Source organism: Pseudomonas sp. GW821-FHT05D12 (assembly GCF_059419825.1).
In genome coordinates this window covers 222,836-263,619 of sequence record NZ_JBWKSN010000012.1, presented here as the reverse complement: position 1 = coordinate 263,619, position 40,784 = coordinate 222,836, and the positions used below count along the sequence as shown (strand labels likewise).

The following is a 40,784-nucleotide window of genomic DNA, read 5'->3' as shown; positions in this document are numbered from 1 at the left end:
CCCCCCCCCCCCCCCCCCCCCCCCCCCCCCCCCCCCCCCCCCCCCCCCCCCCCCCCCCCCCCCCCCGCTCCCACAGTTTGATGGGGTTCACACTTCAGGTTCAGGCGGTTTTCCAGGTGATCTGCTCTTCACCGTCCGCGCTGATGCGAATCCAGGTGTCGGCACTTTCCTCACCTTCTTCTTCTACCCACGTACCCGGTGCGCAACGCACTTCGACGTTCAGCGCGGCAAATGCGGCGCGGGCGCAGGCGATGTCGTCTTCCCACGGGGTCTGGTCACTTTCCAGGTACAGGCTGTTCCACTTGCCCACGGCTTTCGGCAGCCAGGTAACCGGCACGCTGCCGGCCGTGCACTTGTAGGTCTGGCCCTTCTGGACCCAGTCGGTGCAAGGGCCCAGGGCGGCGCCCAGCCAGGCGGCGATGGCCTTGTGGTCGACGTCAGCGTCCTTCAGGTAAATCTCGATATCGGGTTGGCGCATGGATGTTCCTCGTTGCGGGATTCGAAAATCCATTCGCGGAAAAGTCGGTTATTGAAGCACGAAATAATCGTAGCGCATCGACACCGTGACCTGCAGCGGCTCGACCGCTTCGATCACCTCGGCACGGCGCTCGGCGCTCGCACGCCAGCCGTGGGGCGTCATGGCCAGCAGGTTGGCGCGGTCCTTGGGCTCGGCCAGGCTCAGGGTGAATGACAGCGTTTCAGTGTGCGCCAGGCTCATGCCTTCCGGCACCAGGGCCAGGTGCTTGTCGTCGGTGTACTCGCGTACTTCGTCGTACAAACGCTCGCGCAACTCCATCAGGTGGCCGGCGGTAGGGCCGACCTTCATCAAGCCGCCGCCTGGGCTGAGCAGGCGTTTGGCCTCCTGCCAGTCCAGAGGGCTGAATACGCTGGCGATAAACTGGCAACTGGCATCGGCCAAGGGCACGCGGGCCATGCTGGCGATCAACCAGGTCAGTGCCGGATTGCGCTTGCAGGCGCGCTTGACCGCTTCCTTGGAGATATCCAGGGCATAGCCGTCGGCATGGGGCAGGGCATCGGCGATTTGCGCGGTGTAGTAACCCTCGCCGCAGCCGATGTCCACCCAGCGCTGCGGTGCACGTTCGCGAGCCAGTTCGGCCAGGCGCCTGGCCACCGGGGCGTAGTGCCCGGCGTTGAGGAAGTCCCGGCGCGCCTCGACCATCGCGAGGTTATCGCCCGGGTCGCGGCTGTTCTTGTGCTGCACCGGCAACAGGTTCAGGTAACCCTGGCGGGCACGGTCGAAACGGTGCCCGGCCGGGCACGCCACGCCGTTGTCCACCGCGTTGAGCGGTGCGCTGCAAATGGGGCAGGCAAGCATCAGGCGAGCAACTTGATCAGGGTCTGGTAGTAGATTTCGGTCAGCACATCGAGATCGCTGGCCAGGATGCGTTCGTTGACCTGGTGGATCGTCGCGTTCACCGGGCCCAACTCGACCACCTGGGTGCCGAGGGTCGCAATGAAGCGCCCATCGGACGTGCCGCCACTGGTGGAGGCCTTGGTTTCACGACCGGTGATCGCCTTGATGCTGGCCGATACGGCATCCAGCAACGCGCCCGGTTCGGTCAGGAACGGCAGGCCCGACAGCGCCCATTCCACGTGCCAGTCCAGGTCATGCTTGTCGAGAATGGCCGCGACGCGTTGCTGCAGGCCTTCTACCGTGGATTCGGTGGAGAAACGGAAGTTGAACACCGCAGTCAGGTCGCCAGGGATCACGTTGGTCGCGCCGGTACCGGAATTGAGGTTGGAAATCTGGAAGCTGGTCGGCGGGAAGAAGGCGTTGCCATCGTCCCAATGCTCGGCGGCGAGTTCCGCCAGCGCCGGGGCCGCCAGGTGGATCGGGTTCTTTGCCAGGTGCGGATAGGCCACGTGGCCCTGCACGCCGCGCACGGTGAGGGTGGCACCGAGAGAGCCACGACGGCCATTCTTGACCACGTCGCCCACCAGCGTAGTGCTCGACGGTTCGCCGACGATGCACCAGTCCAGGCGCTCCTTGCGCGCGGCCAGGCGCTCGATCACGGCCTTGGTGCCGTGGTGCGCCGGGCCTTCTTCATCGCTGGTGATCAGGAAGGCGACCGAGCCCTTGTGGTCCGGGTAGTCAGCGACAAAACGCTCGGAGGCCACCAGCATGGCGGCCAGGCTGCCTTTCATGTCCGCCGCGCCACGCCCGCAGAGCATGCCGTTGTCGTCGATCAGCGCGTCGAACGGGTCGTTCTGCCAGGCCTGTACCGGGCCGGTCGGCACCACGTCGGTGTGGCCGGCGAAGCACAGCACCGGGCCATCATGCTTGCCATGGGTGGCCCAGAAGTTGTCCACGTCCTCGATGCGCATCGGCTCCAGTGCAAAACCGGCGTCGCCCAGGCGCTGCATCATCAGCTTCTGGCAGTCGGCGTCGATCGGCGTCACCGAGGGGCGACGGATCAAGTCGATGGCAAGTTGAAGGGTCGGCGAAAGCTCGGCATGGGCCGTCATGGGGAAACTCCGGAAAGCGTGTCGTGGGCGCAGGACGTAGGTGGGATTCAGAGCCTGGATGGCACCCTTCCAATGTGGGAGCTGGCTTGCCGGCGATAGCATCGCTGCGGTGTGCCTGGCAGACCGCGGCGTCTGCATCGCAGGCAAGCCAGCTCCCACAGGGAATTGGGCCAGGCCAAGTCTCACAAAACGGCCGTTATCTTATAGCAAAACGGCGGCCAGAGGCCGCCGTTTAGTGCATTGCGCGAGTTTTTACTCCGCCGTTGCCGGCTCAACCGTCGGTGCGGGTTTGGGCAGCGACGAGAGGAACGCCATGATCAACGCCGCTACATAGGGCAGCGACTGCACCATCAGCATGACCACCCAGAAGCGCATGTCATTGCTCGGCAGGCCCTGCACCAGGTAGATCCCCAGCGCCGCGCCCCACAACAGCAGCATGATGAACATTTCTTCGCGGGCTTCGGAAATCGCTACCCAGAAGCCGTGGTTATCCGCGTTTTTCGGTGTACGAAAGAACGGAATGCTGGTGGTGAAGAAGCCGTACAGCACCGCTTTGGCGATGGTATGGGACAACGCCAGCCCGGCGAGGGCCGCGCAGAACGCATCTTTCAAGTTCACGCCCACCGCACGGCGGTAGAGGAAAATGATCTTGCCGACCTTGAACACGAACAGCGCCAACGGCGGGATCGCGAAAATCAGCAGCGGCGGGTCGACCCGGGTTGGCACGATGATCATCGCCGCCGACCACAACAGCGCGCCGACGGTGAAGAAGATGTTCATGCCATCCGCCACCCACGGCAACCAGCCCGCGAGGAAGTGATAGCGCTGGCCCCGGGTCAGCTCGGTGTCCTTGCCGCGCAACAGGCTGGCGGTGTGCCGCTTGATGATCTGAATCGCACCGTAGGCCCAGCGGAAACGCTGTTTCTTGAAGTCGATAAAGGTATCCGGCATCAGGCCCTTGCCGTAGCTGTCGTGGTAGTACGCCGCCGACAGGCCTTTCTCGAACACACGCAGACCAAGTTCGGCATCTTCACAGATGCACCAGTCGGCCCAGCCGAGCTCTTCGAGCACCGAGCGGCGGGTCATGGTCATGGTGCCGTGCTGGATGATCGCGTCACGGTCGTTGCGGGTAACCATGCCGATATGGAAGAAGCCTTTGTATTCGGCGTAGCAGAGCTTCTTGAAGGTGCTTTCGTTCTGGTCGCGGTAGTCCTGCGGCGATTGCACGACCGCGATTTTCGGGTCGGCGAAGTGCGGCACCATGTGCTTGAGCCAGTTCGGCGACACGCAGTAGTCCGAGTCGATCACCGCGATCACTTCGGCATCCTTGGCGGTGTGCGGGATCAGGTAGTTCAGCGCGCCGCCCTTGAAACCGGCCAGGGGCGCGACGTGGAAGAACTTGAAGCGCGGGCCCAGGGTTGCGCAGTAGTCACGCACCGGCTCCCACACCGCCGGGTCCTTGGTGTTGTTGTCGATGATCAGGACTTCGTAGTCCGGGTAATCGAGGGCGGCCAGGGCGTCGAGGGTCTGTTTGACCATCTCTGGTGGCTCGTTGTAGCACGGCACGTGGATCGACACTTTCGGGCGGTAGTCCGAATCCCCTTCAACCGGCAGGAATTCACGCCGGCGCTTGTGAGTCCAGACCGCTTCGGCCAATTCGTGGGCTTCGGTCAGCAACACGATGAATACGCCCAGCGCACCGAGCGCCAACAGGAATCCGACCGTCAGGCTGAACCAGGTGCTGTATTGCTGGCTGTAGTCGTAGCCGATCCACACCAGCACCGACCCGCACAGGAACGCGATAAAGGTCAGGAAGGTGCGGCCACGCTGGCGCAAGGCCGAGCCGTCGATCATCAGCAGGGTCAGGGACAGCAGCGCAAGCACCACCGAACCGATGGCCAGCACGCGCCACTGCGGGATTGCGACCACCGGGCCTTCGAAGTTGAATTTCTGCTGGCGTGCGGCGTTGTACACGCCCCAGTAGGCGCCCACCGAACCTTCGTCGCTGGCTTTCCACGGCTGGTCGAAGGCCTCGATCACGAAGTAGTTGTAGCCCTGGCGGTTCAGCGTATTGACCAGCTTGCGCAGGTAAATTGCCTGGTCCGCCGGCGAGGCGTCAGCACCACCGCGCATGCGCCCGTTGCTCGGCCAGCCAACCTCCGACAGCAGCAACGGCTTTTTCGGGAAGGTCTTCTTCAGGTCCCTGGCACGGTCGAGTACGAACTGGCCCGCCTGGTCGACCGGAATATGTTCCCAGTACGGCAGGATGTGCGCGGCGATCAAGTCGACGTGCTTGGCCAGTTGCGGGTTATGTTCCCAGATGTGCCATTGCTCGGAGGTGGTCACCGGCACTTTCACGGCGGCGCGCACGCGGTCCAGCAGCACGATCAGCGCTTCGGGGGTGATTTCTTCACGGAACAACGCTTCGTTACCGACGACTACCCGCACAACGCTGCGCGAGCTGTTGGCGATCTCGATGGCGCGCTGGATTTCACGCTCGTTGCGCTCCAGGTCCGGGCTGATCCAGATCCCCAGCGTCACGCGCAGGCCGAATTCTTCGGCGAGCTTGGGGATATCCCCCAGCGTACCGTCGACCGAGTAGGTACGGATGTTGTCCGTCAGCTTGCTCATGATCGCCAGATCCTGGCGCATCTGGTCGTCGGTCGGGTACTGGTCTTTCTGCGGGTACTGGCCTTGCTGGAACGGCGAGTAGGAAAAACCGGAGATCTGCTCGGGCCAGTTAGGGGTGGTGACCGGGCGGTTGATCAGCGCCCAGAAGCCGGTGAACAGCGCGGCAATTGCCAGCACCACCACCAGGTTGAGTCCAAATTTACGCGATGACATGGCTATTTCGGGTTCCAAAGGGTGTGGAACGAAAAGAGGTGTCGGCCTACGCCGAACGGCGCGCATCCTACACCGGCGCTTCCCTGAGCGTATAGCAGACAGAGAAAAGCCGGACGTTAGTCAGCGAAAGACCACCTAAGTTCTTTACTTGTAACTTGTAGCTTAAAACTTGCCGCTGCGTAGCCCATAATGCGCGCCGGTTTTTGGGGTAATGGTCATGAGTACAGAAGATCCGCGGTTTGCAGGCGTCGCCCGCTTGTATGGCATTGAAGGCCTGGAACGCTTGAAAGCGGCTCATGTGGCAATCGTCGGCGTTGGCGGCGTGGGCTCCTGGGCGGCCGAAGCCATCGCCCGCTGCGGGGTGGGCGAAATTTCGCTGTTTGACCTGGACGATGTCTGCGTCAGCAACAGCAATCGCCAGTTGCACGCCCTGGACAGCACCGTGGGCAAGCCCAAGGTCGAAGTGATGGCCGAGCGCCTGCGCGGCATCAATCCGGATTGCACGGTGCACGCGGTGGCCGACTTCGTGACCCGCGACACCATGGCCGAATACATCACGCCGACCATCGATTGCGTGATCGACTGCATCGACGCCGTCAACGCCAAGGCCGCGCTGATCGCCTGGTGCAAGCGCCGCAAGATCCAGATCATCACCACCGGCGGCGCGGGCGGGCAGATCGACCCGACGTTGATCCAGGTCTGTGACCTGAACCGTACCTTCAACGACCCGCTGGCCTCGAAAGTGCGTTCCACCTTGCGCCGCGATTACGGCTTTTCCCGCACTGTGACCCGCCATTACAGTGTGCCGTGCGTGTTTTCCACCGAGCAGCTGCGCTATCCCAAGCCGGACGGCAGCATCTGTTTGCAGAAGAGTTTTGTCGGGGATGGGGTGAAACTGGACTGCGCGGGTGGGTTTGGCGCGGTGATGATGGTCACGGCCACGTTTGGCATGGTGGCGGCGACCAAGGCCGTGGACAAGATCGTAGCCGGCGTGCGCAGGCCGTCGGAGCGGGTCAAGCCTGAGTAAGCCTCACTGCTCAGTACGCGCTTAAAAGGTCGGAGCTGGCTTGCCTGCGGTAGCCTCACCGCGGTCTGACTGATAGATCGAAGTGCCTGCATCGCCGGCAAGCCAGCTCCCACCTTTGATCTGCATCTGCCCGGTTGCCTGAGCCACACCTCAATTCCTGTGGGAGCTGGCTTGTCCGCGAAGGCAGTGTGTCAGTTGATGCATCAGGTGCCTGACACACTGCTTTCGCAGGCAAGCCAGCCCACGTTTAGTTTTGTGTACTGCTTAATTCGCGCATGCGCTGCAAGACGGCATTCAAGCCATTGCTGCGCGACGGCGACAGCTGCCGTGACAGGCCCAGCTGTGCGAACCAATCAGGCAAGTCGACGGCCTCCAATTCGGCGGCCGACAACCCATTGACCCGTGCCAGCAGCAACGCTACCAACCCACGAATCATCCGCGCATCGCTGCTGGCAGCAAACTGCCAGTGGTCGTCCTCTAAACGTCCCACCAACCACACCAGGCTTTCACAGCCCTGCACCAGGTTGGCGTCGACCTTGTCCTCATCCGCCAATGGCGGCAGGCGCTCGCCCCATTGCATCAGCATCCGCGCGCGCTGCTCCCAACTGCCGACCGCCTGGAAGGCTTCCAGCGCGGCCACCGCATCCAACGGCAGGCTCATCGCAGCATGTCCAGCGCCTGGTCGAGCGCTTCAAAGAAGCGTTCCAGGTCATCGGAGTCGTTGTACAGCGCCAGGGACACACGAATGGCCCCGGACAAATGCAGCGCCTTGAGCAGTGGCATCGCGCAATGATGGCCGGCGCGAACGGCAATGCCTTGCTCGGTCAGCAGGTGCGCAAGGTCGGCGTTGTGCACGCCCTCGACCACGAAACTCACCAGCGCTACCTGCGGCGCACCCAGCACACGCACGCCATTGCGTGCCTGCAGCCCGCGCAGCAGGTAGTCATGCAGTGCCGCTTCATGGGCGGTCACTGCCTGCTCGTCCAGTGAGCTCAGGTAATCCAGGCTGGCACCCATGCCGATCACACTGGCAATCGGCGGCGTTCCGGCCTCGAAGCCCAGCGGCGCGGGACGAAAGCTGGCGCTGTGATAATCGGCCTGCTGCACCATCTCGCCGCCGAACTGCCAGTGGCGCAGGTGATGCAGGGCTTCATTGCGGCCAAACAGCACACCGACGCCGTCCGGGCCGTAGAGTTTGTGGCTGGAAAATACATAAAAGTCGCAGCCCAGGGCCTGCACATCGTGGCGTCCGTGGACGATGCCTTGCGCGCCATCGACCACCGTCAGCGCGCCATGGGCCTTGGCCAGTGCCAGCAAGGGCTCCAGCGGCTGCCAGGTACCGAGCACGTTGGACAGCTGGCTCACCGCCAACAGGCGTGTACGTGGGCCGATCAACTCGGCAGCGGCATGCAGGTCGATCACGCCGTCAGCGTCCAGCGGCAACACCACCAGCGTAAGCGCGCGACGTTTGGCCAGTTGCTGCCAGGGCAGCAGGTTGGCGTGATGTTCCAGGGCGCTGATGACCAGCTCATCGCCCGCATTGAATAAGTGTTCGAGGCCATATGCCAAGAGGTTCAGCGCTGAGGTAGCGCCATGGGTAAACACGATTTGCCCGCTGTCACCTGCGTTCAACCACTGCGCAACCTTGCTGCGACTGTCCTCGAAGGCCTGGGTCGCATGGGCACCCGGCAAATGCTGGGCACGGTGCACATTGGCTGCGCCATTGGCGTAGTAATGGCTGATGGCATCCAACAGGGCTTGGGGCTTTTGTGTGGTGGCGGCGTTGTCCAGGTAGGTCTGGTCTTGCCGTTGCAGGGTGGCGATGGCCGGAAAATCGGCGCGCCAGGGGGAGGGCACAAGCATGGTGATCAAGACTCGTATAAGCGAGCCGCAACCCGAAGGCGCGGCCCGCTAGTGGCATCGAGTGGCTGCTTAGTTGTGAGCGTGCAGCGCTTCGTTCAGTTCGATGGCCGATTTGTGGGTTTTGCACTCCACGGCACCGGTCTCGGAGTTGCGGCGGAACAGCAGGTCCGGCTGGCCGGCCAGCTCGCGAGCCTTGACCACCTTGACCAGTTGGTTCTGCTCATCGAGCAGCGCGACCTTGGTCCCGGCGGTGACGTACAGGCCCGATTCCACGGTGTTGCGGTCACCCAACGGGATGCCGATACCGGCGTTGGCGCCGATCAGGCAGCCTTCGCCGACCTTGATCACAATGTTGCCGCCGCCCGACAGGGTGCCCATGGTGGAGCAACCGCCGCCCAGGTCCGAGCCCTTGCCGACGAACACGCCCGCCGAAACCCGGCCTTCGATCATGCCCGGGCCTTCGGTGCCAGCGTTGAAGTTGACGAAACCTTCGTGCATCACCGTGGTGCCTTCGCCCACGTAGGCGCCCAGGCGGATACGCGCGGCGTCAGCGATACGCACGCCGGCCGGTACCACGTAGTCGGTCATTTTCGGGAACTTGTCCACCGAGAACACTTCCAGCAGCTCGCCACGCAGGCGCGCTTCCAGTTGGCGTTCGGCCAGTTCGTTGATGTCGATGGCGCCCTGGCTGGTCCACGCTACGTTTGGCAGCTGCGGGAACACACCGGCCAGGCTCAGGCCATGTGGCTTGACCAGGCGATGCGAGAGCAGGTGCAGCTTGAGGTAGGCCTCAGGCGTGGAGGTCAGTGCGGCGTCTTCGGCCAGCAGGGTGGCAACCAGCGGGTTGTGGCTTTCAGCCAGGCGGCTCAGCAGCGCGGCCTGGGCAGCGTCGACGCTTTTCAGCGCGTCAGCCAGTTGCAGGGCTTGCGTCACGGTGAAGGTGATCGCCTGGTTGCCTTCGCTGTAGCCAAGGATTGGCGCGATGGCGGCAACGATTTCAGCCGATGGGTTGAGCAAGGGTTGTGCGTAAAACACTTCCAGCCAAGCACCTTGGCGGTTCTGAGTGCCGACGCCGAAGCCCAGGCTGAACAGGGAATTGGACATGCTGTTACCTCTACAAAAATGGAAGGGCTGGCCTACTTGAGGGCCGCCGAATAACTATCTGGCTTGAAGCCAATCAGGGTTCTGTCACCGAGATCAAGCACCGGGCGCTTGATCATCGAGGGTTGTGCGAGCATCAGTTCAATAGCTTTCGACTGATCGAGATCGGCTTTGCGTTCGTCTTCGAGTTTGCGAAAGGTGGTGCCCGCACGGTTCAAAACCACCTGCCAACCGTGCTCGTTGCACCATTGGGTCAAGTGTTCGCGGTCGATACCGGCCGTTTTGTAGTCGTGGAACTCATAACTGACGCCGTGCTCATCGAGCCACGTGCGCGCCTTTTTCATGGTGTCGCAGGCTTTGATGCCGAAAAGGTGCAACGTTTTGCTTGAAACGGTCAAGGAATTGCCCCCCTTTGGACAAATGAAACTGAAAGGTCACGGATTATGCCACGGCCAGCGGGTTTGGGTGCCTCTCGTCAGCACCGTGCGACTTTTGTGCAAAGGCCAGCGCGCAGCATAGGCGAGTAACATAGCCCGGTAATATGGCACTTCAACGGCCAGTTGTTGCCTGATAGGTGTCGTTGCAAGTCGATTGTCCGGGAAACCCGCGTTATGCAAACCGCCTACACCGTTCTTATCCTGCTGATGCTGGTCAGCGTTTCGCGCCTGGTCGGGCGCATCATTCCACTGCCGTTGCCCCTCGTACAGATTGCCGCCGGCGCCTTGCTTGCATGGCCCACGCTGGGGTTGCATGTGGCGCTGGACCCGGAGCTGTTCCTGTTTCTGTTCCTGCCGCCGCTGCTGTTCTCCGATGGCTGGCGCATGCCCAAGCGCGAGTTGTGGCGCCTGCGCGGGCCGATCCTGACGCTGGCAGTGGGCCTGGTGCTGTTCACTGTGGTCGGTGCTGGCTACTTCATCCATTGGCTATTGCCGACGATCCCGTTGCCGGTGGCCTTCGCCCTGGCTGCCGTGCTGTCGCCGACGGACGCCGTGGCGGTGTCGGCGATTGCCCAGAACCGTTTGCCGACTCCCTTGATGCATATGCTCCAGGGCGAGGCGCTGATGAATGATGCCTCGGGCCTGGTGACCTTCAAGTTTGCCCTGGCGGCGGCGTTGACCGGCGTGTTCTCGTTGGCCGATGCCAGCCTGACCTTTGTGTTGGTCGCGGTGGGTGGCCTGGCAGTCGGGGTGGCGCTGAGCTGGCTGGTCGGGCGCCTGCGCGCCTGGATGATCGCGCGAGGCTGGGACGACCCGGCGACCCACGTGGTGTTCATGTTGCTGCTGCCGTTTGCCGCCTATGTGTTGGCTGAACGCCTCGGCGCCTCGGGCATCCTGTCGGCGGTCGCCGCAGGCATGATGCAAAGCTGGCTCGACCTGCTGCCGCGCCAGACCAGCACGCGCCTGCTCAACCGCAGCGTCTGGTCGCTGCTGGAGTTTGCCTTCAATGGCTTGATCTTCCTGCTGTTGGGCCTGCAATTGCCGGACATCATCAAGGCCGTGGTCAGCCATGAGCCGACGCTGTGGCCGACCTTGTTGTATCGCTGCCTGGACGTGATCGCGATTTTCCTGGTGCTGGTGGTGTTGCGCTTTATCTGGGTGCAAAGCATCTGGCGCCTGTCGGGCTTGCTCCGCCGTCTGCGTGGGAAAAGTGAGTTGACCCTGGTGCCCACTGCACGCTCCTGCTGGCTGTTGACCGTCGGCGGTGTGCGCGGTGCGGTGACCCTGGCCGGCGTCATGTCGGTGCCATTGTTGCTGGCGCCGGGCCAGGATTTTCCCGAGCGCGACCTGCTGATCTTCATCGCGGCCGGCGTGATCCTGCTGTCGTTGATTGCCGCCTGTATCGCCTTGCCGCTGCTGCTGCGCGGCATCGAAAAAAGCCCGGATGAAAAGCGCCACAACGAGGTACGCGAGGCCTGGAAAAAGACTGCGGTGGCCGCAATTCATGCCCTGGAGACAGAGGAACCCGCCGAAAGCGGCACCCCGGACGCCGCCCAGGCCGCACTGGCGACCGAGCTGAAGGCGCGGCTGATGTCGGAATATCGTCATCAACTGGAGGTGTTCAACGACTCGGCAGAAGCCCAGGCGCTGGCGCAGCAGATGGATCAGCTTGAACGCAAACTGCGCCTCAAGGCCCTGCGTGCGCAGCGGTTGGAGCTGTACAGCCTGAGCCGTCATCACCAGATTGGTGATGACGTATTGCGCGAAGTGTTGGCGGATCTGGATATGAGCGAGGCGAACCTGGGTCAGGTGAAGTGACCTGCGGGGCGCTTAGCGGCGACGCTGGATAAAGTCGCGAATCCGCTCAGCCGCCTCCACACACTCTGCCAATGGCGCAACCAGTGCCAGGCGCACACGCCCGGCGCCGGGGTTGAAACCGTCGACTTCCCGCGACAGGTACGAACCCGGCACCACGGTCACGTGTTCTTCCACGAACAGGTCGCGGCAGAAGGCGGCATCGTCGCCATTCACATTCGGCCACAGGTAGAACCCGCCGTCCGGGGCCTGTACGTCCAGCACCGGCTTGAGGATCGCCAGCACGGCGTCGAACTTCTCGCGATACAGGTCGCGGTTGGCCTGCACGTGGGCTTCGTCCTGCCAGGCGGCGATGCTCGCCAGTTGGGTTTGCACGGGCATCGCGCAGCCGTGGTAAGTGCGGTACAGCAGGAAACCCTTGAGGATTTCGGCATCGCCGGCCACGAAGCCCGAGCGCAGGCCTGGCAGGTTGGAGCGCTTGGACAGGCTGTGGAACACCACGCAACGCTTGAAGTCCTTGCGACCCAGCGCCACGCAGGCACTGAGCAGGCCTGGCGGCGGGGTCTGTTCGTCGAAGTACAGCTCGCTATAGCACTCGTCGGCGGCGATCACGAAGTCGTATTCGTCGGCCAGGGCGATCAGTTTTTTCAGTGTGTCGACCGGGATCAGGGCGCCGGTCGGGTTGCCTGGGGAGCACAGGAAGAGGATCTGGCAGCGTTTCCAGATATCGGGCGAGACCGCATCGAAATCCGGGTTGAAGCCATTTTCGTCCAGGCACGGCAGGTAGTGCGGCTTGGCCCCTGCCAGGAACGCGGCGCCTTCGTAGATCTGGTAGAACGGGTTCGGGCTGACGACCAGCGCGTCGTCGCCGCGGTTGACCACGGTCTGGGTGAAAGCGAACAAAGCCTCACGGGTGCCATTGACCGGCAGGATGTTACGCGCCGGATCGAGCCAGCCCTTGGGCACGTGGAAGCGGCGTTCGCACCAGGCGCCGATGGCCTCGCGCAGGGCCGGGATGCCCAGGGTGGTGGGGTAGACCGCCATTTGGTCGAGGTTGTTGCTCAGCGCTTCGGCGACGAATGCCGGCGACGTGTGCTTGGGTTCGCCGATGGACAGCGCGATCGGGCGTTTGTCCGGGTTCGGCGTGACACTGCCGAGCAGGGCGCGCAATTTCTCGAACGGGTAGGGCTGCAGCTGGTTCAGGGCGTTGTTCATAAGGGCCTCAATCACGGTGGGCACGGACCCTGTGGGAGCTGGCGTGCCTGCGATGGCATCGCGTCGGTGTAGCTGATACACCGAGCGGCCCGTATCGCAGGCAAGCCAGCTCCCACAGGGATCGTGTTTACAACGTTAAATAATCAAATGGTCAGGCGCGACAGCTCGACGCCGGGTTCCTGGGTCACGCTCAACTGCTGAACGATGGCCTCCTGCAAGCGGCGGCACAGCTCAGGGTCGGACAGCGGCTGGTTATCGGCATCGGTAATAAAGAACACGTCTTCCACGCGCTCGCCGAGGGTCGCAATCTTGGCGTTCTGCAACGACAGGTCGAACTCCAGGAAAATCCCGCCGATACGCGCCAGCAGGCCTGGCCGGTCCGGGGCGCTGAGTTCCAGCACCGTCACCGGGCGCTGGGCGTCGTTGGAAATGGTGACCTGGGGCGCGAACGCAAAGTGCTTGAGCTGGCGCGGTACGCGGCGCTGGATGATGGTCGGGTAGTCATCCGGGTTGCGCAGCGCTTCGGTCAGGCCTTCGCGGATCTTTTTCACGCGCACCGGGTTGTCGCCAATCGAGTCGCCGTCGGTGTCGAGCACGATATAGGTGTCGAGGGTGAACTGGCTGCTGGAGGTGATGACCCGGGCGTCATGGATGTTCAGGTTGAGCTGGTCCATCGCCGCCACGGTCACGGCGAAGAAATCGTGCTGGTCGGGGGCGTAGATGAAAATCTGCGTGCCGCCTTCGAATTCGCGCTGGGTGGTTTCCTTGATCAGCACCAGCGGGCCGCCATCGGCAGGCTGCTGCAGGATCGCGTCAGTGTGCCAGGCAACATCGCCGGCGGTGTGGCGCAGGAAATAATCGTCTCCCAGCTGCGACCACAGCTGTTCGACGTCGTCCGGGTCGTTGCCGCCGCGCACCAGGATATCCAGGGCTGCGCTTTGCGTACGGCGGATCTGCTCCTCGCGGTCCACCGGGTTTTCCAGGCCGCGACGCAGGGCGCGCTTGGTCTCGGTGTACAGCTGGCGCAACAGGCTGGCGCGCCAGGAGTTCCACAGCGTCGGGTTGGTGGCGTTGATGTCGGAGACGGTCAGCACATACAGGTAATCAAGGCGGGTTTCATCACCGACGATCTGCGCGAAATCATGGATCACCTGCGGGTCGGACAAGTCCTTGCGCTGGGCGGTGGTCGACATCACCAAGTGGTTCTGCACCAGCCAGACGATCAGGCGGCTGTCCCACAGCGGCAACTGGTGGCGCTGGCAGAAAGCCTCGGCATCCACTGCACCGATTTCCGAGTGGTCGCCATGCCGGCCTTTGCCGATGTCGTGGTACAGGCCGGCCAGGTAGATCAGCTCCGGCTTGGGCAGCTTGGCCATTAGCTTACTGGCCAGCGGGAATTTTTCTGACACCTGGGTGTACTGCAACTTACGCAGGTGCTTGATCAGGTTGAGGGTGTGGGCGTCCACCGTATAGATGTGGAACAGGTCGTGCTGCATCTGCCCGACGATAAAGCCGAATTCCGGCAGATAGCGCCCGAGAATGCCGTAGCGGTTCATCCGACGCAGGTTGCGGTGGATGCCGATCTTGCACTTGAACAGCTCGATGAACAGGCTGGTGTTGCGAATGTCGTGGCGAAAATCGTCGTCGATCAGGTGACGGTTTTCTCGCAGCAGGCGAATGGTGTCGGCGCGCACACCTTTGATTTCCGGCTGTTGGGCCATCAGCACAAAGATTTCCAGCATGGCGAACGGGGTGCGGCGGAACACGTTGTCGTTGCGCGCCTCGATATAGCCGTCATGCAATTGGAAGCGCGAGTTGATCGGCTGCGGCGGCGCTTCGTCTTCAGGGGCCAGGATAACTTCTTCGAAGTGCTGGATGATCAGGTCGCTGAGCTGGGCAATGCTCATGACCACCCGGTAATACTGCTGCATGAAGCTTTCGATGCTGGTCTTGGCGTCCTCGCCTTCGAACCCCAGCAGGGTCGCGATGGAGCGCTGGTGGTCGAACAGCAGGCGGTCTTCGGCGCGCCCGGCGAGCATGTGCAGGGCGTAGCGCACTTTCCAGAGAAACTCCTGGGACGAAGCCAACAGGGCGTTTTCGCTCTCGACCAGGAACCCTTCGCCCGCGAGGGCGCGCAGGTTCAGGGTGCCGTACTGGCGACGGGCAACCCACAAAATCGTCTGGATATCCCGCAGCCCGCCCGGCGAGCCTTTGACGTTGGGTTCCAGGTTGTATTCGGTATCGTTGTACTTGTGATGGCGGGCCTTCTGCTCGGCACGCTTGGCCAGGAAGAAGTCCTTGCTCGGCCACATGTGTGCGGTACTGGTGACTTCGAGCATGCGCTGGCGCAGGCGCTCGGGGCCGGCGATGGTGCGGCTTTCCATCAGGTTGGTGATCACCGTCAGGTCGGCGCGAGCCTCTTCGGCGCACTCGTCCACCGAACGCACGCTCTGGCCGACTTCCAGGCCGATGTCCCACAGCAGCGTCAGAAATCGCTCGATGGAATCGCGAAAGATCTCATGATCGGCGCTGTCCAGCAGGATCAGCAGGTCGATGTCGGAGTAAGGGTGCAACTCGCCGCGACCGTAGCCGCCGACCGCCACCAGGGCGATGTCGGCGTCTTCGCTCCAGCTGAACTGTTCCCAGGCCTTCTGCAGGATGTTATCGACGAACCAGGCGCGGTCCTCGATCAGCCGACGGATGTCCCGGCCGCTGCGAAAGCGCTCGTCGAGCACCTCGCGAGCCTGGCGGATAGCTTTCTTGAAAGCGGCGATAGGGCTCGCCTTCAGGGCCAGTTCGGCCTGGAACTGGCCACGGTCGAAGAGTTCGGGATCCACCTGGGGCATCGATCGGCTTTCCTTTCTATCTAACAGTCAGTCACAACACAATGGGGGAAAACCAAGGCTGCTGCCTTACGCCGAAACGCGAGGGATCGTGTCGTCGGCGCGCAGGGTGAAGATCTCGTAGCCGGTCTCGGTGACCAGCAGGGTGTGTTCCCACTGGGCCGAGAGCTTGCGGTCCTTGGTGATGGCGGTCCAGCCGTCGCCCAGCACCTTGGTGTCGGCCTTGCCCTGGTTGATCATCGGCTCGATGGTGAAGGTCATGCCAGCCTTGAGTTCCATGCCGGTGCCGGCACGGCCGTAGTGCAGGATCTGCGGCTCCTCGTGGAACACTGTGCCGATGCCATGCCCGCAGAATTCGCGCACCACCGAGAAGCCGTTCTTTTCAGCATGCTTCTGGATCACTTCACCGATGTCGCCCAGGCGGCAGCCAGGCTTGACGATTTCGATGGCCTTGTACATGCATTCCTGGGTGACCTGGGACAGGCGCTCGGCCCAGACCGGCACGGTGCCGACGTGGAACATGCGGCTGGTGTCGCCGAAGTAGCCATCCTTGATCACGGTGACGTCGATGTTCAGGGTGTCGCCTTCCTTCAATGGCTTGTCACCCGGGATCCCGTGGCAGACCACGTGGTTGACCGAGGTGCAGATCGACTTGGGGAAGCCCTTGTAGTTCAGCGGCGCAGGGATGGCCTTTTGCACGTCGACTATATAGTCGTGGCAGATCTGGTTGAGCGTTTCGGTGGTGACGCCTGGCTTGACGTGCTCGGCAATCATTTCCAGCACGTCGGCAGCCAGTTTGCCGGCGATGCGCATGCCGGCGATGTCTTCGGCGGATTTCAAACTAACGGTCATACAGGCTCTCTCTAGCGCGACGCGCTGAAATCAATACGGTTTACGGGTGTGCGACAAAAGGTTGCAGAACTCGCACAAGCCCCAAAAAACGCGATTCTAACAGACGATGGCGTCAAATCATGACCCTCTGATGATCGCTTCTCTCTATCAGATGGGGCTAAATTCGCTCTATTCAAAGGGTTACGCCAATGCCGCGCACGGCAAATGTGATTGCGGGTTTCGTTTTCGCCCTTCGTGTGGTATAAAATGCGCCGCTTTCCGGGGATACCCCGCAAAGCTTAAATCCACACACGTGTCGACACGATGACCTGGGTGCCGGAGGCCTTGCTGCCGCTGGTTGGTCATTGGGATACGTGGAGGCCAAACCCGACTTATTAAGGAACTATCATGTCCCAAGTCAACATGCGCGATATGCTGAAGGCCGGTGTGCACTTCGGTCACCAGACCCGTTACTGGAACCCGAAAATGGGTAAGTACATTTTCGGCGCGCGTAACAAGATCCACATTATCAACCTTGAAAAAACCCTGCCAATGTTCAACGAAGCTCTGACTTTCGTAGAGCGCCTGGCACAGGGCAAAAACAAGATTCTGTTCGTCGGCACCAAGCGTTCCGCTGGCAAGATCGTTGCTGAAGAAGCAGCACGTTGCGGTTCGCCGTACGTCGATCACCGCTGGTTGGGCGGCATGCTGACCAACTTCAAAACCATCCGTGCTTCCATCAAGCGTCTGCGTGACCTTGAAGTGCAAGCCGAAGACGGTACTTTCGCCAAGCTGACCAAGAAAGAAGCGCTGATGCGCTCCCGTGACCTGGAAAAGCTCGATCGTTCCCTGGGTGGTATCAAGGACATGGGCGGTCTGCCTGACGCACTGTTCGTTATCGACGTTGATCACGAGCGCATCGCGATCACCGAAGCCAACAAGCTGGGCATCCCGGTTATCGGCGTAGTCGATACCAACAGCAGCCCGGAAGGCGTTGACTACATCATCCCAGGCAACGATGACGCAATCCGCGCTATCCAGCTGTACATGGGTTCGATGGCTGATGCTGTAATCCGTGGTCGCAACCACGTTGCTGGTGGTACCGAGCAGTTCGTTGAAGAAGCTCCGGTAGCAGCCGCTGAGTAATTGACGCCCTGGCGTTGACTCAGTAAGCAAAAAGGGGGCTTGGCCCCCTTTTTGCCACCTCGAAAACCATTTGTGGGCGCCCACTTGTGGCAGCGCAACCTAGCGACTGTAACGTGCAGCGGCCTACAACGGAGATTCGGGAAGAATTGATCGCCCGTTTGATCGGGTGGAATGGTTGAAAACCTATCCAAGAGGATTTTGAAATGGCAGAGATTACTGCAGCGTTGGTTAAAGAACTGCGTGAGCGCACCGGCGAAGGCATGATGGATTGCAAAAAGGCCTTGACCAAGGCCGGCGGCGACATCGAAAAAGCCATCGACGACATGCGTGCTTCGGGCGCCATCAAGGCCGCCAAGAAAGCCGGTAACGTTGCTGCTGAAGGCGCCATCGCCCTGAAGGAAGACGGTAAATCCGCAGTCCTGCTGGAAGTGAACTCGCAGACCGACTTCCTGGCTCTGCAGGATGACTTCAAGGCATTCGTTGCTGCCAGCGTTGAAAAAGCATTCGCTGACAAGCTGACGACCGTTGAGCCTCTGATCGAAGCTCAAGAAGCTGCTCGCCTGGTACTGGTCGGCAAGGTTGGCGAAAACGTCAACATCCGTCGCCTGGCTCGCGTTGAAGGTGATGTTGTCGGTGGTTACCTGCACGGCAACAAAATCGGTGTAGCGGTAGTTCTGAAAGGCGGCGACGTTGAGCTGGCCAAAGACATCGCTATGCACGTTGCTGCCAGCAACCCTGAGTTCCTGCTGCCTTCGGAAGTTTCTGCCGAAGCGATCGAGCGTGAAAAAGCTGTGTTCCTGCAGCTGAACGAAGAAAAAATCAAAGGCAAGCCAGAAAACATTGTTGAGAGCATGGTCAAGGGCCGTATCAGCAAGTTCCTGGCTGAAGCAAGCCTGGTTGAGCAGGCGTTCGTCAAGAACCCTGAAATCAAGGTCGGCGAACTGGCCAAAAAAGCCGGTGCTGAAATCGTTTCCTTCACTTACTTCAAAGTAGGCGAAGGCATCGAGAAGCCGGTCGACAACTTCGCTGAAGAAGTTGCTGCCCAGCTGGCTGCCGCCAAGCAATAAGACAGTTTTCAACTGTCGCCCAAAAGAGGCTGCCCGCTCACGCGCGCAGCCTCTTTTCAAATGGGCAGGCCGATTTTATTTGGCTTACCCTCGGAACTGGCTTACAAAGCCGTGTTCCGATGGCGCTGTGACAGCGTCCAGCTAGAGTGAACGCAAGCCGTAAACGGCTCGCCAAGAATTTTTTAAAAAATACGCCGCAGGAGAGATTCGCAATGGCTCAGCAGGGCAGTGGTTATCAGGCTCGCTATAAACGCATTCTACTCAAGCTTAGCGGCGAGGCCCTGATGGGCTCGGAAGAGTTCGGGATCGATCCCAAGGTGCTCGATCGCATGGCGCTGGAAGTCGGCCAACTGGTCGGTATCGGCGTGCAGGTCGGCCTGGTGATTGGCGGCGGCAACCTGTTCCGCGGCGCGGCACTGAGTGCGGCCGGCATGGATCGGGTAACCGGCGACCACATGGGCATGCTGGCCACTGTGATGAACGCCCTGGCGATGCGTGACGCCCTGGAGCGTGCCAATATCTCGGCTATCGTGATGTCGGCTATTTCCATGGTTGGCGTGACCGATCACTATGATCGCCGCAAAGCCATGCGCCACCTGAACTCCAAAGAAGTGGTGATCTTCGCTGCGGGTACTGGCAACCCGTTCTTCACCACGGACTCGGCTGCCTGCCTGCGCGCCATCGAGATCGATGCCGACGTAGTGCTCAAGGCCACCAAGGTGGACGGCGTCTACACCGCAGATCCATTCAAAGACCCGCATGCCGAGAAGTTCGATCATCTGACCTACGATGAAGTGCTGGATCGCAAGCTGGGTGTGATGGACCTGACGGCTATTTGCCTGTGCCGCGACCACAAGATGCCGCTGCGCGTATTTAACATGAACAAGCCCGGCGCCCTGCTGAACATCGTACACGGCGGCGCGGAAGGGACTCTGATCGAGGAAGGCCAACAATGATCAACGAAATCAAGAAAGACGCCCAAGCGCGTATGCAGAAATCCCTGGAGTCTCTGAGCCATGCTTTTGGCCAGATTCGTACCGGCAAGGCTCACCCAAGCATCCTGGGTAGCGTGATGGTGCCTTACTACGGCGCTGACACCCCGCTGAGCGGCGTGGCCAACGTCACTGTGAAAGACTCGCGCACCCTGCAGGTCGTGGCGTTCGAGCGCAACATGCTCGCTGCCGTCGACAAGGCAATCCAGAGCGCTGGGCTGAACCTCAACCCGACCAACCTGGGCGAGTTGCTGCTGATCTCCATGCCTGCCCTGACCGAAGAAACCCGCAAGGGCTTCACCAAGCAGGCGCGCAGCGCCGCGGAAGATGCTCGCGTTGCCGTGCGCAACATCCGTCGTGATGCCCTGGGTGACCTGAAGAAGCTGGTCAAGGACAAGGAAATCAGCGAAGACGAAGAGCGTCGCGCCGTCGCCGATATCGACAAGCTGACCAAGGACGCCGAGGCCCAGATCACCAAGGCCACGGAAGAGAAAGAAAAGGACCTGATGGCCGTATAAGGGGTCAGGACGCCTTCATGGAAAAGACCAAGCAGACTGTACCCTCTGTGGTGCCGCGCCATGTCGCGATCATCATGGATGGGAATAATCGCTGGGCGAAGAAACGCTTTATGCCGGGTGTTGCCGGGCATAAAGCGGGTGTCGATGCGGTACGGGCTGTGATTGAGGTGTGTGCCGAGGCCAAGGTCGAAGTCTTGACCCTGTTTGCCTTCTCCAGCGAGAACTGGCAGCGCCCGGCCGAAGAAGTCAGTGCCTTGATGGACCTGTTCTTCAAGGCTCTGCGTCGCGAGGCCAAGCGCCTCAACGACAACAACATCAGCCTGCGCATCATTGGCGATCGCTCGCGTTTCCACCCGGAACTGCAGGCCGCCATGCGCGAAGCCGAGGCCATTACCGCCGGGGCCAACCGTTTTGTGCTGCAGATCGCAGCCAACTACGGTGGCCAGTGGGATATCGCCCAGGCCGCGCAGCGACTGGCCCGCGAAGTGCAAGCCGGTCATCTGCGCCCGGACGACATCACGCCCGAACTGCTGCAGACCTGCCTGGTGACCGGCGACCTGCCGTTGCCGGACTTGTGCATCCGCACCGGTGGCGAGCACCGCATCAGCAACTTCCTGCTGTGGCAGCTGGCCTATACCGAGCTGTACTTCTCCGACCTGTTCTGGCCGGACTTCAAACACGATGCCATGCGTAATGCGCTGGCCGATTTCGCTTCCCGTCAGCGTCGCTTCGGTAAAACGAGCGAGCAGATCGAAGCTGGAGCCCGGGTTTAATGCTTAAACAACGAATCATCACAGCACTGATCCTGTTGCCGATCGCCTTGTGTGGGTTTTTCCTGCTCGATGGTTCCGGCTTTGCGCTGTTTATTGGCTTGGTCGTAACCCTGGGCGCCTGGGAATGGGCGCGCCTGGCGGGCTTCAGTGCACAGTTGCCACGTGTGGTGTACGCCGCAATCGTGGCGCTGTTGCTGTTTCTCATGTACATCCTGCCGGACGTCGCGCCCTGGGTGCTGGGGGCGGCGGTCTTGTGGTGGGCGCTGGCGACGTTCCTGGTGCTGACCTATCCGCGCACCAGCAGTCATTGGTCCAGTGTGGCCTGCAAGCTGGTCATTGGCCTGTTGATCCTGCTACCGGCCTGGCAAGGGCTGGTACTGATCAAGCATTCGCCGATGGGCAACTGGCTGATCATGGCGGTGATGGTGCTTGTCTGGGGCGCGGATATCGGCGCCTACTTCTCGGGTCGTGCGTTCGGCAAGCGCAAGCTGGCGCCGGCGGTCAGCCCGGGCAAGAGCTGGGAGGGCGTGTACGGCGGCCTGGCATTGACCCTGCTGATCACGCTGGTGGTGGGTGTGGTGCGTGACTGGTCGGTGAAGGAGATCTTCCTGGCGCTGCTGGGCACTGCCATCGTCGTCTTTATCTCGGTGGTCGGTGACCTGACCGAAAGCATGTTCAAGCGCCAGGCCGGGATCAAGGACAGCAGCAACCTGCTGCCGGGTCACGGCGGCGTGCTGGATCGTATCGACAGCCTGACGGCGGCCATCCCGATTTTTGCCGTACTGCTGTGGATGACTGCCTCGTGAGCCGCCTGCAACAGGTAACCGTGCTGGGGGCTACGGGCTCGGTAGGGCTGAGCACCCTGGACGTGATCGCTCGCCACCCGGATCGCTATCAGCTCTTCGCGCTGACCGGATTCTCCCGTTTGAGCGAATTGCTCGCCCTGTGTGTGCGTCACGCACCGCGTTTCGCCGTCGTGCCTGAGGCCACGTTGGCGCGCGGGCTGCAGGATAATCTGCGGGCTGCCGGGCTGGCTACCCAGGTGTTGGTGGGCGAGGAGGGGCTGTGCCAGGTGTCGGCGGATGCCGAGGTGGATACCGTTGTCGCCGCCATCGTCGGGGCAGCTGGCTTGCGTCCAACCCTCGCTGCGGTCGATGCTGGCAAGAAGATCCTGTTGGCCAATAAAGAAGCGCTGGTGATGTCCGGTGCACTTTTTATGCAGGCGGTGCGCAAGAGCGGCGCGGTGTTGCTGCCCCTCGACAGTGAGCACAACGCCATTTTCCAGTGCATGCCGGGTGACTTTGCCCGAGGCCTGAGCCAGGTCGGCGTGCGTCGGATTCTGCTGACGGCCTCTGGTGGTCCTTTCCGTCAAACTCCGTTGGCTGAGCTGGAGCATGTGTCTCCGGACCAGGCCTGCGCTCATCCGAACTGGTCCATGGGGCGCAAGATCTCCGTGGATTCGGCAAGCATGATGAACAAGGGGCTGGAGTTGATCGAGGCCTGCTGGCTGTTCGATGCACGCCCCGAGCAAGTCGAGGTGGTGATCCACCCGCAAAGTGTGATTCATTCCCTGGTCGACTATGTGGATGGTTCGGTGTTGGCGCAGTTGGGTAACCCCGACATGCGCACGCCCATCGCCAACGCCCTGGCCTGGCCGGAGCGGATTGATTCCGGCGTGGCGCCATTGGACCTGTTTGCAATTGCGCGGCTGGATTTCGAGGCGCCGGACGAGCAACGCTTTCCTTGCCTGCGCCTGGCACGACATGCGGCGCAAGCGGGTAACAGCGCACCGGCGATGCTCAATGCTGCCAATGAAGTGGCCGTGGCGGCGTTTCTCGAACGGCGCATCCGCTTTCCGCAGATCGCGAGTATCATCGAGGACGTCCTGGCGCTTGAGCCTGTCGTGGCAGTGAATGATCTGGGAGCGGTGTTCGAGGCTGATGCCAAGGCTCGTGCCCTGGCTCAACAATGGCTGGACCGCAACGCGCGTTAGTTTGAGGGCGTGTTTGAGCCTTCAGGCACTGGATTGGAATGCGGAGAAATTAGATGAGTGCGCTTTACATGATTGTCGGCACCCTGGTTGCTCTGGGTGTGCTGGTTACCTTCCACGAATTCGGCCACTTCTGGGTGGCACGTCGTTGCGGCGTCAAGGTATTGCGCTTTTCCGTCGGTTTCGGCATGCCGCTGTTGCGCTGGCATGACCGTCGCGGCACCGAGTTTGTGATTGCGGCCATCCCCTTGGGTGGCTACGTCAAGATGCTCGATGAGCGCGAAGGTGAAGTGCCGGCTGATCAACTGGACCAGTCCTTTAACCGCAAGACCGTTCGTCAGCGTATTGCGATTGTTGCCGCGGGACCAATCGCCAACTTCCTGCTGGCGATGGTGTTCTTCTGGGTGCTGGCCATGCTCGGCAGCCAGCAGGTGCGCCCGGTCATCGGCGCGGTCGAGGCCGATAGCATGGCGGCCAAGGCCGGCCTGGTCGCAGGGCAAGAAATTGTATCCATTGATGGCGAGCCCACCACGGGGTGGGGCGCGGTCAATTTGCAATTGGTTCGTCGCCTGGGTGAGAGCGGTACCGTCAATGTGGTGGTGCGCGAGCAGGATTCCACGACCGAAACCCCGCGTACGCTGGCCCTTGACCATTGGCTGAAGGGGGCTGACGAGCCTGATCCGATCAAATCCCTGGGTATCCGTCCGTGGCGCCCGGCGCTGCCGCCGGTGCTCGCCGAGCTGGACCCGAAAGGCCCGGCCCAGGCCGCCGGGTTGAAAACCGGTGATCGCCTGTTGGCCCTCGATGGCCAGGCATTGGGCGACTGGCAGCAAGTGGTCGACCTGGTTCGTGTACGGCCTGATACCAAAATTGTGCTGAAAGTTGAGCGCGACGGTGCTCAAATCGACATCCCTGTCACCCTGGCGGTGCGCGGGGAAGCCAAGGCGGCCGGGGGTTACCTGGGTGCCGGGGTGAAAGGTGTAGAGTGGCCGCCATCGATGGTGCGCGAGGTCAGTTTCGGGCCGTTGGCAGCAATTGGCGAGGGCGCTCGACGCACCTGGACCATGAGTGTGCTGACCCTCGAATCCCTCAAGAAAATGTTGTTCGGCGAGCTCTCGGTAAAAAACTTGAGTGGACCGATAACCATTGCTAAAGTGGCGGGCGCTTCTGCCCAGTCGGGTGTCGCGGATTTCCTGAATTTCCTGGCTTATCTGAGTATTAGCCTGGGTGTTCTGAATTTGCTGCCCATTCCAGTATTGGATGGGGGGCATCTGTTGTTTTATCTGGTCGAGTGGGCGCGTGGTCGTCCCTTGTCGGATCGGGTGCAGGGTTGGGGGATACAGATCGGTATCAGTTTGGTGGTCGGGGTGATGTTGTTAGCCTTGGTCAACGATCTGGGTCGTCTGTAACGCTTCGCTGAATTGCGAATCTGCCGCATTTTGCGGCAGTTTGTTTATTGCCAGTTGGAATAAGAAAGGACTTCATGAAACGTCTGCTGCTAACTGCGGTTCTCACCGTATTGATGATCGCCGAAGTTCACGCCGAGTCCTTCACCATCTCCGATATTCGCGTCAACGGCCTCCAGCGGGTTTCCGCGGGTAGCGTCTTTGGTGCCTTGCCGTTGAACGTTGGGGAACAGGCTGATGACCGTCGCCTGGTGGAATCCACTCGTGCGCTGTTCAAAACCGGTTTCTTTCAAGACATCCAACTGGGTCGCGAAGGCAACGTCCTGGTCATCACTGTCGTCGAGCGACCTTCCGTCGCCAGTATCGAGATCGAAGGCAACAAAGCGATCTCCACTGAAGACCTGATGAAGGGCCTCAAGCAATCCGGCCTGGCCGAGGGCGAGATCTTCCAGCGCGCCACCCTTGAGGGTGTGCGTAACGAGCTGCAACGCCAGTACGTTGCCCAGGGCCGCTACTCCGCGACCGTGGAAACCGAAGTGGTCCCGCAACCTCGTAACCGTGTCGGCCTCAAGGTCAACATCAACGAAGGTACCGTGGCGGCGATTCAGCACATCAACGTGGTGGGCAATACCAAGTTCGCTGATGACGACCTGATCGACCTGTTCGAACTCAAGACCACCAACTGGTTGTCGTTCTTCAAGAACGACGACAAGTACGCACGTGAAAAACTCTCCGGTGACCTGGAGCGTCTGCGCTCCTACTACCTGGACCGTGGCTATATCAACATGGATATCGCTTCGACCCAGGTGTCCATCACCCCGGACAAGAAGCACGTCTACATCACCGTCAACGTCAACGAAGGCGAGAAGTACAAGGTTCGTGACGTGAAGCTCAGCGGCGACCTGAAAGTCCCTGAAGACCAGGTCAAGGCGCTGTTGCTGGTGCAGAAGGACCAGGTGTTCTCGCGTAAGCTGATGACCACCACCTCCGAACTGATCACCCGCCGCCTCGGTAACGAAGGCTATACCTTCGCCAACGTCAACGGCGTGCCGACCCCGCACGATGATGACCACACCGTGGACATCACTTTCGTTGTCGACCCGGGCAAGCGTGCCTATGTGAACCGCATCAACTTCCGTGGCAACACCAAGTCTGCGGACGAAGTGCTGCGTCGTGAAATGCGTCAGATGGAAGGTGGCTGGGCGTCGACTTACCTGATCGACCAGTCCAAGACCCGTCTTGAGCGCCTGGGCTTCTTCAAGGAAGTCAACGTCGAGACCCCGGCCGTACCGGGCGTGGATGACCAGGTTGACGTGAACTACGCCGTGGAAGAGCAGGCGTCGGGTTCCATCACCGCCAGCGTTGGTTTCGCACAGAGCGCCGGCCTGATCCTCGGTGGTTCGATCACCCAGAACAACTTCCTCGGTACCGGTAACAAGGTTTCCATCGGCCTGACCCGCAGCGAATACCAGAGCCGCTATAACTTCGGTTATGTCGACCCCTACTGGACTGCCGACGGTGTGAGCCTGGGCTACAACGCCTTCTATCGCACCACCGACTACAAAGACCTCGACGTTGACGTAGCAAGCTATGCGATCGACAGCCTGGGTGTGGGCGCCAACATTGGCTACCCGATCAGCGAAACGTCGCGCCTGACCTTTGGCCTGACCGCGCAACAGGATGAGATCAAGACCGGTGTGTACACCGTGGACGAGATCTTCGACTTTACCCGTCGCGAAGGTGACAAGTTCCTGAACTTCAAGGCGTCCGCCGGCTGGTCCGAGTCGACCCTGAACAAAGGTGTGTTGGCGACCCGTGGTCACTCCCAGAGCCTGACCCTGGAAACCACGACGCCGGGCAGCGACCTGTCGTTCTTCAAGCTCGACTACCGCGGCCAATTGTTCCAGCCGTTGAGCGATAACTACACCATGCGCCTGCACACTGAGCTGGGCTATGGCGATGGTTATGGTTCGACCAATGGCTTGCCGTTCTATGAGAACTACTATGCTGGTGGTTTCAACTCGGTACGTGGCTTCAAGGACAGCACCCTGGGTCCTCGTGGTACGCCAAGCCGTGGTGTGGGTGTAACCGGTAACCAAGGCACTGTGGCGGATTCGGACAACGACCCGCTGCCGTTCGGTGGTAACGTTTTGATTCAGGGTGGTGCGGAGATTCTGTTCCCGCTGCCATTCGTGAAGGATCAGCGTTCGCTGCGTACTTCGGTCTTCTGGGACGTGGGTAACGTGTTCGACTCCAAGTGCGAGCAGATCCGTAACCCGAGCGGCGTGAAGTCCGAAACCCAATGCAACGACGTGAGCCTCAGCAACCTGGCAAGCTCCGTGGGTGTGGGTGTGACCTGGGTGACTGCGCTTGGCCCATTGAGCTTTGCTCTGGCCATGCCGATCAAGAAACCGGATAACGCTGAAACCCAGATTTTCCAATTCTCCCTCGGCCAGACGTTCTAAGCGTCTGACCCAAGATAACGACAACGGATTCTGTAGGAGTACATCGTGCGTAAGTTGACTCAATTGGTTCTGCTGGCCACCGTGCTGGTAACCACCCCGGCCTTCGCCGAAATGAAAATCGCCGTCCTGAACTATCAGATGGCTCTGTTGGAATCCGATGCGGCCAAGAAGTACGCCGTGGATGCCGAGAAGAAATTCGGTCCGCAACTGACCAAGCTCAAGACCCTGGAAAGCAGTGCCAAGGGCATTCAGGATCGCCTGGTAGCCGGTGGCGACAAGATGCAGCAGGGCGAGCGCGAGCGCCTGGAGCTTGAATTCAAGCAAAAGGCCCGTGACTACCAGTTCCAGTCCAAGGAGCTGAACGAAGCCAAGGCAGTTGCCGACCGCGAAATGCTCAAGCAGCTGAAGCCGAAACTGGACAGCGCTGTGGAAGAAGTCATCAAGAAAGGTGCCTTTGACCTGGTGTTCGAGCGTGGCGCTGTCATCGACGTCAAGCCTCAATACGACATCACCCGTCAGGTGATCGAGCGCATGAACCAGCTGAAGTAAGCCATGACCGCGACTATCAAGCTCGGCGAGTTGGCCGAGTTCTTGGGGGCCACCTTGCGTGGCTCCAAGGAGAAAGAAATCACTGGGCTAGCCACCTTGCAGGAGGCTGGCCCAGCTCAGTTGAGCTTCCTCGCAAATCCCCAATACCGTAAATACCTCGTCGATAGCCAGGCTGCAGCCGTGTTGCTCAAAGCCGCTGACGCCGAAGGGTTTGCCGGGGATGCGCTGGTGGTGGCCGACCCGTACCTGGCTTATGCACGGGTATCGCACCTGTTCGACCCGAAACCCAAGGCTGGCGCCGGTATTCATCCTTCGGCGGTCATCGCCGATGATGCGCAGGTTGACCCTGCGGCCAGCGTCGGCGCGTTTGCGGTGATCGAGAGCGGTGCACGCATTGCGGCGGGTGTGACTGTCGGTGCACATTGCTTCATCGGCGCACGCTGCGAAATCGGTGCCGATGGCTGGCTGGCACCCCGCGTGACCCTGTACCACGATGTGCGTATCGGCGAGCGTGTGGTCATCCAGTCGGGTGCCGTGATCGGCGGTGAAGGTTTTGGCTTTGCCAATTCCAAAGGTGTCTGGAACAAGATTGCCCAGGTCGGCGGCGTATTGATCGGCGACGACGTGGAAATCGGTGTCAACACCGCTGTTGATCGCGGGGCCCTGGCCGATACCGTGATCGGTAACGGCGTGAAGCTCGATAACCAGATCCAGATCGCCCACAACGTACAGATTGGCGATCACACCGCCATGGCGGCGTGTGTAGGCATCTCCGGCAGCACCAAAATCGGCAAGCATTGCATGCTAGCCGGTGGCGTAGGGTTGGTGGGGCATATTGAAGTTTGCGACAACGTATTCATCACCGGCATGACCATGGTGACCCACTCGATTACCGAGCCGGGTGCCTATTCTTCCGGTACCGCTATGCAGCCTGCAGCTGAATGGCGCAAGAGTGCAGCACGGTTGAGGCAGCTCGACGACATGGCTCGACGCCTCAAACAGCTGGAAAAGCGTGTTGGAGACGTGACCCCTGGCGGTAATGCTTCATCAGAAGGCTGATACCATTTCCATATCAAGTGTGCACAGCCGCTAGACTGCCTCCTTGATTTGCTAGCGGGGCGTGCTTTTAGTTCGCCCGCCCCCAATCTTTATTACAGGCTTCCCCCCGAAATGATGGACATCAACGAGATTCGCGAATACCTGCCTCACCGTTACCCGTTCCTGCTGGTGGACCGCGTAGTGGACCTCAATGTTGAGGAAAAGCGCATTCGTGCCTACAAGAATGTCAGCATCAACGAACCGTTCTTCAATGGTCACTTTCCTGCGCATCCCATCATGCCGGGCGTGTTGATCATCGAAGCGATGGCCCAGGCTGCCGGTATCCTTGGTTTCAAAATGCTCGACCTCAAGCCTGCCGATGGCACGCTTTACTATTTCGTGGGCTCCGACAAGTTGCGTTTCCGCAACCCGGTTACCCCGGGTGACCAGTTGATCCTGGAAGCCAAGTTCATCAGCTGCAAGCGCCAGATCTGGAAGTTCGAATGCCAGGCTTCGGTGGATGGCAAGCCGGTGTGCTCCGCTGAGATCATCTGTGCGGAACGCAAACTATGAGTTTGATTGACCCTCGCGCAATCATCGATCCGTCGGCCGTGCTGGCCGCCGACGTTGAGGTCGGCCCTTGGTCGATCATCGGCGCAGGTGTGGAAATCGGCGAGGGGACTGTCATCGGGCCGCACGTGATCCTCAAGGGTCCGACCCGCATTGGCAAACACAACCGCATCTACCAGTTCTCCTCGGTAGGCGAAGACACCCCGGACATGAAGTACAAGGGTGAAGAAACACGCCTGGTAATCGGTGATCACAACATCATCCGTGAAGGCGTGACCATTCACCGTGGCACCGTGCAGGATCGTGCCGAGACCACGCTGGGTGATCACAACCTGGTCATGGCCTATGCCCATATCGGCCATGACAGCGTGATCGGCAACCACTGCATCCTGGTCAACAACACTGCCTTGGCTGGCCATGTGCATGTTGACGACTGGGCCATCCTGTCCGGTTTTACCCTGGTGCATCAGTACTGCCATATCGGCGCCCACAGCTTTTCCGGCATGGGTACCGCAATTGGCAAGGATGTACCGGCGTTTGTCACGGTATTCGGCAACCCGGCCGAAGCCCGCAGCATGAACTTCGAAGGCATGCGCCGTCGGGGTTTCAGCGAAGAGGCGATCCACGCCCTGCGCCGTGCCTACAAGGTGGTTTATCGTCAGGGGCTGACGGTGGACCAGGCGTTGATCCAACTGGCAGAGTCGGCAGCGTTGTTCCCGGAAGTCGCGGTGTTTCGCGACTCGATCCAAGCGTCGACTCGCGGCATCACCCGCTGATCATGGCCACTCTGCGTATCGCGCTGGTGGCCGGAGAAGCCTCCGGCGACATTTTGGGCGCAGGTCTGATGCGGGCGCTCAAGGCCCAGCATCCTGCGGTAGAGTTCATTGGCGTCGGCGGCCCGCTGATGCAGGCTGAAGGGCTCACGTCCTACTTCCCCATGGAGCGCCTGTCGGTCATGGGGCTGGTTGAGGTGCTGGGTCGCCTGCGCGAGCTGTTGGCCCGCCGCAAGCTGCTGATCCAGACCCTGATCGAAGAAAAGCCTGACGTCTTCATCGGCATCGACGCACCGGATTTCACCCTCAACATCGAACTCAAGTTGCGCCAGGCCGGGATCAAGACCGTGCACTACGTCAGCCCATCCGTCTGGGCGTGGCGGCAGAAGCGTGTGCTGAAAATCCGTGAAGGCTGTGACCTGATGTTGACCCTGCTGCCGTTCGAGGCCAGGTTCTACGAAGAGAAGGGGGTGCCGGTAAGGTTTGTCGGGCATACCCTGGCGGACACCATTCCCTTGCAGGCTGACCGCGCGGCTGCGCGTGCCGAGCTGGGCCTGCCCGACGGCCCGCTGGTGGCGCTGATGCCGGGCAGCCGTGGCGGCGAAGTCGGCCGCTTGGCCTCGGTGTTTTTTGATGCCGCCGAGCGCCTGCAGGCCTTGAAGCCGGGCGTACGTTTCGTGCTGCCGTGCGCCAGCCCGCAGCGTCGCGCGCAGATCGAAACCTTGCTGGAAGGTCGTAACCTGCCATTGACCTTGCTCGACGGTCAGTCGCACCTGGCTCTCGCGGCCTGCGACGCGGTGTTGATCGCCTCGGGCACCGCGACACTGGAAGCCTTGCTGTACAAGCGCCCGATGGTTGTGGCCTACCGCCTTGCGCCGCTGACGTTCTGGATTCTCAAGCGCATGGTCAAGAGCCCTTACATCTCCTTGCCCAACCTGCTGGCCCAGCGCCTGCTGGTGCCGGAGTTGTTGCAGGACGATGCAACGCCCGAGGCCCTCGCGCAAACTCTACTACCCTTGATCGACGGCGGCGAAGAACAGACCCGTGGTTTCGACGACATCCACCGCACCCTGCGCCGGGATGCCTCGAACCAGGCGGCTGACGCCGTGTTGAGCTTGATCGGCCACAAACAGGAAGCTTTATGAGCACGCAAATGGGCCTGGATTTCAGCCTGGTTGCCGAAGCCCACGCACTCGTGGCCGGCGTTGACGAAGTCGGACGCGGCCCGCTGTGCGGCGCGGTGGTGACGGCGGCGGTGATCCTCGACCCGAACCGCCCGATCCTGGGCCTCAACGACTCGAAGAAACTCACCGAAGCACGCCGTGAAAAGCTCTACGACGAGATCTGTGAAAAAGCCCTGAGCTGGCATATCGCCCGGGCCGAAGTCGAAGAAATCGACGAATTGAATATCCTCCACGCCACCATGCTGGCCATGCAGCGTGCGGTGGAAGGCCTGCACATCACGCCGAAAATGGCGATGATCGACGGCAACCGTTGCCCCAAGCTGGCCATGCCGTCCGAGGCGGTGGTCAAGGGCGATAGCAAGGTGCCGGCCATTGCCGCCGCTTCGATCCTGGCCAAAGTCAGTCGCGACCGTGAAATGGCTGCGTTTGAATTGATCTATCCCGGCTACGGCATCGGCGGGCACAAGGGCTATCCGACGCCCGTTCATCTGGAAGCCCTGGCGCGCCTGGGTCCTACCCCGATCCACCGCCGCTCGTTCGCCCCGGTGCGCCAGGCCTACGAGCTGCGCGAGAGCCTCAGCGAGGTTTAGTCGCGAGGCTGATGTTTTTGCCAAGGCCCGGTACAATCCGGGCCTTGTTGTTTTCATGTATCAAGACAGGATCACTATGCCGGCTTCATTCGTTCATCTACGCCTGCACACTGAATACTCCCTGGTCGACGGCCTGGTACGGATCAAACCGCTGGTCAAAACCCTGGTGGGCATGAATATGCCTGCGGTCGCGGTGACCGATCAGAACAACATGTGTTCCTTGGTCAAGTTCTACAAGAACGCCATGGGCGCCGGGATCAAGCCGATCTGCGGCGCCGACCTGTGGCTGTCCAACAAAGACCCCGATAACCCCCTGAGCCGCATCAGCCTGTTGGCGATGAACGGCGTCGGTTATCGCAACCTCACCGAATTGATTTCCCGTGGTTTTATCGATGGCCAGCGCAACGGCTCGATCATCATCGAGCGCGAGTGGGTCGCCGAGGCCAGCGAAGGCCTGATCATGCTGTCGGCCGCCAAAGAAGGCGAGATCGGCATCGCGCTGTTGGGCGGCAACCCGCACGAAGCCGAAGTATTGGCGAGTGAGTGGATGCAGGTCTTTCCGGGGCGCTTCTATCTGGAAGTGCAGCGCACCAACCGCCCCAACGATGAAGAGCATCTGCACGCCGCCGTGGCCCTCGCCGACAAGCTGGGTGCGCCGCTGGTGGCGACCAACGATGTGCGCTTCATCAAGAAAGAAGATTTCGAGGCCCACGAAACCCGCGTGTGCATCGGCGAAGGCCGGGCCCTGGATGACCCGCGCCGCTCCAAGAACTACAGCGAAGAGCAGTACCTCAAAAGCGCGGATGAAATGGCCGAGCTGTTCAGTGACCTGCCCGAGGCCCTGGAAAACTCCGTCGAAATCGCCAAGCGCTGCAATATCGAAGTGAAGCTGGGCAAGCACTTCCTGCCCAACTTCCCGATTCCCGATGGCATGACCATCGATGAATACTTTCGCAAGGTGTCGTTTGACGGCCTGGAGGAGCGCCTCAGCGTCCTGCTGCCCAAGGACACCACCGAAGACTATGAGGCCAAGCGCCAGGTCTACGTCGATCGGCTGAATTTCGAGCTGGATATCATCATCCAGATGGGGTTCCCCGGTTACTTCCTGATCGTGATGGACTTCATCCAGTGGGCCAAGAACAACGGCGTACCGGTCGGTCCGGGCCGGGGGTCAGGTGCTGGCTCGCTGGTGGCCTATGTGCAGAAGATCACCGACCTCGACCCGCTGGAATATGACCTGCTGTTCGAGCGCTTCCTCAACCCGGAACGGGTCTCCATGCCCGACTTCGACGTCGACTTCTGCATGGACGGTCGCGACCGCGTGATCGAATACGTGGCCGAGAAGTACGGCCGCAACGCCGTGAGCCAGATCATCACCTTCGGTTCGATGGCGGCCAAGGCGGTAATCCGCGACGTGGCACGGGTGCAGGGCAAGTCCTACGGCTTGGCTGACCGCCTGTCGAAAATGATTCCGTTCGAAGTCGGCATGACTCTGGAGAAGGCTTACGAGCAGGAAGAAATCCTGCGCGACTTCATCAAGGTCGATGAAGAAGCCGCCGAAATCTGGGACATGGCCCGCAAGCTTGAAGGTGTGGTGCGTAACGTCGGTAAACACGCCGGTGGTGTGGTTATCGCGCCGACCAAGCTGACCGACTTTTCGCCGATCTATTGCGACGAAGAAGGCGATGGCCTGGTAACCCAGTTCGACAAGGACGACGTGGAGGCTGCCGGCCTGGTGAAGTTCGACTTCCTCGGCCTGCGGACCCTGACGATCATCGATTGGGCGCTCAAGACCATCAACCGCGACCGCGCCAAGGTCGGTGAAGAACCGCTGGATATCGCCTTTATCCCGCTGGACGACAAACCGACGTACACGCTGTTGCAAAAAGCTGAAACCACAGCGGTGTTCCAGCTTGAATCGCGTGGCATGAAAGAGCTGATCAAAAAGCTCAAGCCCGACTGCCTGGAAGACTTGATCGCACTGGTGGCCCTGTTCCGTCCGGGCCCGTTGCAATCGGGCATGGTGGATGACTTCATCAACCGTAAGCACGGGCGTGCCGAGCTGGCGTACCCGCACTCGGACTACCAGTACGAAGGCCTCAAGCCCGTATTGGCGCCGACCTACGGCATCATCCTGTATCAAGAACAGGTGATGCAGATTGCCCAGGTCATGGCCGGTTACACCCTCGGTGGCGCGGACATGCTGCGTCGAGCCATGGGTAAGAAAAAACCCGAGGAAATGGCCAAGCAGCGCGGCGGTTTCATTGAAGGTTGCGCCACCAACAATATCGACGCTGACCTCGCCGGTAACATCTTCGACCTGGTGGAAAAATTCGCCGGTTACGGTTTCAACAAATCCCACTCCGCCGCGTACGGCCTGGTGTCGTACCAGACCGCCTGGCTGAAAGCCCACTACCCGGCGCCGTTCATGGCTGCGGTACTCTCGGCGGATATGCACAACACCGACAAGGTCGTGACCTTGATCGAGGAAGTGCGCACCATGAAGCTGCGCCTCGACGCGCCGGACGTGAACGCCTCGGAATTCAAGTTCACGGTGAACGACGAAGGCCGCATCATCTATGGTCTCGGCGCAATCAAGGGCGTCGGCGAAGGCCCGGTGGAAGCCATCACCGAAGCCCGCCAGGACGGCCCGTTCAAGGACCTGTTCGACTTCTGCGCACGGGTGGACCTCAAGCGCATCAACAAGCGCACCCTCGACGGCTTGATCCGCAGCGGTGCGCTGGACCGCCTCGGCCCGTACTTCCATGACGAGCCGAAGGCCTACCAGGCGAACATCGACCGCAACCGCGCCGTGCTGCTCACCGCCATGGAAGAAGCGATCAAGGCCGCCGAACAGACCGCCCGCACCCACGACAGCGGTCACGCCGACCTGTTTGGCGGGCTGTTCGTCGAGGAAGACGCGGATGTGTACGGCAACCATCGCAAGGCCAAGGAACTGACCCTCAAGGAGCGCCTCAAGGGTGAGAAAGACACCCTGGGCCTGTACCTCACCGGTCACCCGATTGACGAGTACGAAGGCGAGATTCGCCGTTTCGCCCGCCAGCGCATCATCGACCTGAAGCCGGCGCGGGATACCCAGACCGTCGCCGGCATGATCATCGCCCTGCGCGTGATGAAAAACAAAAAGGGCGACAAGATGGGCTTTATCACCCTCGACGACCGCTCGGGCCGGATCGAGGCGTCGCTGTTTGCCGACGCCTTCCATTCCGCGCAGTCGCTGCTGCAGACCGATGCCATGGTGGTCGTGGAAGGGGAGGTCAGCAACGACGACTTCTCCGGCGGCCTGCGCCTGCGGATCAAGCGGGTGATGAGCATGGAGGATGCGCGTACCAATCTGGCCGAAAGCCTGCGCCTGAAGGTGAAAACCGAGGCACTCAAGGGCGATCAGCTACGCTGGTTGGGCGACCTGCTCAAGCGCCACCGTGGTGCGTGCCCGGTGACCATGGAGTACACCGGCAATGACGCCAAGGCGATGCTGCAGTTTGGTGAGACCTGGCGAATTGATCCCGCTGATGGCTTGATTCAAGCATTGCGTGACCAGTTCGGGCGAGACAACGTCTTCCTCCAATACCGTTGACGGTCAGATATGTCTGATCACGACTAAACATTTAATCTCGACCTAAACGCGCCTCTCCCTTAAGGTAGGGCGCGAATAGACAACCGGCTGGCCAGGCACTCCCTGGCCGTCGACCCAAGACGGACGCTTATGAACCCGAATTTTCTTGATTTCGAACAGCCGATCGCTGACCTGCAAGCCAAGATTGAAGAACTGCGCCTGGTCGGCAATGACAATTCGCTGAACATCGGCGATGAGATCGCTCGCCTGCAAGACAAGAGCAGCACGCTCACCGAAGACATCTTCGGCAAGCTGACCAGCTGGCAGATCGCGCGCCTGGCTCGCCACCCGCGCCGTCCATACACCCTGGACTACATCCAGCACATCTTCACCGAGTTCGACGAGCTGCACGGCGACCGCCACTTCTCCGACGACGCGGCCATCGTTGGCGGTATTGCCCGCCTGGACGACCAGCCGGTGATGGTGATCGGTCACCAGAAAGGCCGTGAAGTGCGCGAGAAAGTCCGTCGCAACTTCGGCATGCCGCGTCCGGAAGGCTACCGCAAGGCGTGCCGCCTGATGGAAATGGCCGAACGTTTCAAGATGCCGATCCTGACCTTCATCGACACTCCGGGTGCATACCCAGGTATCGACGCTGAAGAGCGCAACCAGAGCGAAGCGATCGCCTGGAACCTGCGAGTGATGTCCCGTCTGAAAACCCCGATCATCGCCACCGTGATCGGTGAGGGCGGTTCCGGCGGTGCACTGGCCATTGGCGTCTGCGATCAGCTGAACATGCTGCAATACTCGACCTACGCGGTGATCTCGCCGGAAGGTTGCGCCTCGATTCTGTGGAAAACCGCCGAAAAGGCGCCGGACGCTGCTGAAGCCATGGGCATCACCGCCGATCGCCTCAAAGGCCTGGGTATCGTGGACAAAGTCATCGCCGAGCCTTTGGGCGGTGCCCACCGTGACCCGGCCGCGGCTGCCGCGACCATCCGTGCCGAACTGGGCTCGCAACTGGCGATGCTCAAGAAGCTGGATAACGAAGCGCTGCTGGCTCGTCGCTACGAGCGCCTGATGAGCTACGGCCTCTAAGCACGACGCAGTACTCAATGTGGGGGTTGGCTTGTGTGGGAGCTGGCTTGCCTGCGATAGCATCAACTCGGTGTCACTGATGACCCGAGTTGCCTGCATCGCGGGCAAGCCCGGTTCCCACGCAAGCCCGCTCCCACATTTGCTTTGTGTATGCTTGGCGGACGTATTCCAGATTGGCGGCGGTAATGTGTGATGAAACCAACTCTACCCGCCCAACTCCTGCAAGCCCTTGCCCCGTGGCGCAATGCCCCGGCCTGGCACGTCGCATTCTCGGGTGGCCTTGATTCCACTGTCCTGCTGCACCTCCTGGCCACGTTGGCCAACACTGACCACCTCCCGCCACTTGGCGCGATCCATGTCCACCATGGCCTGCAAGCTGCCGCCGACGCGTGGCCTGTTCACTGCCAGTCGGTATGCGACAGCCTGGGCGTGCCCCTGCGTGTGATACGCGTGCAGGTGCAACCCGGTGCCAGCCTGGAGCGCGCCGCCCGAGACGCGCGTTACCAGGCGTTTACCGAGGTGACGGGGGCAGGGCAGGTGATGCTCACCGGCCAGCATCGTGACGATCAGGCTGAAACCCTGCTGTTTCGCTTGTTGCGTGGCGCTGGGGTGCGCGGGTTGGCGGCAATGCCGGTACAGCGGCCATTGGCAGGTGGCTATCTGGTGCGGCCATTGCTGCATGTCTCGCGTGAAGAGCTGGAAGCCTACGCCCGCGTGCATCAGCTCAGGTGGATCGAAGACCCGTCCAACGCCGATCCACGCTTCTCTCGCAACTACATTCGTCATCGTGTATTGCCGGTGCTTGCGCAGCGCTGGCCTCAAGCGGTAGCCAGCCTTGCGCGCACGGCCGAGCACCTGAGTGAAGCCCAGGGCCTGCTCGATGAGCTGGCACACATGGATCTGCACGCCGCCGATCAGCCGTCCCCCTTTGCCTGGCTGCCATTACCGTCGCTGGCGCTAGCGCCGCTGTGTCAACTGTCCGATGCTCGGCAGCGCAATGCCCTGCGGCATTGGCTGACTCCGCTTACCCGCTTGCCCGACAGCGACCATTGGGCCAGCTGGCTTTCCCTGCGGGATGCCAAGGACGACGCACAGCCTGTGTGGCGCCTGGCTGACGGTGAGCTGCACCGTTGCCGTGGGCGCATCTGGTGGCTGCCTGCCGTTTGGTCGGAATTTTCCGACGCATCGGTGAGCTGGCCTGATCCGCAATACCCACTAGAGTTACCCGGCAATGGTCGGCTGAGTGTGACCGGCACTGCGCCTGCAGGCCCTTTGGTTGTCCGTTATCGCCAGGGCGGTGAAATCGTCGAAGTGCCAGGTCGAGGCCGGCGTGACTTGAAGCGCCTGCTTAATGAAAGTGGGCTGCCGGGTTTCGTCCGTGGCAGATTGCCGCTGCTCTATCAGGGCGAGCAATTGCTGGGTGTGCCCAGCCTTGCGGGACTCTGGCCAGCAACGCGCGAACGCTGGCAATTGCATTGGGTGCCACAGACCTGCGATCAAGGTTTGAGCTGATAGAGCCTTTCCGGTAGACTACGCTCCCTTCTTGATACAACTTCTGTGGATTCGCCTGAATCGCAGCAGTTGCCGATTACCAAGCAGTCTTTGCTGGGCGATTCCAAAAAATGTGTAGCGATCAACGTACCGGTGTTTCATTGCTGGTCTGTCACAACGCGGCGGTTTTTTTGAAAGGTGCACTGTGATTAATGCAGGTGATCGGGGGCTTCGGCCTTCCTTCGCTTTCCCCGGCGGCTCGGACCGCTTTAACGCAGACTTCTAGGGTTTTTCATGACGCGCTACATATTCGTCACGGGCGGTGTTGTTTCTTCATTGGGGAAAGGCATTGCCTCCGCTTCATTGGCGGCCATCCTGGAGGCGCGGGGACTTAAGGTCACCATGCTCAAGCTGGACCCGTACATCAACGTCGACCCGGGCACCATGAGCCCGTTCCAGCACGGTGAAGTGTTCGTCACCCACGACGGCGCCGAGACTGACCTGGACCTGGGCCACTACGAGCGGTTCATCCGCACGACCATGACCCAGAACAACAACTTCACCACCGGCCGTGTCTACGAGCACGTGCTGCGCAAGGAGCGCCGTGGTGACTACCTGGGTGCAACCATTCAGGTGATCCCGCACATCACCGACGAAATCAAGCGCCGCATCATCAAGGGTGCCGGCGATGCCGACGTGGCGATGGTCGAGATCGGTGGCACCGTGGGTGACATCGAGTCCCAACCGTTCCTCGAAGCCATCCGCCAGTTGCGTTTCGAAGTCGGCGCCAAGCGCGCGATGCTGATGCACCTGACACTGGTGCCGTATATCGCCACCGCCGGCGAAACCAAAACCAAGCCCACCCAGCACTCGGTCAAGGAACTGCGTTCCATCGGCCTGCAGCCGGACGTGCTGGTGTGCCGCTCCGATCACCCGATTGACATCTCCTCGCGTCGCAAGATCGCGCAGTTCACCAACGTTGAAGAGCGTGCGGTGATTGCCCTGGAAGACGCCGACACTATCTACAAGATCCCGGGCATCCTGCACTCGCAAGGCCTGGATGATTTTGTGGTCGAGCGTTTCGGCCTGCAGTGCGGCGGTGCCGACCTGTCCGAGTGGGAAGCCGTGGTCGACGCCAAGCTCAACCCTGAGCATGAAGTCACCATCGCCATGGTCGGCAAGTACATGGAACTGCTGGACGCGTACAAGTCGCTGATCGAAGCGATGAGCCACGCCGGCATCAGCAACCGGACCAAGGTCAACCTGCGCTACATCGATTCCGAAGACATCGAGAACCAGGGCACCGCGCTGCTCGAAGGGGTTGACGCGATCCTCGTACCGGGCGGTTTCGGCCTGCGTGGCGTGGAAGGCAAGATCACCGCCGTGCAGTACGCTCGTGAGAACAAAGTGCCGTACCTGGGTATCTGCCTGGGCATGCAAGTGGCCGTCATCGAGTTCGCCCGTAACGTGCTGGGCTGGAAAGACGCCAACTCCACCGAGTTCGACAGCAAGAGCGGTCACCCGGTCGTGGGCCTGATCACCGAGTGGGAAGATGCCACCGGTGCCGTCGAGACCCGCACCGAAGCCTCCGACCTGGGCGGCACCATGCGCCTTGGCGCGCAAGACTGCCTGCTGGAGCCGGGCTCGCTGGTCCACGGCTGCTACGGCAAGGACGTGATCGTCGAGCGTCACCGTCACCGCTACGAAGTGAACAACAACCTGCTGCCGCAAATCAAAGAAGCTGGCCTGAAGATCTCCGGTCGCTCCGGTGATGGCGCGCTGGTTGAAGTGGTCGAGGCACCGGATCATCCGTGGTTCGTGGCTTGCCAGTTCCACCCTGAGTTCACCTCGACGCCGCGCGACGGTCACCCGTTGTTCAGCGGTTTCGTCAAAGCAGCACTGACGCAACATCAGAAGAAGGCGTAACCCTGATGGCCCAGAAGATCATTCGCGTAGGCGATATCGAGATTGCCAACGACAAGCCCATGGTGCTGTTCGGCGGCATGAACGTGCTGGAAAGCCGCGACATGGCGATGCAGGTCTGTGAAGAGTACGTACGCGTTACCCAGAAACTGGGGATCCCGTATGTGTTCAAGGCCAGCTTCGACAAGGCCAACCGTTCGTCCGTGACCTCCTATCGCGGCCCGGGCCTTGAAGAAGGCATGCGGATCTTCCAGGACATCAAGCAAGCCTTCGGCGTGCCGATCATCACCGACGTCCACGAGCCTGAGCAGGCTGCCGTGGTCGCCGAGGTGTGCGACATCATCCAGTTGCCGGCCTTCCTGTCGCGCCAGACCGACCTCGTGGTCGCCATGGCCAAGACCGGCGCGGTGATCAATATCAAGAAAGCCCAGTTCCTCGCACCCCAGGAGATGAAACACATCCTGAACAAGTGCGTGGAAGCGGGTAACGACCACTTGATCCTCTGCGAGCGTGGTTCGAGCTTCGGCTACAACAACCTCGTGGTGGACATGCTCGGTTTCGGCATCATGAAACAGTTCGAATACCCGGTGTTCTTCGACGTGACCCACGCGCTGCAAATGCCGGGTGGCCGCGCCGATTCCGCTGGCGGGCGTCGTGCCCAGGTATTGGACCTGGCCAAGGCGGGCATCAGCCAGTCCCTGGCGGGCCTGTTCCTGGAAGCCCACCCGGACCCGGACAACGCCAAGTGCGACGGCCCCTGCGCCCTGCGCCTGGACAAGCTGGAGCCGTTCCTGGCCCAGCTCAAGCAGATGGACGAACTGGTCAAGAGTTTTCCTGTCGTCGAAACCGCGTAAGATCACGATCCCTGTGCAGGAGCCGGCTTGCCGGCGATGGCGCCCTCAAGCCTTGCGGCGATGCAACGGACCGCATCGCCGGCGAGCCGGCTCCTGCAATGTGCACCACAAGTTAAATCGAGCGGTATAGAGCGTTTTCGTCAACTTTGGAGTGTTTACAACAATGGCAAAAATCGTCGACATCAAAGGTCGTGAAGTTCTCGACTCCCGTGGCAACCCCACCGTCGAAGCCGACGTGCTTCTCGATAACGGCATCATCGGCAGCGCCTGCGCGCCGTCCGGTGCTTCCACCGGTTCGCGCGAAGCGCTGGAACTGC

34 protein-coding genes (1 of these 34 cut by a window edge) are annotated in these 40,784 nt (G+C 61.0%); 23 read left to right on the top strand and 11 right to left on the bottom strand.

Annotated elements, in window-relative coordinates:
* Nucleotides 1–100: 100 nt before the first annotated feature.
* The 4 genes from AC07SI_RS22845 to AC07SI_RS22830 all read right to left on the bottom strand — a co-directional run bounded on the left by AC07SI_RS22845 (nt 101) and on the right by AC07SI_RS22830 (nt 5,331).
* Nucleotides 101–478: a hypothetical protein gene (locus tag AC07SI_RS22845; protein ID WP_106804969.1), complete on the bottom strand. Its 378-nt coding sequence runs from the start codon at nt 476–478 to the stop codon at nt 101–103.
* Nucleotides 479–526: 48 nt separating this feature from the next.
* On the bottom strand, nt 527–1,336 hold the full coding sequence (locus AC07SI_RS22840; protein ID WP_262134481.1) for a putative RNA methyltransferase: 810 nt from the start codon (nt 1,334–1,336) through the stop codon (nt 527–529).
* On the bottom strand, nt 1,336–2,487 hold the full coding sequence (gene dapE, locus AC07SI_RS22835) for a succinyl-diaminopimelate desuccinylase (RefSeq protein ID WP_282398232.1): 1,152 nt from the start codon (nt 2,485–2,487) through the stop codon (nt 1,336–1,338). Before dapE ends, AC07SI_RS22840 begins: the two co-directional genes overlap by 1 nt.
* A gap of 252 nt (nt 2,488–2,739) precedes the next feature.
* Nucleotides 2,740–5,331 carry a glycosyltransferase gene (locus AC07SI_RS22830; RefSeq protein WP_495006556.1) on the bottom strand — a complete coding sequence of 864 codons (2,592 nt, stop codon included), beginning with the start codon at nt 5,329–5,331 and terminating at the stop codon, nt 2,740–2,742.
* Between the two features lie 217 nt (nt 5,332–5,548).
* Between AC07SI_RS22830 and tcdA the strand changes: the two genes are divergently transcribed.
* The gene (tcdA, locus tag AC07SI_RS22825; protein ID WP_410017420.1) at nt 5,549–6,358 is read left to right on the top strand and encodes a tRNA cyclic N6-threonylcarbamoyladenosine(37) synthase TcdA; all 810 of its coding nucleotides are present in this window, start codon (nt 5,549–5,551) and stop codon (nt 6,356–6,358) included.
* A gap of 247 nt (nt 6,359–6,605) precedes the next feature.
* On the opposite strand, the gene AC07SI_RS22820 is transcribed toward tcdA, so the two are convergent.
* The 4 genes from AC07SI_RS22820 to AC07SI_RS22805 form a co-directional block, all read right to left on the bottom strand.
* A complete protein-coding gene (locus AC07SI_RS22820; protein ID WP_495006555.1) occupies nt 6,606–7,019 on the bottom strand; it encodes a SufE family protein in 414 nt (137 codons plus the stop codon).
* Nucleotides 7,016–8,221 (bottom strand): aminotransferase class V-fold PLP-dependent enzyme, encoded by a 1,206-nt coding sequence (locus AC07SI_RS22815; protein ID WP_495006554.1) that lies wholly within the window; start codon nt 8,219–8,221, stop codon nt 7,016–7,018. The genes AC07SI_RS22820 and AC07SI_RS22815 overlap by 4 nt, the downstream gene beginning before the upstream one ends.
* Before the next feature lie 69 nt (nt 8,222–8,290).
* Nucleotides 8,291–9,325 carry a 2,3,4,5-tetrahydropyridine-2,6-dicarboxylate N-succinyltransferase gene (gene dapD / locus AC07SI_RS22810; RefSeq protein ID WP_106804963.1) on the bottom strand — a complete coding sequence of 345 codons (1,035 nt, stop codon included), beginning with the start codon at nt 9,323–9,325 and terminating at the stop codon, nt 8,291–8,293.
* Between the two features lie 32 nt (nt 9,326–9,357).
* Nucleotides 9,358–9,666: an arsenate reductase gene (locus AC07SI_RS22805; protein ID WP_229999207.1), complete on the bottom strand. Its 309-nt coding sequence runs from the start codon at nt 9,664–9,666 to the stop codon at nt 9,358–9,360.
* Nucleotides 9,667–9,933: 267 nt separating this feature from the next.
* On the opposite strand from AC07SI_RS22805, the gene AC07SI_RS22800 reads away from it, so the two are divergent.
* A complete protein-coding gene (locus tag AC07SI_RS22800) occupies nt 9,934–11,577 on the top strand; it encodes a Na+/H+ antiporter (protein ID WP_065903095.1) in 1,644 nt (547 codons plus the stop codon).
* A 12-nt stretch (nt 11,578–11,589) separates the two neighbouring features.
* Here the strand turns inward: AC07SI_RS22800 and dapC are convergent, their stop codons facing one another.
* From dapC to map, 3 genes are all read right to left on the bottom strand, one after another.
* Nucleotides 11,590–12,789 carry a succinyldiaminopimelate transaminase gene (dapC, locus tag AC07SI_RS22795; protein WP_495006553.1) on the bottom strand — a complete coding sequence of 400 codons (1,200 nt, stop codon included), beginning with the start codon at nt 12,787–12,789 and terminating at the stop codon, nt 11,590–11,592.
* A 143-nt stretch (nt 12,790–12,932) separates the two neighbouring features.
* On the bottom strand, nt 12,933–15,635 hold the full coding sequence (locus tag AC07SI_RS22790; RefSeq protein ID WP_106804959.1) for a [protein-PII] uridylyltransferase: 2,703 nt from the start codon (nt 15,633–15,635) through the stop codon (nt 12,933–12,935).
* Between the two features lie 66 nt (nt 15,636–15,701).
* Complete coding sequence (map, locus tag AC07SI_RS22785; protein WP_065903086.1) at nt 15,702–16,484, bottom strand: type I methionyl aminopeptidase; 783 nt, start codon at nt 16,482–16,484, stop codon at nt 15,702–15,704.
* 387 nt (nt 16,485–16,871) lie between these two features.
* On the opposite strand from map, the gene rpsB reads away from it, so the two are divergent.
* The 21 genes from rpsB to eno all read left to right on the top strand — a co-directional run.
* A complete protein-coding gene (gene rpsB / locus AC07SI_RS22780) occupies nt 16,872–17,609 on the top strand; it encodes a 30S ribosomal protein S2 (protein WP_003189158.1) in 738 nt (245 codons plus the stop codon).
* 203 nt (nt 17,610–17,812) lie between these two features.
* Nucleotides 17,813–18,676, top strand: coding sequence for a translation elongation factor Ts (gene tsf, locus AC07SI_RS22775; RefSeq protein WP_495006552.1), 864 nt, complete (start codon nt 17,813–17,815; stop codon nt 18,674–18,676).
* Between the two features lie 212 nt (nt 18,677–18,888).
* On the top strand, nt 18,889–19,632 hold the full coding sequence (gene pyrH, locus AC07SI_RS22770; RefSeq protein WP_003189161.1) for a UMP kinase: 744 nt from the start codon (nt 18,889–18,891) through the stop codon (nt 19,630–19,632).
* The gene (gene frr, locus AC07SI_RS22765; RefSeq protein ID WP_016974404.1) at nt 19,629–20,186 is read left to right on the top strand and encodes a ribosome recycling factor; all 558 of its coding nucleotides are present in this window, start codon (nt 19,629–19,631) and stop codon (nt 20,184–20,186) included. The genes pyrH and frr overlap by 4 nt, the downstream gene beginning before the upstream one ends.
* A gap of 17 nt (nt 20,187–20,203) precedes the next feature.
* Nucleotides 20,204–20,959, top strand: coding sequence for a polyprenyl diphosphate synthase (uppS, locus tag AC07SI_RS22760; protein ID WP_016974405.1), 756 nt, complete (start codon nt 20,204–20,206; stop codon nt 20,957–20,959).
* Nucleotides 20,959–21,765: a phosphatidate cytidylyltransferase gene (locus AC07SI_RS22755; RefSeq protein WP_065903083.1), complete on the top strand. Its 807-nt coding sequence runs from the start codon at nt 20,959–20,961 to the stop codon at nt 21,763–21,765. The genes uppS and AC07SI_RS22755 overlap by 1 nt, the downstream gene beginning before the upstream one ends.
* Nucleotides 21,762–22,952, top strand: a complete 1,191-nt coding sequence (gene ispC, locus AC07SI_RS22750; RefSeq protein ID WP_495006551.1) for a 1-deoxy-D-xylulose-5-phosphate reductoisomerase — start codon at nt 21,762–21,764, stop codon at nt 22,950–22,952. Before AC07SI_RS22755 ends, ispC begins: the two co-directional genes overlap by 4 nt.
* A 53-nt stretch (nt 22,953–23,005) precedes the next feature.
* Nucleotides 23,006–24,358 carry a sigma E protease regulator RseP gene (rseP, locus tag AC07SI_RS22745; protein ID WP_065903081.1) on the top strand — a complete coding sequence of 451 codons (1,353 nt, stop codon included), beginning with the start codon at nt 23,006–23,008 and terminating at the stop codon, nt 24,356–24,358.
* Nucleotides 24,359–24,432: 74 nt separating this feature from the next.
* Nucleotides 24,433–26,820, top strand: coding sequence for an outer membrane protein assembly factor BamA (bamA, locus tag AC07SI_RS22740; protein ID WP_065903080.1), 2,388 nt, complete (start codon nt 24,433–24,435; stop codon nt 26,818–26,820).
* A gap of 45 nt (nt 26,821–26,865) precedes the next feature.
* Nucleotides 26,866–27,369, top strand: a complete 504-nt coding sequence (locus tag AC07SI_RS22735; RefSeq protein WP_003172279.1) for an OmpH/Skp family outer membrane protein — start codon at nt 26,866–26,868, stop codon at nt 27,367–27,369.
* A gap of 3 nt (nt 27,370–27,372) precedes the next feature.
* Nucleotides 27,373–28,428 carry a UDP-3-O-(3-hydroxymyristoyl)glucosamine N-acyltransferase gene (lpxD, locus tag AC07SI_RS22730; protein WP_106804956.1) on the top strand — a complete coding sequence of 352 codons (1,056 nt, stop codon included), beginning with the start codon at nt 27,373–27,375 and terminating at the stop codon, nt 28,426–28,428.
* A gap of 111 nt (nt 28,429–28,539) precedes the next feature.
* The gene (gene fabZ / locus AC07SI_RS22725) at nt 28,540–28,980 is read left to right on the top strand and encodes a 3-hydroxyacyl-ACP dehydratase FabZ (RefSeq protein WP_003172281.1); all 441 of its coding nucleotides are present in this window, start codon (nt 28,540–28,542) and stop codon (nt 28,978–28,980) included.
* Nucleotides 28,977–29,753, top strand: coding sequence for an acyl-ACP--UDP-N-acetylglucosamine O-acyltransferase (gene lpxA / locus AC07SI_RS22720; RefSeq protein WP_065903075.1), 777 nt, complete (start codon nt 28,977–28,979; stop codon nt 29,751–29,753). Before fabZ ends, lpxA begins: the two co-directional genes overlap by 4 nt.
* Before the next feature lie 2 nt (nt 29,754–29,755).
* Nucleotides 29,756–30,895: a lipid-A-disaccharide synthase gene (gene lpxB, locus AC07SI_RS22715; protein ID WP_065903073.1), complete on the top strand. Its 1,140-nt coding sequence runs from the start codon at nt 29,756–29,758 to the stop codon at nt 30,893–30,895.
* Entirely contained in the window at nt 30,892–31,524 is a 633-nt protein-coding gene (rnhB, locus tag AC07SI_RS22710) for a ribonuclease HII (RefSeq protein ID WP_065903072.1), read from the top strand. The genes lpxB and rnhB overlap by 4 nt, the downstream gene beginning before the upstream one ends.
* 76 nt (nt 31,525–31,600) lie before the next feature.
* Nucleotides 31,601–35,122: a DNA polymerase III subunit alpha gene (gene dnaE, locus AC07SI_RS22705; RefSeq protein WP_065903070.1), complete on the top strand. Its 3,522-nt coding sequence runs from the start codon at nt 31,601–31,603 to the stop codon at nt 35,120–35,122.
* Between the two features lie 129 nt (nt 35,123–35,251).
* Entirely contained in the window at nt 35,252–36,199 is a 948-nt protein-coding gene (locus AC07SI_RS22700; RefSeq protein WP_003172288.1) for an acetyl-CoA carboxylase carboxyltransferase subunit alpha, read from the top strand.
* Nucleotides 36,200–36,391: 192 nt separating this feature from the next.
* Nucleotides 36,392–37,711, top strand: coding sequence for a tRNA lysidine(34) synthetase TilS (gene tilS, locus AC07SI_RS22695; protein ID WP_495006550.1), 1,320 nt, complete (start codon nt 36,392–36,394; stop codon nt 37,709–37,711).
* 273 nt (nt 37,712–37,984) lie between these two features.
* Nucleotides 37,985–39,616, top strand: a complete 1,632-nt coding sequence (pyrG, locus tag AC07SI_RS22690; protein WP_495006549.1) for a CTP synthase — start codon at nt 37,985–37,987, stop codon at nt 39,614–39,616.
* Between the two features lie 5 nt (nt 39,617–39,621).
* The gene (gene kdsA, locus AC07SI_RS22685; RefSeq protein ID WP_495006548.1) at nt 39,622–40,467 is read left to right on the top strand and encodes a 3-deoxy-8-phosphooctulonate synthase; all 846 of its coding nucleotides are present in this window, start codon (nt 39,622–39,624) and stop codon (nt 40,465–40,467) included.
* 163 nt (nt 40,468–40,630) lie between these two features.
* Nucleotides 40,631–40,784 carry the beginning of a phosphopyruvate hydratase gene (gene eno, locus AC07SI_RS22680; RefSeq protein WP_065903054.1) on the top strand. 1,136 nt of this gene lie beyond the right edge of the window, so only the first 154 of its 1,290 coding nucleotides appear in the window; the start codon lies at nt 40,631–40,633; its stop codon lies beyond the right edge, outside the window.

Bases quoted from the DNA above. Each gene is read 5' to 3' on its own strand.
- AC07SI_RS22845 (WP_106804969.1), bottom strand. From the start codon at position 478: ATGCGCCAACCCGATATCGAGATTTACCTGAAGGACGCTGACGTCGAC.
- AC07SI_RS22840 (WP_262134481.1), bottom strand. From the start codon at position 1,336: ATGCTTGCCTGCCCCATTTGCAGCGCACCGCTCAACGCGGTGGACAAC.
- dapE (WP_282398232.1), bottom strand. From the start codon at position 2,487: ATGACGGCCCATGCCGAGCTTTCGCCGACCCTTCAACTTGCCATCGAC.
- AC07SI_RS22830 (WP_495006556.1), bottom strand. From the start codon at position 5,331: ATGTCATCGCGTAAATTTGGACTCAACCTGGTGGTGGTGCTGGCAATT.
- tcdA (WP_410017420.1), top strand. From the start codon at position 5,549: ATGAGTACAGAAGATCCGCGGTTTGCAGGCGTCGCCCGCTTGTATGGC.
- AC07SI_RS22820 (WP_495006555.1), bottom strand. From the start codon at position 7,019: ATGAGCCTGCCGTTGGATGCGGTGGCCGCGCTGGAAGCCTTCCAGGCG.
- AC07SI_RS22815 (WP_495006554.1), bottom strand. From the start codon at position 8,221: ATGCTTGTGCCCTCCCCCTGGCGCGCCGATTTTCCGGCCATCGCCACC.
- dapD (WP_106804963.1), bottom strand. From the start codon at position 9,325: ATGTCCAATTCCCTGTTCAGCCTGGGCTTCGGCGTCGGCACTCAGAAC.
- AC07SI_RS22805 (WP_229999207.1), bottom strand. From the start codon at position 9,666: ATGAAAAAGGCGCGCACGTGGCTCGATGAGCACGGCGTCAGTTATGAG.
- AC07SI_RS22800 (WP_065903095.1), top strand. From the start codon at position 9,934: ATGCAAACCGCCTACACCGTTCTTATCCTGCTGATGCTGGTCAGCGTT.
- dapC (WP_495006553.1), bottom strand. From the start codon at position 12,789: ATGAACAACGCCCTGAACCAGCTGCAGCCCTACCCGTTCGAGAAATTG.
- AC07SI_RS22790 (WP_106804959.1), bottom strand. From the start codon at position 15,635: ATGCCCCAGGTGGATCCCGAACTCTTCGACCGTGGCCAGTTCCAGGCC.
- map (WP_065903086.1), bottom strand. From the start codon at position 16,484: ATGACCGTTAGTTTGAAATCCGCCGAAGACATCGCCGGCATGCGCATC.
- rpsB (WP_003189158.1), top strand. From the start codon at position 16,872: ATGTCCCAAGTCAACATGCGCGATATGCTGAAGGCCGGTGTGCACTTC.
- tsf (WP_495006552.1), top strand. From the start codon at position 17,813: ATGGCAGAGATTACTGCAGCGTTGGTTAAAGAACTGCGTGAGCGCACC.
- pyrH (WP_003189161.1), top strand. From the start codon at position 18,889: ATGGCTCAGCAGGGCAGTGGTTATCAGGCTCGCTATAAACGCATTCTA.
- frr (WP_016974404.1), top strand. From the start codon at position 19,629: ATGATCAACGAAATCAAGAAAGACGCCCAAGCGCGTATGCAGAAATCC.
- uppS (WP_016974405.1), top strand. From the start codon at position 20,204: ATGGAAAAGACCAAGCAGACTGTACCCTCTGTGGTGCCGCGCCATGTC.
- AC07SI_RS22755 (WP_065903083.1), top strand. From the start codon at position 20,959: ATGCTTAAACAACGAATCATCACAGCACTGATCCTGTTGCCGATCGCC.
- rseP (WP_065903081.1), top strand. From the start codon at position 23,006: ATGAGTGCGCTTTACATGATTGTCGGCACCCTGGTTGCTCTGGGTGTG.
- bamA (WP_065903080.1), top strand. From the start codon at position 24,433: ATGAAACGTCTGCTGCTAACTGCGGTTCTCACCGTATTGATGATCGCC.
- lpxD (WP_106804956.1), top strand. From the start codon at position 27,373: ATGACCGCGACTATCAAGCTCGGCGAGTTGGCCGAGTTCTTGGGGGCC.
- fabZ (WP_003172281.1), top strand. From the start codon at position 28,540: ATGATGGACATCAACGAGATTCGCGAATACCTGCCTCACCGTTACCCG.
- lpxA (WP_065903075.1), top strand. From the start codon at position 28,977: ATGAGTTTGATTGACCCTCGCGCAATCATCGATCCGTCGGCCGTGCTG.
- lpxB (WP_065903073.1), top strand. From the start codon at position 29,756: ATGGCCACTCTGCGTATCGCGCTGGTGGCCGGAGAAGCCTCCGGCGAC.
- rnhB (WP_065903072.1), top strand. From the start codon at position 30,892: ATGAGCACGCAAATGGGCCTGGATTTCAGCCTGGTTGCCGAAGCCCAC.
- dnaE (WP_065903070.1), top strand. From the start codon at position 31,601: ATGCCGGCTTCATTCGTTCATCTACGCCTGCACACTGAATACTCCCTG.
- AC07SI_RS22700 (WP_003172288.1), top strand. From the start codon at position 35,252: ATGAACCCGAATTTTCTTGATTTCGAACAGCCGATCGCTGACCTGCAA.
- tilS (WP_495006550.1), top strand. From the start codon at position 36,392: ATGAAACCAACTCTACCCGCCCAACTCCTGCAAGCCCTTGCCCCGTGG.
- pyrG (WP_495006549.1), top strand. From the start codon at position 37,985: ATGACGCGCTACATATTCGTCACGGGCGGTGTTGTTTCTTCATTGGGG.
- kdsA (WP_495006548.1), top strand. From the start codon at position 39,622: ATGGCCCAGAAGATCATTCGCGTAGGCGATATCGAGATTGCCAACGAC.